Source organism: Candidatus Omnitrophota bacterium (genome assembly GCA_040755155.1).
Taxonomy (GTDB): Bacteria; Hinthialibacterota; Hinthialibacteria; order Hinthialibacterales; family Hinthialibacteraceae; genus JBFMBP01.
The window spans coordinates 57,672-115,342 of the sequence record JBFMBP010000136.1 but is presented as its reverse complement, the minus strand read 5'-3'; the positions used below and the strand labels follow the sequence as shown (position 1 = coordinate 115,342).

The following is a 57,671-nucleotide window of genomic DNA, read 5'->3' as shown; positions in this document are numbered from 1 at the left end:
TCAGCCACGCTTGCCCTCCAGCCCATACGCCGCCTTTCCTGCGGCTGCCGTCGCGGTTCATGATGAGCATCGATGGGTTCCACGAAGGCGCGTCTTCATACATATCCTGATAATTGTCGTGAAGACCGAAGAGATAACCGTAGGAGCGGACGCGGGCCGAAATGCGCTCCACGCCCTGATCGCCGCCGATCTCCGGCGCGGCGGGAAGGATGTCGGGATGCTGATTGTCGTAGCCGCGATGAATCCATCCCGCCAATACGAATAGCGTTTTTTCCAGTTTCAAATCGTCATGAATATGCTGCGCCAGCGCCAGGCAATCGTCCGCCGAGTAGGAATTGTAAACCGTTTCCTTGATTTCGCCTTTATCGTCTTTGCGGAGTTGGCGAACGCAAACGAAAGGTTTAAATATGGGAGCGCCGAAAAGACGGGACGCCTCGCGATTCCCATTCAGTTTCTCGCGCCATATTGCCAAGGTTTTATTAGCCGCCGCTTGCCGACGGTAGGCTTTGGCTAGATCTACGTAGGATTCATTGTCGAGCGCTTGCAGGCGGAAGGAATTCGCCTGTGTGGGACAATGCAAGCTGAGTGAAGATAATCTCCCGCCGGGAATGGCGCTGTCCGTTACGAGAGTGGATTGGCATCGAATGGAAGCATAATTGTTGTTCCAGGAGATCATGGCGGCGTCTCGGCGGCGCAGAATCCCGCTCATCGGCATATTCAGTCCGCCCCAACCGTCGTAGGTGCGATACGTCTGGTTGAATTCTTCCGTAGCGCCGGCCAGGAAAAACTGCCCCATCAACCGGGGGATGACGGCGCCGCCGCCTAGGGATTCCGTCGTCCATAGCAGAGAGTCGAAATCGATTTCCTCCAACGACCATTCAGGCGCGGGCGTCCAGGAAAACGTTAATGCCGAATCGTTTTTTTCCAAGCGAATCGTAAGGTCCAACAAGGGTTGACCATCTATATCTTTTTGGAGCGCGCATTGCTTCGCGTCCTTCTGAAGAATGGATAGAGATGAAAGAACGGCTCTTTGGCGCTTTCCGTTTTTTTGCGCGTAGACGGTTCCAAAAGGAATGCCAGGCAGACTTTGCCAGGTCATATTGTTCGATTTATTATGGATGGAGAACACTCCCGTTTCGCATTGCAATTGAAAGTGAATTTTATCGTTTTCCAATTCGGCGATCGTTCCTTGATCGAACCGGCGTTGGAGAGTCTGCATACGGCGGACGGTTTCATCGTAAGCCAAAGGTTCGATGGCGGCGTTTTCCAATAGAGAAGCGCCGTTTTCGATGCGGATGGCATCCGGCAAATAAACGTCCAAACTGCGGGCGCCGGAAACAGGATTCCATAATCCGATATGGACGAAATATTCCCCTTCCGGAGTATTTTCTGGAATCGAAACGTAGAAGGGACCATCCTTGATAACGTCGCCCGGCATCCAGTAAGTCGTAGGGATGAGAGGCTCATGATCCGCCTGCCATTGGATGGCGGCGCAATCCCGATTGGATTCGAAATGGACGAAAATCCTTTCCGGCGCCGACGAAGGCTCGATTCCCTGATTGGCGAATTGGAATTGGCAACGCAAATGGGAACCGGGCGCGGCGATGGCGGGAGTGACGGAGAAAGCAAGTCCCGCCGGTTTAAAAGATGAATCCGCGCCGAAACCTTGGGGCGCGGCCAGAAGAAATAAGAAGAAAAGGGGAAAACATTTAAAAGCAGTTTTGGTTTGAGCGTTCACAATCATTAAACGTTCCTCTCGATAAACAGGATAGAAAACGGCCGTTAGTTTGAATCTTTTAGCCATGCCCTAGCGCTCTTCATGCAGGCTGCTGTTTAGAGTTATGATGATTTTCCGGTTTAAGTCGATCGGAGATTATGGCATAAACAGTATCGTTTTTCATCCTTTGGATACTCGTTTTGCGCCATCTAATTTTGGGGAGGATTTCGCAATGAAGAGATATGCTCGAATGGATTTCTTTCGCAAATATTGCGCGATGGTTATTTTGGAGGGAGCCGTTATCATGATCGCCGCCGTCCATGCGCATTCTCAAGTCGTCTTGGGTCTGGAAAATTTGCTAATCCGTCAACTTGATTTAGTCGAAGGCAAGCAAGTAGGAATCATTGCCAATCATACGTCACTCGATGCGCAAGGGCGCTCCATTGTCGATTTGATTTCCCAACATGCTAAGGTTATAGCCGTTTTCGGACCGGAACACGGATATCGCGGCAATGTGGACGATGGCGCCGATATTCAAGACAGCATTGAGGGCGGATTGCGAGTATTTAGCCTTTACGGCGCCTATCGCGAGCCGACGCGGGAAATGTTGAAAGATATTGATGTTTTGATTTACGATATTCAGGACGTTGGAGTTAAGTTTTACACCTTTATATCTAGTCTATTTCTCGCTATGGAAGCGGCAAAACGGGATGGCATCCAATTCATAGTTCTCGACCGCCCCAATCCCATCGACGCCTCTCGCGTTGAAGGTTCCATTACGCTGCCACCCAACGCCAGTTTCGTAGGAGCGGCGCCGCTGCCCACGCGCTATGGCATGACGGCGGGCGAGCTGGCGCAGATGTTCAATCGGGAGACTTATCTAGGTTTTAGTTTGAATGCGAATTTGACGGTTGTAAAAATGACGGGATACAAACGAACGATGTGGTACGATGAAACTGGATTGCCTTGGACGAAAACATCCCCCAATATGCCCGATCTCGAAACGGCCACTGTATATCCGGGAATGTGCCTCTTTGAAGGGACGAATCTATCGGAAGGAAGGGGGACGCCGACGCCGTTTATGACGGTGGGTGCGCCATATATCGATAGCGAGAAATGGCTGATGAGTATCCCCAAAGCATTGATGGCCGGAGTGGAGATACGCGCCGTTTCTTTTACGCCCCGCAGTATTGTAGGCATGGACGAAAATCCCAAATACAAAGATGTTCCTTGTGATGGCTTAAGGCTGCATGTCATCGACCGGCGAAGATTTCAACCCATTCCATTATCCGTCGCCATGTTATGTTCCGCCGCGAAAAATTTTGAAACCGACTTCAAAACTAGGAATTATCTCGATAATCTTTGGGGAAATGAGGATTTGCGCGCGATGTTGGAATCCGGCGAAGATTATGCTTCCATCATGAAAACAACAGAGGAAGGATTGGAGAGGTTTCGAAAAATACGGGGAAAATATTTATTATACGATTGAAGCGTTTCTTCTGTGAACGGTTATTTTTTTAAAATCCAAGATCGGGAAGCAAAAAAGTCTAAAAAATCGATGTCTGTTTGCTTAAGATTAGTGTAGAATATATTCGTTTCATTATTGGAATTCGATTCCTCTATGAATTTTCTATACGTTTGGGAATAATGGCGGATACAACCTGCCTGTCGCAACGAAAAGTGCTAAGATAGATTCAGCTCAAATTAAAATTAAGAAAGCCAAATCGGTTAAACATTATAATTTCCGTTTAATCATGGTTGGGTAATAAAGCGATGGCCGAATACTCCCATGCCGCAGAGCAGTTCAAAGAAACCATAATCGAGGAGTATTTAAAAAGAAATCCCGGCGTTAAACGCAGCGAGATTATGACGAAACTCGTCAATGGACGGATTGTCGTCGGAACGATTCAGGAAATTTTAACGAATCTTTCCAGCCGGACTTCCACCAAGACGAAAGTCGCTTGTCCCGATCGTAATATCGTAGATAAACTGATGGGCGAAGACGAGCGTTTGGCGGATACCGTCCATTCGATCGACAGTTCCAAGCAATATATCGATTGGCTTTTTTCTTCCCGATCCAGCGGTTTCAGCGAGGACGATCGCAATCAGAACATCGAATATTTGACCCGGCATGGAACGATTTGCGAATACCGCGCCATAGACCTGCATGAAGCGAAAATGAAATTCGCGCAAGCGATGACGGGAAAGTTAAAACCCACCCGTTCTTTGATTCATACTTTGCTGACCGAATATATGCAGACCGTTTTGGAGCAGTTGAAATCGCAGCGTTTGATCTATAAGCGCGAAGTCGAACTTGGCGATCAATTTTCTCAAATATCGCGGGAATTCGTCCGCAAGCTCCGGGCGACATCGAAGCCTTCCGTGATGAAAGCGGTCTCCAAAGTCGTGGAAGTTCTCAAGAATAATAGAATCGATGTCGCGGGCATCAATAGCGCTAATGACATAAAAGGTCTTACCGCCGCTTTGGATCGTTTGGGCGTTCAACTCGAACAGCGAAGAGAGGAATACACGGTCCTTCAAGAGTTTATTACCGTATTTGAATCCGTAATCGAGCAATTGAAAGCCATGCAGCCGGAAGCGGAAAAAGAAGAAGAAGATAAAAAATCGTCGAATCGCATGGCTTTTACGACGAGGAAGGGGAGATAATAAATTAAATTGCTTTTATTACGAGCGCAAGCTATATAAAGGGTTTAATAACATTCTTTCGCCTAAATCGACCGCAAGGTCAAGTGTTCCCACATCTGGTGGTTAGTAAAGAAGGAAACCGTCACTTCCGATTCGTCGCCGTCTTCGATTACGCCCGGTTTGCTGCACGATCCGACATGATGCGATTTTCCCGGAAGAATGTGCATCCCGATAATGGCGTCGTAAATCGCTCGGCTGCCTTCTAAGGGTCCTAATCGCTTCGGTTGGCCGCCGCCGTCGATGGCGTAGCATTCCGAGGACATCACTTTGAAGAAATTGCCGTCGAGGACGTAGCCGTTGAACGGAACCATCAATACTTTCCCTTGCCAATCGATCTCTTCTTCCTTTTTACCTTCCAGAACCGTACACGACATGCGCGCTTGGGGAAAGTAGCCGTCATCGCCTTGGCGGGCGTTGCCTACGGAACGACTTTTCTCCACGCCGAGAAAAGTCTTTAAATTTTTCAAATCCACATATTCGCAGCCGAGATGCTCCTTGACGCGGGAATTTTCGATATGAACTTTTTCCTGGGAAGGACGGCCGTAACTGTCGAATCGATAAGAACCCAAGACGTCCAATCCTTCGATCGTCTGGCGCGGATTGTCGCGCAGGATCAAATTGCCGTTTTGCACGTTTTTGCCGATGGGAAATAACGATTGCTGACCCACTTGGAGAGGATAAACCGGTTCTTCGAACTGGTGGCCGAAAATTTCGTGAATAGGCACGCCGCTCAGCATGATCACATCATGAGTTAGTTCGTCGGACAATCCCGAAGATTCGAGATCGGGATATACGATTTCATGGGATATCTTATGCAGGCGCGAAAACGCTTCGGTAAAGGTCTCGGCAGCGTTTACGCAGTGGTCGGGCGTGGGATCGGGAATGTATTTGATTAAGAGCGGCAATTTGTCGACGTCCTCGTTCGTCGAAACATAGGCCCCGATGCTTCGCGTGGCCATATAGGGGTGATATCCCTGGCGGTAGTGAATGGACATGAATGGCCGCGATTCGACGATGGCTCCTCCCCGCGAATTGACGACGATTTGCTGTTCGACGCCAAAATCGCGGGTGATGCGTTCGTTTTTGTATTCCCGAGTAAATGCTTGAAAGTCGGCATCCCACCGTTCAAAATTGGATGGCAGGCGGCGTACGTCGACGAAACGTTCGGTTGGCAAGGGAAATCCCTTATTCGTAAAGAGATAAGGCGCTTCCGACCGCCTTTTCCATTCCTCGAATTGCGGAATGTTGTAATCGAACATCTCTTCGCCGTGGACGGACGAATAAATCTGCGCATGAATATCTTCTTCATTATAAGTGGCGCTAAGAGAGCAACGGCTGATATTTTTCCGTCCTCGATCGATATACATGGAATCGAAAACGATTTGCCGATAGCGTAAGACGCTCAATTTTTTACGCTTGGCAAGTATGGCCATCGATTCGGCGATCGATAGCAGTTCTGCTTCCGTTTTTACGAATTGTTCTAAAGGCATTCGTCAATACGCTCCATGACGGATTGGCTGCGATATGAGGGAAGAGTTCACGATGCTTCGCATATTATCTTGCTGTTGGTGGTTTATGACATTGATTTTGTAAGTTGGTTTATTGCATAGTCCCCTCATCCTAGTCCTCTCCAAGGTGGTGAGGGGACAATTTCGAATCTAGTTCCAATATCGAAAATAGTTAATTTCGTTAGGAAACTCGTAGTTTATAAAGCGTTTTAAGCAATCTTTCTTTACTTGCGTCTTGTAAGAAACTTAAACCATCTCTATTGTTATTCAATCCCATTCTGAAGTATAACGGTAATTTTTATCCTAAGAAATGGCCATCGAAGAATAAATATTGACAAAAAATTAAAAAAGTCCTTGACCTGAACCCCATTATCATTTTATCATTCAATATGTTATGGCAATGAATACGAATCGCTCTCGTCCTAAACCAAAACCGCTGGAAGAAGTTCCGCATAAGATCTATTATTCTATAAGCGAAACCAGCGAATTTACTGGGGTTGAACCCCATGTTTTGCGCTATTGGGAAACCAAATTCAGCAAGCTGAATCCTAAGCGCGTGGGGGGAAATCAACGCAAATATACACGCAGCGATTTGGAACTGCTCTATGAGATCGTGCATCTTCTTTATTATGAGGGATACACGCTGGACGGCGCCGAAAGAAAACTGAAGACGGGTTTGCAAGCTATCCGCGCTGAAAGAGACTCCCTGAAAGAAACAGTTAAAGAACCCGCGCCTGAAATACATTTCGCCGAAGAAGACATACCCGCCGCGACAGTAGCAGCGGAACTCCCTAAAGCATTATCTCTGCGAACCATAAAAGAAGAACTTCAAAAAATCCTTCGTTTGTTGGATTGAATCCTATTCCCGATTCATTGGTGGATGAAAAGAAATCGCCGGGACGCCGTTTTTACAGCGTCCCGGTTATTTGATCTTAATCCACAAGTCGAAGGTATGAATCAAGGGCAGAAACAACCTTGCCCTTGCCACCCCCGCGATGCCAGCGTCCCGATTTTTTAATGGATATTTGGTGAATAATTTAGACTTTCAGCGGCGCATCGCCTTTTTTCCACTGGCATGGCGTCAACTCGCCGGTTTGCAGCGCGTCGAGAACGCGCAATACTTCGTCCACGTTGCGGCCAACGGAAAGATCGGTGATATAGATAAAGCGAAGAATGCCGTCGGGATCGATAAGGAATGTCCCGCGAAACGCCGCGCCGAGGTCTTCTTTGAGGATGCCGTAATCCTTGGCAATGCTCTTGTTGTAATCCGCCAGCAAGGGGATTTTCAGATCGGCCAATTGCGGGTGGGATTTACACCAACCCAAATGAGAGAATTTGCTATCCGTACTGCCGCCGATCACTTCGCAGCTTCTCGACTTGAAATCTTTGGAGCGGTTGTTGAATTCAACGATTTCGGTGGGACAAACGAAAGTGAAATCAAGGGGATAGAAGAATAAACATACCCATTTTCCCTTGTAATCGCTCAGGCCGATCTTCTTGAAATCTTTTCCTACCAGCGCTTCCACCTCAAAACCTGGGGCCGGTTGTCCGATTTGGATTGCCATGCTTTTTGTCTCCTTCTTTTCAAAATTGGATGGATTGGATTATATGCGATTAAACAACCGCAAAATTATCTCTTTTTTTTCGCCAACTGACATTCTGGGCATATCCCATGAAAACCTAATCGTTTTGAAGTGATTTCGAATCCGTTTATTGCTTTGATGTCGTTGAAGATACGAGAATCAATTTCATATTCGATATCGGCGATTTTTCCGCATATTTCACAGGTTATATGATGGTGTAAGGAAGGATTGGCGTCATAATGACTTAATTCTCCTCCCGTCGAGGCAATATAAATCAAACCGTCTTCCTCCAAAATTTTCAAATTTCGATAAATCGTCCCCAGGCTTACGCCGGGATACTCTCTTTTCATTTGTTCATAAATCCAATCCGCCGAGGGGTGTTTGTCGCTGCCTCGGATAATTTCCAGGATTCGATTTCGTTTTTTGCTATGAAGTCGATTGTTTTTCACTTTAAAAATGATAACCATTCTTATTCTTATTATAATCAATAAAAACAAAAATGCAAATAATTTTTTTTAAATTAAAGGAATTGGTTGCCAGAACCTTCGAGATAATAATATCGGCTTGAAAGGGAAAAACCAATTATAAAACAGCAAATTTCTATCGAAAAAACAAAATAGAACTAATTCGCGTAAAATAATGATGCAGGAGGTAAAGCGATACGCCGGTTTGATCCGGCATCTCTCGCAATTTGTTCCGATTGGTTGTTTCGATTCAAATAGACTGTTGTTCCTGTTTGTTGACTGACAAAAATATTGTTCCCTTCCGAATCGGGGGGAATCGCGAAGCGGAAACGTGGATCCAACAACATAGGATTTTGCGCAATAGCGCTTATCAACTCCATAAAGACTCCTTCGTTCATATACTGGTTCGTCGAAAGAAACGTTACTCCTCGCCCCAATTCGCGCAGCCAGCTGCCGCGCAAGGCGCCGCGTTGAAAATCGAGCGCCATTTGTTGAGAATCGAAGCGCTCGGAATCTTTGCGCATATTCGGCGGGACCATCGCGATCCGGCTGACGGCCATTCCCACCCGAATAGTTTGCGTGGCGCCTAAAACCTCGCCTGTGCTCCACGTTGTTCCGGTTAACTCAACTCGCGCCATTCGACTGGGAAGCATAACGATGCGATCCCATTGAAACTCCCCATTTCCTGCTATCGTATCTATTAATTTTCTGTTGATAAAAACTTGAAAAGTCTTTCCTTGAGGGAGAAATCCCTCGATTTCCAGGCGATAGGGTCTTCGTGGAACCATATTCATAACCACTCCGGCTTCTTTCCCTGCGAAACGGAAGGAAGGAAATTCCAATCCGTACCGTTTGCCCGCTTCTTCATCGATTGGAGCGCTCCAGTCGCCCGTAAGGAAGGGATTGTCTCCCGATGTTCCAAGGAACAGGTTGAAGGAAGAGGAGGGTCTGGAACGATCATTCGCCGGATTGATCCGGTTGCGCCGCGGTTCGATAGTCCACTGGCTGCCAACGCGCTTCAACTTGGCGGCGAAGATTCTTTCGTTGAAGGAAACGTTTCCGTTCGGCGTTCTCCATGGACGATCGGTCAAAACGACGAGAGCCGATCCCGCTCTAACGAGATTTTGCAACGCCGCAATGGAGTTTTCGGACCAAAGATTACCCCAGGGGCTAAAGATGAGGGGATATTGGTTGGAGTTGATGGTCAGCAGGTCCGATTCGTCGATTACGTCGAAGGCGAACCGGTCTCTCATCTCGCGGACGAGACGGTCGTATGGCGCGGGCGATTCGACCGAAAGCGATAGCCGAGGAAACAACGCCGCGATACGGCGCAGGGGAATCGTCGTCCGCAATCGGTTCATTGTATTGGCGTATCGGTTCCAAGAGTCGGAGACGGCGAGATCGTCTTCGTTAAAGAAGAGCAGGGAACCGCCTTCGCTTGCCAGCGAATAGAGCGAGCCGAGAATGCCCGCCGTTCCGGGATTGAGGTTCAACCGCAATCCGAAGGAAACGTTCTTGCGGCGGCATTCGGTCGACAGCAGCAGCCACATATAAGAAACCGTCGGTAATGGTTCTTTGGTAATCATAACCAGGGAGGCGTTATTCTTGATGGCTATATCTACAAAAGCGGCGATATCCGTCGCTCCCATTTGAAACTCGTCGCCGATTTCTATGACGAGTTTCGTTCGAGGGAAGAGAGCCGCCATTCTTTCCGTAATCTGGCCAGCCATACGGGACAATGCGGATTGATACCAGGAAAGCGTATCCAAACGGCGATTGATGGATATATCCGTCGATAGCACGGGTTTGATTTCGTTCCAATTGGCGAGATTCGGCTCGTTCCAAGCCGCGCTTAGGGTTCTAATGTTTCCATAGCGAAGGCGTAGATGATCTTGATAATTTTTCACGGCGAGAGGATCGCCCGCCCAAAAATCCGGCCACCCCGCCGAGGACGACGTCCCCTCGCTGGAATGAAACAACGGCCCCCAATCGCCGGCGAAGGAGAGAATCGCCAATGGCAGGCGATCCGAGGGGACGATTCGCTGCATATCAGAGAATATTTCATTGTATACAAGAATTAAACGATCGTCCCATAAGGAGATCATGGGGCCTTCCGCCGCTTTGTCCGATCCCATCGCCTTTTGCAGTTTTTCGATGGCGCTTGTGGGCAGATAGCGAGTATCGCCGATTTTGAAGCGGGGAACCCAATTTAAGCCGTAATTGGCCATGGTTTGGGCAGTTTCTGAATAAGGAGTAAAATCGTAAATCCGCCCTTTCCGCATTTCCCCGGCATCGATTGTTTCCACGACGTTGCGCGTTCCCCAGGAAGGGTATAGTTTCGCTTTTTCCGCCAGTTCTTCGTCCTGTTTCCACAAGTTCGCGTCATTGGAAGAGGAAGGATATACGCCGACTAGAAATCCGGGGGGCAGCGTCATTTCCTGTTGTTGAAAGCCGGGGCTGATCGTATTTTGCATTTTGCCTAAAGGAACGCGCGACAATGCTACGTTGCGCAAAAAGACGCCGCCGCAGTAAATTAGAAAGTCCGAGTCTCCCGGCAGCGAATGATCCAGAATGGCGTCCGTCAACATAAAAGTTTGTTCTTGCCATATTTTGCTGTTGCCTAGAAACAAGCGGTCCCGCTTCAATTCGGCGGCGTTCTTGTCTTTGGCAGAGAGGTATTCGATTTCAAGGGACCTTTTTCCTTCGTCGAAAAATTGAATGGAGACGTATAAGGTTCCCGTTGTTTGCGCCAATTCGTCCGTAGCCGTCTGGAAAGAGAGAAACTGATTGGAGGAGTTATCCGCCGGTTTGACGCCGAGGAAGCCGAGTTTTACTTCCGTGGCGAATTCGGTTCCTTCCGGCTTGGCCATGGCCAGTCCATGCGTGATCTTTTGGGTTCCGAAGGAGACGTAGGCGGCGGGGGAACCGTCTTTCATCATCGGCAGGATGACTTTTCTCTCCAGTTGATTTTGCTCACCATAAGAAGCCGCCGTTATAGTTAAAAGGAAAAGAAAACAAAGCGTTTTATTCATAAGTTTTCTCGCATTTCAAATTATAAAGCAATTTCTTTTAAAGAATAATCTTAGGGAACGTCTTCCATTTTTATATCATGAGCGTTCTTTCTCGCTTTTGGGCGCATATTTTATAAGTATAGCCAATCTCGGAAAGAATGTCGCGTTGCCGGGGGAGAGGAACGCGGGTATTGTTTTAGTCATCTAACGGATTATTTCATTTGATTTTAATAGTTGCATGAATATCTGAATCGAGATATCCAGCATGAAAGGATGACCAGGATGGCGCGATGGCGTTTGTCGGATTGAATCACGTAAACGCGGAAAAAAGAAAACACGAAAAAAGGCTAAGATGTTTTAGGATCGAGTATATGCCTAAACAATGAAGATTAGCCCCTTTACCTTATTCCAAAGGGCGTGGGAATGGAAATGCGTAATATTAGTCAATAATCTCAAGTACTCGCTTGCCGGATGAATCCGATTTTCTTTTTTTCGCAACCATAGAGTCGATGGCTAACCAAAAATTTACCAAAAATAATTTTGCTCAGCGTTTTTTTTGTGGTAAATTAAACCAAAATTTATCTGAAATCCTCAGGAGGCTGTTTTATGAAGAAACAATTCGCTTTCCATGTTTGTTCGACATTGTTGTTCGCCGCTTTATTCGCGTTTGCTGGTTCGGCGCTTCTTTTCTTGGCTCCGGCTTCGGCAGCTCCAACGGGAACTCCTTATAAGATTTCCGTACCTCTCGGTTTGCCCAACATTACGATCCCCGATGACAACCCCATGACGGTGGAAAAAATCGAATTGGGCAAGATGCTTTATTTCGACAAACGCCTCAGCAAGGACAATACCGTCGCTTGCGCTTCTTGCCATATTCCCAAACACGGATATGCGGAGCCGCGCGCTACATCCAAAGGAATCAAGGATCAAATCGGCGGACGCAACGCCAACGCCGTCGTCAACGCGGCCTACGCCTCATCTATGTTTTGGGACGGGCGGATGAATACTCTTGAAGAACAAGCGGGCGGTCCTGTCGAGAATCCTATCGAGATGGGGCATGATATGACCGTTGTCGCCAAAGACCTCAACGCCATTCCCGAATACAAAAAACGTTTTGAGGCCGTATTCGGCCAGCCTGCCAGCCGCGAGACGATCACGAAAGCCATCGCCGCATTCGAACGCACGATTCTCTCCGGCAACTCGCCTTACGACAAGTATAAAAAAGGCGATGCCAACGCCATCAGCGCAGAAGCCAAGGCGGGCGAAGCGATTTTTCTGGGAAAAGGCTTATGCGCAACCTGCCATCAGCCGCAGGTATTCTCTACGTGGGGATTCTATAACGCAGGAGTCGGTTCCGATAAGGAAAAGATGGACATCGGACGAATGGAAGTTACGAAAGCCGAGTCCGACAAAGGCGCATTTCGCGTTCCGCATCTGCGCAGCATCGCCGATACCGCTCCTTATTTTCATGACGGCAGCGTAGAGAAATTGGAAGACGCCGTGCGATTCATGGCGGAGGGCGGCAAGGAGAATTCCAACCTGAATCCGTTGTTCCGGGCGCTGAAAGCGCAAAAAATTACCGACGAAGAGATTGGCCAACTCACGGCGTTTCTGAAGTCCCTTTCCGGCGAATATCCGGTGGTGGAAGAGCCGAAACTGCCGTGAGGCGGTTTTGATTGACAATGTTTTTCTTTTATTGAATTAAGGATAAGGGACGCGATATTTCGCACCCCTTTTTGTTCCTTTATAATTTATTCATCAAAATCGTTGGAGAAAATCCCATGCGCGATACTTTATTATTTTTCGTTCAAATCGGCGTAGTTCTTTTCGCCCTTTCCGGAGCATTGGCCTTAGTGGGCGGCATCCGGAAGAAGGCGGTTTTATCGCAGGTTGGCCTTTTACTTATATCGATTATCGGACCGGCCACCCTGATCCTCTGCTGGCGGACGCAGGTTCTCTTCCGCGCCGAAGACGGAGTGTTTTGGGCGCGCCTTATGGCGGGCGACGCTTCCTTGCCCTGGTCGATCGGCAGTATGGCGCTGATTACGGCCAGCGGCCTGGCGGTGGGGGCTTTGGCGTTGGGAGAGCGTTCCGCCACCATCTATGCGGGCGCGTTTTTTCTCGCGTCGAGTTGGACGATCGCCTATCTGCATCCAACGCCGCATTACGTTCCCATGCCGCCCTGGGCGGACAAGCTGGTTTGGTTCGCTTTGCTAGTTGGCGGAGCGGTTGTCAGCATTATTGTCTACAAAACTTGGCGGGAGAAATTGAAAATCTTTCATGGTCCATTATTAATCGCCGCCAGCGTCTTTTCTTTCGCTTCCGTTTCGCTCTTAGCGGCGCATGACCGGGCCGACGATCCCATCGATCTGTCTCAAATGGGCAACACCGAGAGGATCGCAGCGATGGGGTGTCTTTCCTGTCACCGAATGGGTGAGGAAGGGCCGCTAGAGCCGGGAGGCGCGCTTGATTCCGTCGCTAGCCGCCGCGAAGACGCCGTGTTGGCCTTTTTGCTTGCTCCAACCGCCGAGGAAGCCGTGAAATTGGGAATCCGGCAAAAGCCTACGGGGGATATGGCGGGCGTAAAACTCACTCCCGATCAAGCGGGAAAATTGATGGAAGCTTTGAAGGCATTATTCAAAATTCAGCCTCCGTCCATGTTGGGGCCAGGCCATGAAGCTGTCGAAGCCATTCTGGCGGACGAGAAGCATACCTGCTTGGCTTGCCATTCCGTGAAAGGACTGGGCGCCGCCCAAGGCATCGGCGGCCCCTTGGAAAACGCGGCGAAAAGGAGCGAAGAAGTATTGATCCAATGGTTGATGCAGCCGACGGCGGAAAATGCGGCAAAATTGAAAATCCGCGAACAGCCGATGGGGGCTATGGCTTCCTTTGCGTTGACGGAAGAAGAGACGAAAATAGTCGCCGCCTGGCTGATAACGCTGCAGTAGGGAAAGGTGGGCTACGCTTCGCTTTGAGCCCACCCTACATAGCTGCAACCTTGAGATTAACGAAAGAGGCACGCTTTACAAATAACTAAAAAGCCCGTTCCGAAGGAGCGGGCTTTTTGACGAAACAATGAATATTTCTTCTATTTTACGACATGCCGCTGGTTAAGCCTTCCAGGAAGCCTTTGAGGCGTTGCGCCCGCAGGGGATGGCGAAGTTTACGGATGGCTTTGGTTTCGATCTGGCGGACGCGTTCGCGGGTGATGCCGAAGCGGTTGCCGACTTCTTCCAATTTGCGCGGCTGGCCGTCGTCCAGGCCGTAGCGCAGGCGCAGCACTGCTTCTTCGCGTTCCGAAAGCGTCTCCAAGGCCTGTTCGATTTCCGTTTCCAGCGAATTGAGGCTGGCGGTATCGACGGGCGAATCGACCGATTGATCTTCGATGAAATCGCCGAGGAAACTGTCTTCGCTGTCGTTGATCGGCGTCTCCAGAGAGACGGCGCGCTGAACGACCCGCGCCAGCTTCATGTATTTCTTCACGGGGATATCCACACGCTTGGAAATTTCTTCCGGCGTGGGATCGCGTCCCAATTCCTGCTGCAACTCCTCGGAGGCTTTCGTGATGCGGTGCCATGTGCCTTGCAGGCCGACGGGAATCCGGATGTCGTGAGCCTGGCTGGCGCAGGCGCGGGAGATAGCCTGGCGAATCCACCAGGTGGCGTAGGTGCTGAATTTGAATCCCAGCAGATGGTCGAATTTCTCCGCCGCCCGCATCAGGCCGATGTTGCCTTCTTGGATCAAATCCAAAAGATGGACGCCGCGATGGCGGAATCCCTTGGCTACGGAAACGACAAGCCTCAAGTTGGCGCGCACCAAGTCCATTTTGGCCAGTTGGGCTTCCTTTTCGCCGCGTTTGATGATTTTCACGGCGCGGTAAAGGCGATGGGGTTCATCTTCGGCGTCGAAAACGTGCTGGATGATTTCCGTCGAATCTTTCAATCGCTGAATATCTTTCAATACGTCATCTTTTTTATTATGGCTGGAGCGGCAAAGCGAGAGTACTTTTTTATCTTGAATGCGCGAAGCGGAAGCTAATCTATCTCCTTCTTTAGGCGTCAATTTATACGCCTCTTCGATCTTTTTCCGTTCCTCAATGGCGCGAGCCATGCGAGCCGCCCGGCGTTTTAAATCGTCGGCCGCTTCCTGAACGGTTTCGGGCGCGAAACCCGCTCCATAGAGTTCGTCTCCCGCTTTATGGAAGTATTCTTTCGCTTTTTCCGCGTCCTTTTCCTGCGCCATGATCGCTTTTCGCGACCGCTCGATAATTTTTCTCATTATTTTGCGCAGTCTTGCTAAAAATTGTTTTACGTCTTTCTCCGATTTGACTTCCGGCGCCGTATTCATAATTACGTCCAAGCGGCGCCTACCCAATTCAACTCCGTTCACGATGTCAAGAAGCAATAGCAAGGCGGGAAGGCTGCGGACGACGCCAAGGCAGATTTTTTTCCTTCCCTCCTGCATTCGCTGGGATATCTCTTGTTCGCTCTCTTTCGTGAGAAGAGGAATGCTGCCAATTTCGCGCAAATAGAGGCGAAGACTATTATGAGCGGAGCGGCGCGACATCCGGGCGGATTTATCGTCCAATAATCCGCCAGTAATATTCACTAATTCGAGATGGCGAGTCTCCGGCGGAAAAAAGGACGAATCGTCCTCTTCTTCCTCTAAATCAAGGCTGATGTTCAAGGATTTGTCTTCGAGGATGTCATCGTCCTTATACAGGCTTGTTGAGGCAAGCGTGTATGTCATAGTCTATCACATGCTCCTTCAACCGGATTGCATTATCCACTGTATCGCATTCAGAAATACTTCACAACGTAGAAGTAAAAAAAAGCCTTGTTTATTTATCTCATGCGATGGGCAGAACTGGCATCCGAATCTTAAAACCGCTTTTTTAGCGGCTGCCCTTCAATCTTTCGAAATAATTCCTTTTGTTATAGCGTTGAAAGAAATCCTTATCCATATTCCGTTTTATATCCCTACATAAAATCGTAGTTAACCAAAAACGTTTCACAACCCCGAATGACTACGGAAAGATGTCTGATGGATTGTCCTTTGTTCCTCTCGTCTGGAGAATTATCAATCACGCGATACCCTTATCTTCAATAGAATGAAGATGCGAGGGGGTAGAATCCGTACAGGAATCGAAGAAAAAATCGCCGCGACGACGCCCAAAAGATTTTTCGTACGCGAAATAGAAGGATTGGTTTTTCCATTTCTTCGATTTTTATTCGAGAAACTCTTATTGACTGAATTGCCGGATCGAGTCCTATAGGAAACGCTGGATATTATGTTAAAAAACAAACATTCTCTAAATAATTCCTAAAAATAATGAGGTTTCGATCTATTAAAAAAACTCTCGCTCACTCCTAAATTTATGCGATTCATTTGGGAAAGCCGATGCCGGTTTACCGAAACCCATCCTATTTCCCTTCTATATTCATTAATGGAAGCAGCGCCGTAAATCGAGATAAAAATAGGAGTTATAGATTTGTCCGGTCTGTTTCGCTTAATAACCGCGATTTATAAATTATACTTATGGCAATGTCAATGGGTAACCCCTTTTTGAAAAATATTTTTTTATTTATCTTGCGAAATGTCTATTAAAATAGGGGATATAAAGGCTTGAAAATACGTCTCCAAGTCGGCGATAGACATGGAAATGACGGTATTCTATACCATAAATAGAATATTTCGACTTATATTTCATGAAAGAAAATAACGTCGAATGTTTTGACTTTTGCGTGTTATGATGGGTATAATGTTCAAAAGTATGAGCCTCTTGCAAAACTCCATAATACCTCCCCCAGGCGTGGGGGAGGTATTAGGAGGGGATTTTCTTAAGCCTAATAAAATCCCCCCCTCTAACTCCCCCCAAACTAAGGGGGAGAATTAAAGCGTAGACTTTATCCTTTTTGCAAGAGCCTCGCATGGGAAAGAAATACTCTATGGCTTGGTTCCTGCGGATTTTTAGCTGCATTTTTTTCAAGATGTTTTTCTTCTTTACGCTTCTTCTCGCCGCCGCTCCTATCTATGGCGATCGGAACGAGTTGCAGCCGAACGAGAAAACGTCGCGCCCAACCTTTCTCATGGTGTTATGGCCCGAACGCGGGGGATTGATCCGTTCCGTTACGGGAGACATAAGCGTCGAAGACGATTTGCGAAACGCTTGGCATGACGGCCATCTTCCTACTTATACGGGAATGGCCATTCAGTTTTACGCCCCGCAATCCGATTCGCTGAAAAGTTATTTGCAAGCCGTTGAAAAAGCGTCTCCCGAGTGCATCGAAGGAGACGGATGGTTTATCGAGCGCGAAATCAACGGATACCAGAATGGTTTTGCCGCCAATCGAAAATATTATCCGCTTTTAAGCGTTCATCCCGGCGAAGAAGAAAAATTTTCCCCAGAGATATTATTCCGTTCGCCTCTAGCGCATTGGCAAGGCCTCTTGGGCGTCGTTCATCCATCTTATGATATTGGAGGGGGGCTGCAATTGGAGTACTGGAAGCAAAAAACGGGAAAAGATGCGGATTGGGTGGCGTTATATTCGACGGAGGAAACGTTGCGGCAATTATTCATCGGCAGCATCAAAGCCGCCGCTGTCTCGGGTAAATCTTTGGATGATTTTCTGCAAAAAAGCGGACGTGAAGATTTGGCGGGGCGCATCGACCGGACGATTCTCGATCGGGAAGGATCGCCGCCAGCCATATATTTGCGCCGGGATTTGTTCGATAATCCCTTTTTCCGCACTGTAATAGCGGAAACATGGCTGCGCGGCCACTTTCCCAAATGGTTTCATTCTTTAGCTGCCGCTTGGCCGAACCATCTCGCCGAAATGGATCGCGGAGCGGCGAACTAGGATAACGGAATTTTCCTAAAAACAGGGATAAGTGAGCAGTGACAAGTGATTAGTAGAAGAAATTCAGGGAGTTATGAAATTTATTCCGCTTGCCTTTTTGGAGATAAGGATACCATAACGCAATATTATTAAAAACAAGGATTAATATTCACAATCCCATAGCAAACTGCCGTTTTTAGGATTATTGCACTTCCTTAGCAGGCCGACATAGAACTTGTTCGAATTCGCCTATCGAAAATGGAATATCGTATATGGAAAAAAATTCATTCAACGAACAGAATATTTACGATTTCATCAAGCCTTTTTGGGAAACGGCGATCGAACCTTTTATTCTTATTGATGGAATGGGCGTCATTCAGGACGTGAATCCTCCCGCCTCGAGATATCCCGATTTGGCGCCTTTAACATCTCTCGTAGAAAAAATATCCGAAAAAAAAGCGCTGATTCATGCCCTCGATGAGTCGTACACGGAAAGCGAATTGAGGATAGTCGAACCTCTCACTCTATCGATCAATCCCAAGGAAACCATACAGATCGCGTTACGCCTCTTTCCATTGACGCAAAAGCCGAAACTATTTTTGGCTGGAATCGAGAAAAAGCATGGCGAGCTGGATTTATTGCAGGAAACTGTTCGTTTACATGACCAAAGAGTCGAGCAATTAAGCCAAAAACTATACGAAGTCAGCCAAGAATTGCTGCATACGACGCTGCAACTCGCCGAACAGAAAAATAAACTGAACGGCATCATTACCAGTATGAATGAAGGATTGCTGGCTTGCGACGAAAAAGGAAGCATCATTCATTTCAATCAAAGCGCAAAAGACCTTTTGTCATTGCCTGACGATATTCGCCAGGGATCGCTGGCGGAATTATGTCCCGCTTTGGCGGAAGCGGTGGGATTCGATCCCCAATCCCCTCGCCCGCTGATCCAAAAATCGATCGATTTTCCATTTAAAAAACTGGAGTTGCGCATTAGTACTTCAACCATATTCGATGAGGGAAAGCATATCGCCGGTTATGTCATGATTTTTGAAGACCGGACGAAACAAGCAGAAGTAGACAGGTTGAAAGCCGATTTGATTTCCATTGTTTCCCATGAACTGCGCTCCCCGCTTACTTCAATCAAGGGGTATATCGATTTGATGATTTCGGGCGATTTGGGCGAGATTCCCAATGGCATGACGAACTATCTTGACATCATTTCCTCCAACGCCAACCGCCTGGCCGCTTTGATCGACGATATGCTGGACCTGGCCCGGATCGAATCGGGGAAATTGTCCATGAGTTTCGGGAAAGTGGATGTACGGTATTTGTGCGACTATGTCTTTTTAACGATGAAGCCGCAGGCCGAGAAAAAGCATATCCGTTTCACGATGGACCTGAAAACGGTATTGTCGGTTTCAGGCGACGTCGACCGGCTGCAACAGGCTTTGACCAATTTGGTCTCCAACGCGATCAAATACACGGCGGAAGGAGGAGAGGTAAGCATCCAGGCGGAAGCGCGCGATCAACGGTTGTTGATCTCCGTCAGGGATACTGGCGTAGGCATCGCCGCCGAGGACCAGAAGAAACTCTTTCAGCGTTTTTTCCGCGTGAAGAACAAAGCCACGAGAAACATCGGCGGCACCGGCCTGGGATTATGCATAGCCAAGTCTATTATAGAAGCCCAGGAAGGAACCATATACGTCGAATCCGCCGAAGGGCAGGGTTCTTGTTTTACGATCGATATGCCGGTCTATCATCCCTGATCTTCGATAAAAATTCTGTTCTATTGCGATTTTTGGGAAGCAGACGGCGAAGAGGACTATGCCATCCCTTTCCAACCAACTTTCCCAAAAGGGAGAGGCGTCAACCCATCTTCTCACCCATCTTCTCATTTCCTTGATATTTACCCCCAAATCGGATAAAATTCTCTTTCTATTAATCTCTATTGGCCCCAGGTTTAAAATGAACTACCGCGATACCCTCAATTTGCCAGCCACAGAATTCCCTATGCGGGCGAATCTCGCTCAGCGCGAACCGGAGATATTGAAATTATGGGACGAGATGAAACTCTACCATAAGATCCGCGAGGCGAGAAAAGACAAGCCGCTTTTCGTGATTCATGACGGTCCGCCGTTTGCAAACGGCGATATTCATCTTGGCACGGCGCTCAATAAAATCCTGAAGGATATGGTCATCAAATCGAAACTCCTCTTGGGATGGAATATTCATTACCGTCCAGGATGGGATTGTCATGGGCTGCCTATTGAAATGAATATTACTCAGGAGATGACCAAGGGGAAAAAAGAGGAGATAGAACCGATCGAATTGCGGAAGCGCTGCGCGAAATACGCCTTGAAATTCGTCGATAAGCAGCGGCAAAGTTTCAAACGTCTCGGCGTTCTGGGCGAATGGGAAAGGCCTTATCTTACCCTCAAACCTCAGTACGAGGCGGAAGAGTTGCGCCAATTCGCCCAATTCGTGCGCCGGGGCTGCGTTTATCAGGGTTTGAAGCCCGTCTACTGGTGCAGTTATCTGCAAACAGCCTTGGCGGAAGCGGAAGTGGAATATGAAGAACATACCTCGCCCGCGATTTACGTCCGGTTTCCCCTTACGCCGGAATCCTCCGCCCGCTTGCGCAACGGCGCGGGCAAGACAAACGATAAGCCCATCAACGGCGTGATCTGGACGACGACTCCTTGGACTTTGCCCGCCAATCGAGCCGTATGCTTTCATCCCAATTTCATCTACGCCTTGCTTCCTTTGGAAAACGAATACGTTCTCATCGCCAAAGACCTTGTTTCCCGTTTTCTGCAAGAGACAGGCTTAACCGGCGAGGGCGAACCGATCGGATCTTTCACAGGCAAGGAACTGGAGCAATTGCGCATCCAATTGCAGCCTCCATTCTCTTCCCAGGCCGTGCCGCTGATCTGCGGAAGCCATGTGACGCTGGAGCAAGGAACGGGCGCCGTTCATACGGCGCCGGGACACGGGCACGAGGATTACCTGGTTGGATTGGAATACAACTTAGAGGTTTTTTCTCCCGTAGATCACGAAGGCCGTTTTACGGAGAAGTCGCCCGTTTGCCGGGGATTGCGAGTAGAAGAAGCCAACCAACCAATTCTGGAAAAGCTTAAAGAAGCGGGACTTTTGGTTCATCATAAAAAACTGGTGCATTCCTACCCTCATTGCTGGCGCAGCAAAAAACCCATTATTTTCCGCGCTACCCGCCAATGGTTCATTTCCCTAGAAAAGGACAACCTGCGCCAGCGTTTGCTGGAAACCATCGACAAGGTGAATTGGATACCCAGCTGGGGACGCCAACGCATACGCGGCATGGTGGAAAATCGGCAGGAATGGTGCATCTCCCGCCAACGGTCCTGGGGCGTTCCGATACCAGCGGTTTATTTCGGCGAAGATGAAGAAGCGATTCTGGATGCGGAACTCATCGAGGAAGCGGCGGAGATCGTCGCCAAGGAAGGGACGGATTTTTGGTTCCGCGCCATTGCCCATCCAGAAGAATTGCAGCGCCTTTCCCGGCTGAAGGAATTGATCCCCGAAGGAAAAACGTTGGCGGACGTCAGGCTGGAAAAAGACATTCTGGACGTTTGGTTCGATTCCGGCTCCAGCCACCACGCCGTCATGGCCAACGAAGAGAATTATTTTCCCGTGGATATGTATCTGGAGGGAAGCGATCAGCATCGGGGGTGGTTCCAATCGTCTCTGGTGATATCGCTCGGCGCCGGGCATGAAGCTCCCTACAAGACCGTCTTAACTCACGGTTTCACCGTCGACGAGAAGGGACGAAAATTGTCGAAAAGTTTGGGCAATTACGTGAGTATGGACGATCTCGTCAAACAAGCGGGGGCGGACGTCATCCGTCTGTGGATCGCGGCGGAAGATTTTAGGGGCGATATGACGTTTTCCGACGAGATCTTCAAGCGGATTATGGAATCCTACCGACGCATCCGCAACACGGCCCGTTTTCTTCTCAGCAATTTGAACGGCTATTCCCCCAGCCAATGCGTTCCCGAATCCGAACGTCTCAGCCTGGACCGTTGGATTCTCAACCGTTGGCGGGAATGCAAAAAGCGCATCTCCGATTCTTACGAGCGCTACGATTTTCACCGGATATTTTACGATCTGAACAATTTTTGCAGCGTCGATCTCAGCGCCGTTTATCTCGACGTCATCAAAGACCGGCTCTACGTTTCCGGCAAAGAGAATAAAGCGCGCAGAGCGGCGCAATCCACTCTGGCGGAAATCGCCGTAGAACTTACCGCCTGCGCCGCTCCCATTCTGACTTTCACCAGCGAAGAAATTTGGAGCCATTTGCGGAAAATGGGATTGGCGGAAGAGGAAAGCGTTTATCTTTACGAGCTGAACGCAAAAATTCCCGAAGCCGACCCCCAATTCATGATGGAATGGGACAAACGCTTCATGCTTCGCGCCGAAGCGATTAAAACCATAGAGCAAGCCCGCAAAGAAGGCGTTATCGGCCATTCATTGGATTGCCGAGTACTTTTGGATGTTAGCAATAAAGATTGGCGGAGAATCATCGAAAACGCCATCGACGAACCGCTGGGAGACGATTTGGCCAGCGTGTGCATTGTCTCCCAGATCGTCCTTGAGCCGTTATCAGACCGCAATGGCGTCTACGAAAGCGCCGTCATTCCCGGCTTGAAAATCGCCGTCGTCAAAGCGGCGGGCGAAAAGTGCCCTCGTTGCTGGCGGTATGACGAACAGATCGGCGGCGAAGGCCAGGATATTTGTCCCCGTTGCCGGGAAATGCTTGTGGAAGATCGTTTTATTACGGCGTAAGAAAAACAAAGGGCAGTTGGATTTAGGTTGCATTTTATCCATCTCTATTATGGAATCGAATGAGAGACATGAATTCTCGCGAATTGAAACGTTTCGAAAAAATTCTTTTGCAAGAACGCGAACGGGTTCTCAAAGAAATTGGCGTTTTGTCCCAGGATAGCGGAAACGGAGGAAGAAATTCTTCTTCCAGTTATGGCATCCACATGGCGGAAGTGGGCAACGACGAGGAGGAATTGGAGAAGAAACATGTCTTCCTCACGCAGGAAGGCGATATTTTATCATCGATCGACGAAGCATTGAAGAAATTGAAAAACGGCGCATTTGGCGTTTGCGAACGATGCGAAGAGCCGATCGCGAAGGAACGGCTGTTAGCGAGGCCCTACGCTAAATATTGTCTCCCATGCAAACAACGAGAGGAACGGAAGAGATAATTCGCCAGTAAGAACGATTCCATTTCTTCCAGTTCTCATGTTATAGCCTTTCTCCGCTTTTCCTGCTATGATCATGCGAAAAAGGCGCGTTCGGCTTTAACGCGAAATTCGCTTGATAGCGCCATTCTCGAAAGAAAGAAGAGCGCGTTTCCGTTTCACGCTCGGAAAACCAGTATCCATGTCATCGATTTCTACGCTTCCTAGATCGCCTCGCAACGCCTTAAAATGGATAGCATCGATCGCGTTCGCCGTTTTAATATTGGATTGGTTGACGAAAATCTGGGCCGTCTGGCGTTTGAAGCCATTCCATTCCATTGAAATCGTTCCGGGATATCTTCGTTTGGCCTATGGAGAGAATCCCGGCATCGCCTTCGGGCTTTTCCGGGATCATGGCGGCATCCTTCACTTCATCACTCCCATCGCTTTTATTATTCTTTTGATCATCATTTACAAGCAATTCGCCGAGACGGAGATGGACGGCTGGTATATGACGATTTTCGGCCTCTTGATCGGCGGCGCCCTGGGCAATATTTTGAACCGTTTGTATTGCGGTTACGTCGTGGATTTCATCGATTTTTACAACCTTTGGGGGTATCATTGGCCGACGTTCAATGTCGCCGATTCGGCGTTGTCTATCGGCGAAGCGATTCTTGTCGGAAAATTGATCTTCTGGGAAAAGCGGCAGGAAGCGGAAAAACCGGATTCCGTCTCCCAGGAATCGTAAACGGAACACGATATGTTTCCAAATTTCATCAATTTGTTCGGCGTTCAAATCACTACGTATGGCTTGATGATTGCTTGCGCTTTCGCCGTTTTATGGCTCTGTTCGGTTTCGAGGGGGGAGAAACTAGGATATCCCGCGGATTTTATTCCCAACATTATGATGATTGTCGCCGTCAGCGCTTTCGTCTTCGCGCGCCTACTCCATGTCCTCGTCGATTGGGAGAGTTATGCGGAGCATCCCTACAAAATCGTTTTCTCCCGCGATGGATTCGTCTATCTCGGCGGTTTCGTAGGAGCGATTATAGCCACTGTCGTTTATTCGCGCTGCAAGGGAATTCGTCCCCTCGCCTTGGGCGATCTTTTTGCGCCCTATCTCGCTTTGGCGCAGGGCATAGGCCGCATCGGTTGTTTTCTATTCGGATGCTGCTACGGCGGCGTCTGCTCCCATAGTTGGGCGGTTCGATTTCCACAGGATTCGCCCGCGTTTTACGATCATCTCAACCGGGGTTTGATCGACGCAATGGCCTCCGCATCGCTGCCAGTTCATCCCACGCAATTGTACGAATCTTTTTTCAATTTTGCCCATTTCGCCGTCTTGCTATTGATTCGCTTACGGCAGAAATTTCTTGGGCAATTAGCGATGTGCTATTTGATGATTTACAGCGCGGGAAGATTCGCCATCGAATTTTTCCGGGGGGATTTCCGGGGGGCGCTTGGTCCGCTCTCGACATCGCAGATCATGAGCCTTCTTCTCTTTGCGGGCGGTTTGGCGGGTTATCTTATTCTCCGCCGAAGAATGATCTCACCCGAAACGATCGTCCTTCCCCAGACGGAATCCTGAATCCTGGCTTGGATGCAAGGCGGCGTTTGCGGTTACGCCGCGCCGTTGCAGCCGTAGTAATCGTATATTTTTTGGAACTCAAACTTATTCATACTTTGGAGGATAGGAAATGCGCATTGCGGTGATTGGAACCGGCTATGTCGGATTAGTGGCCGGAACGTGCTTCGCCGAATCGGGAAACGACGTGATTTGCGTGGATATCGACGAGAAAAAAGTGGAACGCCTGAACCGCGGAGAGATTCCCATTTACGAACCCGGTTTGGAGGAATTGGTCAAGCGCAACGTCAAGGAGGGCCGTCTCCGATTTACGACGAACGCCGCCCAAGCCATCGACGCCTCTCTGATACAATTCATCGCCGTTGGCACGCCGCAGGGCGAAGACGGCAGCGCCGATTTGAACTACGTGCTCGCCGTCGCCCGCGAGATCGGACGAGCGATGAACGGTTTTAAAATCATTGTCATTAAATCGACAGTCCCGGCGGGATCGTCGGAAAAAGTCCGTAGCGCGATTGCGGAAGAATTGAAAGCGCGTTCGGAAAATTACGAATTCGACGTGGTTTCCAATCCGGAGTTTTTGAAGGAAGGCGCCGCCATCGAGGATTTTATGAAGCCGGACCGCGTGGTGATCGGCGTGGATAACGTGCGCACCGCCGAGATTATGAAAGAACTGTATGCGCCTTTCGTCCGCACTGACAAGCCGATTCTCGTTATGGATAATCTTTCCGCCGAAATGACGAAATACGCCGCCAATGCGCTGTTGGCGACCAAGATTTCCTTCATGAACGAAATCGCCAACCTCTGCGAATTCTTCGGCGCCGACGTAGACAACGTGCGGCGCGGCATCGGCTACGATTCCCGCATCGGCTTTCCTTTCCTGTTTCCCGGCGTGGGCTACGGCGGCAGCTGCTTTCCCAAAGACGTGAAAGCCTTAATTAAAATGGGCGAGTCGGCGGAACGGGAAACGGAAATTCTCAAGGCCGTAGAGACCGTCAATCAAAGCCAGAAACGGGTTATGATCCCCAAAATACTGAAACAGTTCGATAACGATCTGAGGAGCAAGCGCATCGCCGTATGGGGATTGGCTTTCAAACCCAAAACCGACGATATGCGCGAAGCGCCATCACAGGCGGCTATCGAATCCTTGCTGCAATACGGCGCCGAAGTGACGGTATACGATCCCGTGGCCATGGAAAACGCCCGTTTGCTCTTTGGCAACCGCCTTTGCTACGCAGCCAGAAATTACGATTGTTTGGAGGGCGCAGACGCGCTGTTTATCGTTACGGAATGGGACGAATTCCGCCGTCCCGACTGGGAAAAGATGAAGTCGCTCATGCGCCAGCCGATTATCTTCGACGGGAGAAATATCTATACTCCCTCCAAACTCCGAGCTATGGGATTTACTTATTACGGAATAGGACGGCCTTAAGATGGATGCGCCTTCGCCTCCCCCTATTACAAGATACGCGGCGGCTTGGATGTTCTTGTTGTGGGCGACCGTCTTCGTCGTTTATCTGGGGCTGCGTTCGCATACGTTTTTTTCCAGTTTAGTTCATGACGATGGGTTGTTTCTCTACGCGGGCCAGGCGTTGGCGAATGGAGAATTGCCATACGAAGGTTTTTGGGATCATAAGCCTCCGTGCATATTTTTCTTTCATTCCATTCCTTTTTATTTTTTTCCCTTCTCCCTTGCAGCGGCGAAACTGCATGAAATCTTATGGCTTTCCTTCGCCGCCCTGCTGCTTTTCTATTTCTGCCAGAGACGCTTCCATCGCTTGACGGCTTTTGCCGCCTTATTTTTCTTCGTCTTCTGCACAAGTCTGCATTACACCGTGCGTTCCGGCGGCTTGACGGAAGAAACGGCTCTCTTCTTCGTCGTCCTTTGCTACTGGCAAATTCTGCGGCGGCGGGGCAAGTTGGGAGTCAACGCCTTCATCGCCGGATTGGCGCTCGGCGCCGCCATCGAATTCCGGCAGACCTTCGTCTTCACTTCCGTCTTTCTCGTGGGCGCGTTGCTGCATAACGCTCATCAACGCGACAAGAAATTCAAAGACGTGCTCGGCCCCTTTTTCGCCATGTGCGCCGGGCTGGCGATTCCGGAGATTCTTATCTCTTCCTATTTTTGGATTCATGGCGGCTGGCGTGATTATTTTGAAGCCAGTTATTTATTCAATCTTCATTACATCGGCCCCGCCCGCGCCAAGAAGCCTTTGGCAGAGATCCTGCGGATTCAATGGGAGTTCATCCAATGCGCCGGTCCTTATCTTTACTCCCCGTTTTTGACGTTGTGTACATGGCGCTGGATTCCAACAACCGCGCGCTGGATGACGCTTCCGTTGATTCTCGCTTTTCTTGGCGATATGGTCGCCGTTTCTTTGAGCGGAGAATTTTATTGCCATTACTATGTTCAGGCGGCGGTCTCTACCACGCTGCTTCTGGCAATGTTCGTTGAAGGCTTTATCGAAAAAACCAAAGATGTGCGGACGCAAGGATTCATCGCTCTCGCGTCTCTTGGATATGCGGGATTTGGGATTATATTGCTCCTACTTGTCGCCGTCCCCTTATACAGCGCCTCTCTGCGCTATCTCTCCGACTATCGCCAAATTCTCGCCGAGCGAAATTCACCCCTCAACGAATATCAAATGCAGCAAAGCGCCGCCCAGGCGGCGAAGCGGCTCACTGCGCCGGATGAAACGATTCTGCTCTTAGGGCAGTCGCCCAACTCCGTTTATATTTACTCCGGACGTTACGCCGGTTCGCGCTACTACCATTATTCTCCGATATGGAAATTGAAGCTGCGGGACGCGCTGAAGGAACGGCATATTAAATTATTTATGGAGGATATCCAAGCAAGGAAGCCGGTGATCTTGTTCGTCGATTTGAAACTTCCTGAATTGCGGGAATTGCGCGAGATGGATTTATTGGAGGAAAGCCGCCTCGATTTTCTTCCCGGATTCAAGCAATATCTCTTTGATAACTATATCGCTTTAGAAGCGATTTGGGACAATATTCCTTCGGAATGGTTCTGGTACGACGTGCGCAATATTATCTTAGTGCGAAAAGATAAAGTTGAGGAAATCAAGGCGCGAATTCAGCGAACGTCAGACGCCGCCGCGGAAAAATAATTGATAAAGAGTGAGCATAATTTCCAAAACGATCAAAATGACGATATACCATTCCACGCGCAAACTGCGCTGATTTTGCAATAGGTCTAATACCGTTTGCGCTGTGCGGGAAATCAAATCCAATTTATGCCGCAGCGCCGAATGGCGTTCGCGGATTTCGAACTCCTTCGCCAAGTGGGAATAAAGGCGCTCGAGATCGGGGCGCTCCCAAAGGATTTCCGGCTTGTCGCTCACTTCCACCCGCCCGATCATTTTCTGTTCGCTTAACAATACGTTGCCGATATGCTTGAGCAATTCTTTCGCGTGGCGGCCAACGCGGCTCTTTTGCTCCAGATTGGCGGCGAAGGGTTCGATGCGGTCGAAATACTGCGTTACTTTAGATTCTTGATAAGCCAGCACTACGCTTTTAGCCAATATATCGGCGACTAGCTGTAGCCGCTCGATAGCGGCGTCTTGCAGGACGATCTCGTTGCCTTCCATCTCTTCGCGTCCGGAGGGATCGATGCGCACTTCCACCGTTTCCGATTCCGGCTGCTCGTAAGGTTGGACGACCATTGGCTGAAGTTGGGTTAGGAAAGCCGCCTGTTCCATCGGCTCCGTATCGAACAACACCACGGCGCCATAGCGGAAAAGCGCCGCCGCGCCGCCTCCGCGCACGGATACGACGGCGGGAGAAGCGGCTAAACGTTCTGTAGTTTCCAAGGTTCGCAAATCGATGCGTTCGCCGACGAGCAGCGCGCACGCTTTAAATTTCTTTTTTTCCGTGATGGACATAGTCTGCACCGATCCGCCGCTCGATTCTATACGTATAATTGCGCATCTTTATCCTATCACGTTGGATGGCTTCTCTCTATCCGTTCTCTTATATCATAACAATATTCGATGGTGGGCTATGCTTCGCTTTGAGCCCACCCTACGCACCTTTGCGGCGTTTATTTTATGCATTCGCCGTCATTTCCTTGGCGAGAAGATTGATTCGGGTTAAGTCGATCTTGCCCGATCCAAGGGTGGGGATGGATTCGACGAAGAAGATGTTTTCCCGCTTAGGAATCCAGATTTTGGGCAGATCGACTTGCGTCAGCCATTGCCATAAACTCGGCGCGTCGATCTTCTTGTTTGTGTGCAGAACTACAAGCCTTTCGCCTTTTTCATTGTCTGGAATGGCTGTTACTACGCAGCGTTCTTCGCCAAGAAATTGGTTGACGGCTTCTTCAATTTTGAGATGGGGAACCATTTCGCCGCCGATCTTGCTGAAGCGGGACAGGCGATCTGTGATGCGCAGAAAACCTTCCTCGTCCATTGCCGCGATATCGCCTGTGACGTACCAACCATCGCGGGAAACTTCCTGAGTTTTTTCCGGCTGACGGAAATAGCCCAACATGCGGCCGGGACTTTTGGCGAGCAGCAAGCCTTCCTGGTTATAGGGAAGAATCTCGCCGGTTTCAGGATCGACGATTTTCACGGCGACGCCGGGAATCGGATGGCCTACGGTTCCCGGCTTATAGCCGGTTTGGCGGATCGTACCGTCCTCCGCGTCGGGGATATTGACGGCGATGGATGGCCCCATTTCCGTGCAGCCATAGCCTTCCAACAGATCGACGCCGAATTTTTCCTTGAAAGCCTCGGCGGTGGTGAGCCGCAATTTTTCCGCTCCTGCGACCGCGTAGCGCAGGGAGGAAAATTGTTCCGGCGGCACTTTGCGGATATAGGCTTGATAGAACGCCGGGGTGGAGATGATGACGGCGCAGCGGTGTTTTTCTACTAACTTGCCAATGGCGCCCGCGTCCAGCGGATTGGGATGATAAACCGCGCCGAAGCCGGAGAGAATGGGATACCAGAGCGTCCCCGTCAATCCGAAGGCGTGGAAAAAGGGAAGAACGCCCATGAGCTTATCGTTCTTTTTCAAGGCGAAAATTTGACTGAATCCTTCCAGATTGGAGACGATGTTATAGTGGGAAAGCATGATGCCCTTCGGCGTTCCCGTGCTGCCGCTGGAGAAGAGAATCGCGGCGAGGGCGCCGGGATCTTTCGTTTTAGGGGAATAGAAATATTGCAGCGCCCGCGACGGCAATAGATAGGCGGCGAGGGCGCAGACGGCTTTATCCGTTCTCGTCAATTGTTCCATGATATCTTCGAGAAAAATCATCTTGTCCGTTGGCTCTATGTGAGCGCGTTCGAGCAGCTGGCGGGAAGTAATGACGCAGCGCATCCCGGTTTGTTCTATCGAAGAAAGCAAGACGGAGCGCCCAACGGTAAAGTTGAGATTGACGGCGACTTTCCCCGCCAGATGAACGGCGATGTTAGCCAACGCTCCCGCCGCCGATGCGGGAAGCATAAGCCCGATCATCGCCTCGGCGGGATATTGTCTCCGAATCCAGCGGGCGAGCGTCATGGCGCCGATCAGCGTTCGGCCATAGGTCCATTCCTGGCCGCTCGAATCCGCCATGCAGAAGGCTCTCCACCGGCGTTTGGCGGTATGAATGAATCGCAGGTGCAGCAGATCCCGCTTTGTTTTGCGGCATTCGGCGGCGTCGGCGCCCAGTTCCAATACGGCCTGCCGCGTTTCCTGGGCGGAGGCGGATGCGGGCAGCGGTTTTCCGAATGAAACCGTGATGGGGTATGGAATGCATTGGGGCCATTTCCAAATGAAGCGCCCGGCTTTGTAACTGAACATGCTGCCCCACAACTGCGCAAGATGGACGGGAACAATAGGAACGTCCAACCCCTCGACGATCTTTTCCATGCCTCTCTTGAAGGACATTAGATGGCCGGTGCGGCTGATGGCGCCTTCGGCGAAGATGCAGACGATATGGCCATTGCGCAATTCTTCCCGCGCCCGTTTTATGGATTCCACGATATCTTTGCGGTTATCGCCGGAAACGGGGATGAAGTTCATCAGGCGGAAAAACCAGCGGAACGCCTTGATGTCGTAGATGGAGCGATGAACCATGAAGCGGATGAACCGCTGAATGCAGGCGCCTACGATCAAGCCGTCCACATAGGAAAGATGGTTGCATACTAGAAGCGCGGGTCCGCGCAGCGGGACGTTTTCCTGGCCGATAATGCGAATCTTGTAAAGCATATGCGTCGCCGACCAGAGAAGAAAGCGAATCAGGAAATCCGGCAATAGCCAAAGGATATAGATCGTTCCGCCGAGAGTAACGAATCCGAAGAGGAGAATTATTCCTTCGGGACTGAGATGAAAAATCGAACTGCAAATCCACAAAGCGGCGGAAGCGAGTAGAATCCCCGCCGTGTTGATGAAATTGCTGGCGCCGATGATGCGGCCTTTTTCGTCCGCCTCGCATTTTTGTTGGACGTAAGCGTACAAAGGAACGATAAACAATCCGCTGCAAAATCCCACCAGCATCAACAGCGCGGCGACGGCGGCGTAGGATTGCGCCGATACTCCCATAATCAGGCAAAACGCGCCCATGCCGATCGAGCCGATGGGAACCAATCCCAATTCCACCTTATCGCCGGAAAGACGTCCGGCGGCCAGGCTGCCGGCGCCGATGCCAACGGCGAGAAACGTGAAGAGAAGGCTGGTCTGCGCATTGTCACCATTCGTGATTTTTTGGCCGAGCAGCAACATATCCAGTTGGAAAAGCGCGCCCAAAAACCAGAAGTACGTAATTCCGATGACCGCCAGCCACAACGGCTTGCGCTGGCGCATCCGCTTGATCCCGATCCAAACTTCCGACCAAGGATTGATATTAAAAACATGCTGCGCCTTGCCTGCGTTTACGCGTGAGATGCCGAAACTGGCGAGCGTTCCCACGATGGCGATGGCGGTCGCCAGCAACCCGATCGCCCACAAAGTTTGGCCCCATTGATCGTAAAGATACCCCGAAATCGACGTTCCCAAGATAATCGCCAAAAACGTGCTCATTTCCAGCAAGCCATTGGCGCGAGAGAGTTCCTTGTCCGGCAGCATTTCGGGGAGGATGCCGTACTTGGCGGGGCTGAAGAGGGTGGATTGCAGCGCCATGAGAAACAACACCGCCAGCATGAAATCCATGCGTTGAAGATAGAAGGCGCAGACTCCCAGCGCCATAGATACGATCTCCATGCTTTTCGTAGCGATCAAGACGATGCGTTTATCGTAGAGGTCCGCCAGATTTCCAGCGTAGCCGGAGAATAGGAGGAACGGCAGTATGAAAACGGCGCCGATGAGGGAGATGGAGCCGCTCTCTCCGCCCATTTGCGCCGCCAGATTCAAGGTGTAGAGCGAAATGACCATTTTGAATATATTGTCGTTCAAGGCGCCCAGAAATTGCGTCCAGAGAAACGACTGAAAACCGAGCGACTTCAATAAGCCGGAATAGGTTCCCGAACTCATGGCCTTTCTCCTTAATTAATCACTATACTGTATACTAGTAAACAATAAAAATAAAAAAAATCAAGGGTGGAATAAAGATTTTTTAATTTGTACTACGTTTTCTCCCCTTCTCAGACTCCGTGTTATGCGCGAGCTAGAGGAATGAATTTGACTTCGACTCGTTGCCGTAAAGCGGCGGCGATTCGAGGCAGCATGGAAAGAGAATGTCCTTCCTAGTCGGCGTCTTCCAGCCGGCAAATCACGGACGGCGTTGTTCCTACTAATTCGGCAAGTTCTTTTTGGGTTAGGCCGGCTTTTTCCCGCAATTCAAAAATAGAACGAGCAATTTCGGCATTGGCGCGTTCTTCTTCCAATTCCGTCAATCGTTCGTGTTTTCCTTCAAAATAACGGCGGCGAAGGATTTCAACCGCGTCGGTAGTGGACTTTTGTTTATTGGACATGATTACTATTCCTTGTAGCGGGCGCCGTTAAAAATATATCTCCATTATTCCCCTTCAAACGCAAGCCTCAAGCGTCTTTTCTTCTCCGCAGGACAGGCAATGGGGCAGCAGGGAATGGCGTATGGCGCCGCACTGTCCGCAGGTTTCATAGAGTTTTTCGCCGCAGGAGGGGCAGGAATAGGGCTTCTCGTCCTCGGCGTTTTCGCGGCTGGGAACCGGGCCGATGAGTTTCGGTCCTTTAGCGCTCCAAACGGCTTGTTTGAAGGCGCCGCGCTCGATGGGATAGGCGCAGATGGGGCAGAGATGCTTGTTGTAGGCTTCCTTGTACTGTTTAAGCAGCCAATCCCGCTTCGGCGCCGCCGCCAGGCGGATCAGATGAACCAAAAAGGAGAGGACGATGGCGATGACCGCGCCGATGGCGATGTATTTGAAATAGGCGAGAGGCAAATGTTGAAACAAGACCGTTCCGGATTTCCAAAAAGAGGCGACGATGAACGAAATGGCGATCGGCGCATAGGTTCCGGCGCGTTTTTTGAAGAGCAACCAAGCGCATATCAGAAAAATCGGAAGCAGAAAACCGAGTTTTAGGCACGCCTTCTTGATTTCATGCTTGCGCGTAAGAAGGCGATACTCTTCTTGAGCCGGTTTCTGTTTTCCATTGATATCGATTTGCAGGGTTTCGATTTGCCGATCGAGGCTGCGCTGTTGTTCGCTAAGGTCGGCGATCGAACGATTGGCTTCCTGGAATTTCTTTTGATTTTCGAGGAATAAAGATTCGCTTTCCGCCAGTGCATCTTGTTCCGCTTCGGTGGGTTTGACGCCTTGTTGCAGGTTCAGTTTATGCAATTCCACGAGTTGGTTCATCGTTTGCTGGGAGTTCTCCGTACTGGTTCGCAATATTTCCTGGATATCTCGTTGGTTGCCGATTTGAGTAGAGAGAGTTTGCCGGGATTTTTTCAATTCCTCCATTTTGCCGTATAAGCTGCCGTCAATATGCTTTTTCTCGACTTTTTCGTAATCCGGCGGCGACAGTTTTTCAATATCTTCCAAAACAAAGCCGAAGAACCAAATCAACAATAACGTGAATAAGGCGCTGAAAGCGTAAATCAGATAGCGGTGCGTCTTGGGACCTCTTCTTTTTTCCCGGTTCGACATCGTCCTTCTCCATTCTTATATAAACTGTATACATATAAACAAATATAGGACGAAAACCTCCTCCTGTCAATAGGAAAATAGAAAAAAAAATCATCAACCCCCCGTCGAATGGTTACAGGCGGATTGGCGAGCCGTTACAAGAAGCGCTTCTTTATAGGGTGAGAATATTTAATTTCCCGTTTCAAGAATGTAGGTTTTTCCTTTGGCCGTCTCGAATTCGAGCACTCCTGCTTTGGGCGAGGAAGCGGGAACGCGGAAGCCGTCCGATTCCAACGAAACTGGAACGCCGATGCGCAGGCGGCAGGGAGCGCCGAGCAGGGAACGAATCTTGGCGCGAACGATTTTTCCTTGCTTCCATTCCATATCCACTTCGAATCCTCCCCGCGCCCGCAAGCCGTTTATCGAACCCTCGCTCCAAGCTGAAGGTAGAGCAGGCAGCAGGTGGATTTCCCCATCATGGCTTTGCAGCAGCATCTCGGCGACGGCGGCGGTTGCGCCGTAGTTGCCGTCGATCTGGAAGGGAGGATGATCGTCGAAGAGGTTGGTGAGGGTTGATTTGCGCAGCAGGGCGAGAATGTTCTCATATGCTTTGGCGCCTTCTTCCAGCCTTGCCCAAAAGTTAATGATCCAGGCCCGGCTCCAGCCTGTATGGCCGCCGCCGTTGGCCAGGCGATATTCCATCGATTTGCGCGCCGCCGCCGCCAATTCGGGCGTTCCTCGCAAAGTGATTTGGCTGCCGGGATGCAGCGCGAAGAGATGCGACATGTGACGGTGACCCGGTTCGGCTTCTTTGAATTCTTCCTGCCATTCCATCAGTCGTCCGTCGGAACCGATTTTAGGTAGGGCCAGGCGCTTGAGAGACGATTGAACTTTTTCTGTAAAATCATCTTGAAGGCTGAGAACCTTGGCCGCCGCCAGGCAATTGGAAAATAAGTCCCAGATGATTTCCTGATCCATAGAACAGCCCATTGAGAGATTGATCTTTTTGCCGTCGGGAGCGATGAACGTGTTTTCGGGGGATGTGGAAGGGCCGGAGACCAACTGGCCGGTTTTGGGATCTTCCGTGAGAAAATCGAGAAAGAACTCGGCGGCTTCCTTCATAATGGGATAACCGAGTTGGGAGAGAAATTCTTTATCTTCCGTATAAAGATAATGCTCCCATAAGTGATGGCACGACCAGGCCGCGCCCAGCGTCCACATGCCGTAACCTACATGACCGTTGGGGGATGTCCACCACCAGGCGTCGGTGGTGTAATGAGCGACGAAGCCCCCGCAGTTGTAAACGTCGCGGGCGGTATTGCGGCCGTTGGGACGCAGATTGTCGATGAGATCGAAGTAAGGTTGGACGCATTCCGAAAGATTGCAGACTTCGGCGGGCCAGTAATTCATTTGGATATTTATGTTGATATGATAATCGGAGCCCCAAGGCGCGTTGATGCGATCGTTCCAGATGCCTTGCAGGTTGGAGGGCATGCATCCAGGCCGAGACGAGCTGATTAAAAGATAACGGCCGTATTGGAAATAGAGAGCGATCAGTTGTTGATCCTCGCTGTCGTCTTTGACCGCTTTCAAACGCTGGTCGGTCGGAATCGCTTCCGCTTCATGGCCGCCCAGATCGAGATTTACGCGGCGGAATAGGCGTTGATGTTCGGCGATGTGAACGCGGCGCAGCTGTTCATAGGTTTTCTTGGCGGCGGAGGCGAGCGTTCTTTCGCAAATTTCGCCGGGATTTCGATGATTGTAGGTTGTTGCCGCTGTCAGCAGTAATGTTACTGCATCGGCTTTTTCGATATGTAAGCCGTTCTCGTCCGCCGTGACGTTCCCGCCTTCGGGCATCGCCAGCAGACGCGCTTCGAAACCAACGCCTGCCGAAGGTTTGCCGCCATCCGCCTGGCCGGTCATTATCAAAAAATTATTACCCTCCGCCTTCGTCTCGAAGTTCTCAGGGCGCGTCAAGTTGACGTCGAAAGTGAGAAGCCCTGGTTTATCGCAAGCGATGCGAACGACGATGACTTGATCTACGGGACTGGAAAATACTTCGCGGCAATATATCGCTCCGTTAACTTGATAGGATACTCGCGCAATCGCTTCGTCGAGATCGAGCTCGCGGCGATAGACGGAAGCTGCCGGGATGGAGGGAAAGCGAAGCATGAGATCGCCCAGCGTCTGATAACTGTATTTATCGAGATGCTCGCTCATGAATTCTTTTTGCACGAGATTCTGCGCTTCAGAATAATGCCCTTCGAAGATCAGTTTTCGCGCTTGCGGCAGATATTTGTATGCGTTTGCGCGGTCGGCGTTGCTGAAATGACCCGACCAGAGCGTATCCTCGTTGAGTTGAATGCGCTCCCCATCCGTCCCGCCGAAGACCATGCCGCCGAGGCGTCCGTTGCCGATGGGCAGAGCTTCCAACCAATTGGATGCCGGTTGACGATACCAAAGTTTCCAGTCGTTCTCCATTCCGCAAACCGAAGAAACGCCAACGATAATCATCATAAAACAGAGAAAAATCTTACTCAAAACGCTTTTCATTACATAATTCCTTCCTAACTAAATTTCACAAATGGTCTGATTTTTTATATGCGCGGCAATCATTCCATTTTTTCAGCCAATATCACCCCACCGTTACGCAGTTGCGGCCATTGTTCTTGCATCGGTATAACAACTCGTCGGCTCTTTTCAACAATTTATCCTGGTTGTCCGTGGGAAGAGCTAAGGTGGCGCCGATAGAGATCGTTACTTTCAGTTTCTTTTTGCCAACGATTAAACGCATTCTTTCTACGTGGTAACGCAGTCTTTCGGCGAAACTGAAGAGGCCGAATTTGTCGATATTCGCTACGACGCCAACGAATTCCTCGCCGCCCCAACGGCCGATGACGTCGTATGGCCTTTCGTTGCTTAAAAAGACTTTCGCCACCATCTTCAATACTTCGTCCCCCACGTCATGCCCATATTTGTCGTTAAAATCCTTGAAATGGTCGATATCCATCATGAGAACACCGAACGTGGAGCCATTGCGCAAAAACTCGTTGAGACGGGAATTCAAGTTGAAATCGATCAAGGCCCGATTGGGTAAATCCGTTAGAAGATCGATCGAGGCTTTTTCTTTCAGCTCCTTCATCTTTTGCTGCATATCCAACTTCATCGTAATATCCATGAAGTAATGCGCCGCTCCGGTAATGGCGCCCGATTTATCCAGCAAGGGGATAATACGCAGAAAGATAGGGGTTCTGCCGCCCTTTTTGCATTGTAGGTAAACCTCGATTTCGCGAATTTTCCCGTCTTCCAGAGTTTTTCCCACGGGACAAACGTTATGGCAAAGAGAATTTCCTTCCAAATCGGCGTGATCGAGAATTTCTTGGCAACAATGGGCGCCTATCGCTTTCGAAGCTTTCACGCCGGTTATTTTTTCGCATCCCCGGTTCCAATAAACTATTCGCATATTCCGGTCAATAAAGAATATGCCTTCATCCAAACCATCGATTAGATTTTCAAAAAGATAGGATTCCATCTCCATGACGAGTCTCTTTCATGTTGAAAACGATATCCGGGCAAATCCTTGGGGATATGTTCTAAAGCGCATTTTAAAGGATTATCGGCAGCTGAGATAGTTTTTAAAAGGAACGAGCCGAGGAATTAATTCACGGTTGAAGGCAGGGTATAGCGGACTGCGCTTCGGTTCGAATCCACTCAACGCAACAAAGAATTTGGGAAGTTATAACGAATCGATTTAGAGTTGGCTTAATACATCATCCAATTCCTGCTCGCTGATTGGTTTATAAGTAAGAACCTTTCCCAGCCGTTCGGCGATGGCGCGGGAGAAGCGGAATTGGATGCCGCTGAGGTCTCCTCCCTCGAAGCGGGCGGATTTGTCCCCGAAATCGTAGCGGAACGAGACGTAATTTTCTTGGCAAATCGTTTCGCCCGATGCTGAGGAGATAGCGATTTTTAGAATCCCCTCCATATCTGTCGTTGCGTAGCGGTTATGGAGTTTTAAAGGAAAATCGGAACCTTCTTCCCGGATAAAATGAGTGGAAATCGTTCTTCTGAACTTCGTGGATATGATTTCGATATCGTAAACTAATTGATTCGCTTTAATCGGAAGGGCTTGGGTGAATTTCTCTTCTTCCATTTTCAAATGATCCGCCAACATATGCTTAACGGAAGGAACTAAAATATCTTTTACGAAAACGGTTTCTATCATCTCCATAGGGACGGCGTAAGAAGAGGAAACAATTTCGCCTAACGTGCGGTGGGAATGCTCTTTTTGAACGGCAAGCGCTTCATCCAACTGGCGGGAGTCGATGACGCCCGAATCGATCAATGCTTGACCTAAGCGTTTCGATTGGCTCATTTAACGCTCCTTAAGCCAACCCGAATCGTTAAGCGTTCTGAAGCGATTCTCCAATTGGATTGTACTTGAAAGCGCATAAGAATCCCCGGCGGAAAAGAAATCTCATAAATTAAGATAAATTCAATGTACAATAATCAATTTAGAAAAAGATATCTATGTTTTCCAATCTTAAAAAGCCGTATAAGCCGTATTTTCGACAAAAAAAACCCGGACTTTCACCCAAAGGTCAAAATCCGGGAATTTTTTTTATTACATATACTGAACGCAATGGCCAATTCCCTATGAAGTTACCGTCTTTTCAATTCCTTACCCAAGATTTGGAAGGGTGAGGAATGATTCAACGAACTATCCTTAACTCTAACACAGAGGACGAGGGAATGGAATTACGTATCAGGAGTTAATTATCAATGCGTCAAGATGACCGACTTGACGCTTTCCAAAACAATGCCTTCATCCGCCATCGCTTGCAGATATTTTTCCGGGGAAGCGTTAAACTTGGCTTGGCAATCGTCGCAACAGAAATAAACCTTCTTCCCTTTATATTCTACCGCACTATCTTTATTGATGGCTTCGCCGCTCAGAGGACAAGCAGTCTGCGCCATCGTTAATATAATCGGCGCCTCTCCTTTTTTCAGCATCGCCGCGAGCGACTTATCCCAATCTTTGACGAATTTCGCCTTGCAATCCGGGCAACAGAATTTCACCATGACGTTGTTTTTAATAACGTAAGCTTCATCATTTACAGGCTTTCCCGAAAGCGGACATACGGTTTGGGTTTTGAAATTCGCCGCCAGAGCCGGTTCTTCGCCATTGGCGCGGATTTTTTGGATGGCGCCCAATGGATCTTTCTTCACAGCCGCGATGCAATCCGGACAGCAGGTTTTTATGAGATATCCCATATATTCCACAGAGTTTTTCTCGTCGACTTTTCCGGCCATAACCGGACATTTGCTCTGCGGTTTTCTCTCCTTCATCGCTTTCAATTCCACCGCGATTCGTTTATCTTCTTTTTTCGCTGAGGCATTTTCCGAAGCGAAAGCGAACAGAGATAAACCCAAGCAGAAAACGCTTAAAACCATAATACTCATAACCTTTTTCATTACAAAAACCTCCTGATTTAAAGTATTCGGCGTAATCGCCAAAGATTATTATATAAGTAAAATATATAAAGTGCAAAGTATATAAATTCAGAAAGCGAGAAGGAGTTCAGATAAATCGTATATTCTCAATGACATAGAACATATTTCCCATGAAATCAACCTTAACGGAAAACGCGGAGGACGAATATTATCTCTTGTAGATTCGATCGAAACGGAAACGATGATGCTCGAACTTTCAGCCATTCGGGAAAAGATCAAAGGCTGACTGCGTCTTGCCTTTGCCCCCCTTTGGCGCTATCCATTTATCATATCTTCCGCAACCCAATTTTGCAAATAATATGATCTCATGTAACGCGTGATGGGTAATTAAAGGAATCTCTTTCTATCGTCGTTGGAATCACAAAGACGCGAAAGGAAAATGAAAGACGCGAAAAAAGAAAAGAAGAACGGTTGGCTAACAGATTCGCATCGCCGCCAAGATTTTTCCGTGAAATCCAAAAGAATCCACGATATCCGCGATTCGAATATTTCGTGGAATTCGAGTTATTTCGTATTATCGTGATTTGAAAACGCAATAGATATTAAGCCTATACACCGCTCTGGGATGAGTATTTCAAAAGGCAGGCAAGATGCCTGCGCTCCCAGGCTGCGTAAAATGAGTTAAAAATTTTGGAGGAAGGGAATGCGCTGGGATAAAATTCTAATTTTCCCTTTTGCGTCTCTTCGAAATCCCGCCGAGTTTTGATAAGATCGAAAAGTTGGATATTGTTCTTCTATGCGTATGTCTTCTATGATTTGAACTTCGAAATGGCGCGGTAGTTTGTTGAAAATGAGGAGAAACTAGGGATGAGTTCTACAAAGAAACTCTGGGTGACATCTATTGGCCGGAAAATCCTCATGGCCGTCACCGGCGTATTTCTGATATTGTTTCTCATTGGCCACATGTTGGGAAACCTTCAGATTTTCGCCGGTCCCGAACCCATCAACCGTTACGCGGCGTTCCTGCAAGGACTGGGCGAACTGCTCTGGGCGGTTCGTTTGACGCTTCTATTGGCGTTATTGGTTCACGTCTTCTTTTCCATCCAACTCACCTTGGAAAATTGGAACGCAAGGCCGGTTTCCTACCAGAACTTTGGGACGATTCAAGCGTCGCTCGCTTCCCGGACGATGATTTATACGGGGATTTTGGTTTTCGGCTTCATCGTCCTCCATATTTTGCATTACACGATGGGGAAGTTGCAACCGGAATATTTCCATATGATGGACGCGAAGGGGCGGCATGACGTTTACGCCATGTTGATTTACGGATTTCAAAATCCCTTTTATTCCATTTTGTATATCGTTCTCATGATTGCGTTGGGATTTCATCTCAGCCACGCCATCATGAGCGCCTGCGAGACGCTGGGCTTCAATCATCCCGCGTATTCCGCCTGCGTCAATCGAATCAGCCTCGTGGCAGGATGGGGAATCGCCTGCGGATACATCATCGTTCCCGTATCCGTTTTGTTGGGATGGCTGGGTATGCCGGCGGGAGGGAATTGATCATGCAATTGAACGCAAGAGTTCCAGAAGGTCCGCTTCAAGATAAATGGGACAATTACCGCGAGAATATGAAGCTGGTCAGTCCGGCGAATCGGCGGAAATTTAAGATCATCGTCGTCGGTTCCGGCCTTGCGGGCGCCAGCGCCGCGGCTTCGCTAGCCGAGTTGGGCTACGAGACGCAATGCTTCTGTTTTCAGGATTCGCCGCGCCGTGCGCACAGCATCGCCGCGCAGGGCGGCATCAATGCGGCGAAGAATTATCAAAACGACGGCGACAGCATCTGGCGCTTATTTTACGACACCATTAAGGGAGGCGATTTCCGCTCGCGGGAGAGCAACGTCTACCGCCTGGCGCAGGTCAGCAACAACATTATCGACCAATGCGTTGCACAGGGCGTTCCCTTTGCGCGGGAATACGGCGGAACCCTGGCCAACCGTTCTTTTGGCGGCGCCCAGGTTTCGCGCACGTTTTACGCTCGCGGCCAGACCGGCCAACAATTGTTGCTTGGCGCTTATTCCGCCCTCAGCCGCCAGATCGGGCTGGGCGCCGTCGATATGCGGACGCGCCACGAAATGCTCGATCTCGTCGTCGCCGATGGGCGCGCTTGCGGCATTATCACCCGCAACCTGATTAACGGCGCCATCGAACGCCATAACGCTCACGCCGTTATCATAGCCACTGGCGGCTATTCCAACGTTTTTTATCTATCGACCAACGCCAAGGGCTGCAACGTTACCGCCGCCTATCGCGCTTACAAAAGAGGCGCAGCATTCGCTAATCCTTGCTATACCCAGATTCATCCCACCTGCATCCCGGTTCACAGCGAGCGGCAGGCGAAATTAACCCTGATGTCCGAATCGTTGCGCAACGATGGACGCATCTGGGTTCCGAAAAAGAAAGGGGATAAGCGCCCCCCCAACAAGATACCGGAAGACGAACGGGATTATTTTTTGGAACGGAAATATCCCAGCTACGGTAACCTTGCTCCCCGCGACATCTCTTCCCGCAGCGCCAAGGAAGTTTGCGACGAAGGGCGCGGCGTCGGCGAATCCGGTTACGGCGTATACCTGGATTTCCGCGACGCCATCAATCGGCTAGGCGAGGATGTCATCAGCGAGCGCTACGGCAATCTTTTTCAAATGTACGAAAAGATTACGGACGAGAATCCTTATAAAGTCCCTATGCGCATCTTCCCCGCGCCCCATTATACGATGGGCGGTTTGTGGGTAGACTACGATCTGATGAGCACCATTCCCGGACTTTTCGTCGCCGGGGAAGCCAATTTTTCCGATCACGGCGCCAACCGCCTCGGCGCCAGCGCCCTGATGCAGGGATTGGCCGACGGTTATTTCATTCTGCCGAACACCATCGGGAATTATCTCGCTTCGCAAAAACCCGCGCTCGTGGACGTCAAGCATTCCGAATTCGAAAAGTGCGAGAAGGAAGTATGCGAAAAAATCAAGCGCATTCTTTCCGTAAAAGGGAAGCGTACGACCGGCGTTTTCCACCGCACGCTAGGGCGCTTAATGTGGGATTATTGCGGCATGAGCCGCAACGAGGCGGGTTTGAAGAAATGCTTGGAGGAGATTCCTCGCATCCGGGAGGATTTTTGGAAAAACGTTATCGTCACCGGAACAGGCGAACATTTCAATATGATGTTGGAGAGAGCGGGACGCATCGCCGATTTTCTCGAATTCGCCGAATTATTATGCTACGACGCGCTGGATCGCGACGAATCCTGCGGGGCCCATTTCCGCGAGGAGCACCAGACGGCGGAAGGGGAAGCCAAGCGCAACGACGCCGAATACAGCTACGTCAGCGCCTGGGAATACAAGGGCGCCGGCGAAAAACCCGTTCTTCATAAAGAACCCTTGAAATTCGAGTTTGTTCATATGGCGGAGAGGAGTTACAAGTAATGAATTTCACGCTCCACGTCTGGCGTCAAGCCGGTCCTCAAGCCCAAGGAAAAATGGTTACTTATCATGTGAAGGACATCAGTCCCGTAAGTTCCTTCTTTGAAATGCTGGATGTCCTCAACGCGCAACTCGTTGAAAGCGGCGAAGAAGCCATCGCCTACGAATCCGACTGCCTGGAAGGCATTTGCGGCTGTTGTTCCCTGATGATCAACGGCAAAGCCCACGGACCGGATCGTGGAACCACCACTTGCCAATTGCACATGCGCCGCTTCAAGGACGGCGATCATATCACCGTCGAACCCTGGCGCGCCAAGGCTTTTCCCATCATCCGCGATTTGGTCGTGGACCGCAGCGCCTTCGACCGTATTATGCAGGCGGGCGGCTTCGTTTCCGTCAATACCGGCGGCGCGCCGGACGGCAACGCCATTCCGATTTCCAAGGAAGAAGCGGATACGGCGATGGACGCTGCGCAGTGCATCGGCTGCGGCGCCTGCGTCGCTTCTTGCAAAAACGCATCCGCCATGCTTTTTGTGGCGGCGAAGGTTTCCCAATTCGCCCACTTGGTTCAAGGCTACTCCGAACGCCGCCGCCGCGTCCTTAACATGGTCGAAGCGATGGACAGGGAAGGCTTTGGCAATTGCACGAATCAGCACGAATGCGAAGCCGCCTGCCCCAAAGAGATCAGCGTCCGATTCATAGCGGAATTGAATCGCGAATATCTCACCGCCAATTTAACCAGCATATAATTCGCGCGGCGAGAAAAACATTTAAGCGATAGGGCGTACGAACGTGCGCCCTTTGCCGTTTTTATACCTTCTGCATTCGGTTAATAATCGGACGTATGAGAAGGTGGGCTACGCTTCGCTTTGAGCCCACCCTACACAAATATTCCTCAGGCGCAGCGTCGAAAACATTTATCCTTCAAAAACCCAAACTCAATTCCAATCGTTATATTGGATGATAAAGCGAAATAAATTGACGATCGGCGCGAGTTTTATCTACCAATTATGGAAGATATATCTTATCCAGGAGGCGGATCATGCGTCATTTTTTAATGGCGGGGCTTCTATTTACTTTGTCTATGCCCATTGTTGCGCAGGGTTATTCGATCCAGGACGCGGAGAACGATTTGCGCGAGTTGCAATTCGAGCGCTTGCGGCAGAATCTGAATCCGGCCCAGTTCGATGCGCCGGAAGAGAAGGCTTATGCGATCTATCTACTCGGCGCGGCGGCTTTCGACCAGGAGAAGTACGATGAGGCGTTATCTTATTACGAAACGCTGGTTGCGAACCATCCCCAATCGCGCTGGTTCGTTAAAGCCCGATACCGCCAAGCCGATTGTTTGATGTTTTTGAAGAAATACGCCGAAGCCGAGGCCATTTACGCCGCTGGAGCGGGGGGATTGTTGTCGGTTGCCCGCCGCTCGGAAATTGCGGATATCTTTATTCGTCACGCCGACCGGTTTTTCGCGCCGGAAAAGAAGAATCAGCCGCCCTCTTACGATTGCGCGCGCACGCTCTACGAACGCTCCTGTGAGATTCTTCTCAAAGGCCCTGCCTGGGAACGCGCTTCCTATCAAATCGCCATGACGCATTATCAAATGGGACAATGGAAAGAAGCGCGGTTGAAATTGCAGGAATTGATTCTCTATTACCGATCCGTTGTACTATCCGCCGCTTCCACCATCGATGCGCCGACGTCCGATAAGATTCCCAATCCATATCCCCAAGGCGGATATCTCGATCAAGCTTTGCTCAAAAGCGGCGAGGCGTCTTTTCAAATGGGCGATAAAATCGAAGCGCGGCGGGTATGGAAAAAGTTGCGCGATGCGGACGGGAAAAATTCCAAGCATCCCGAAATCATCGCCGAGGCGTCCTATAAAATCGCCAAGACCTATGGCGTTCCCGATCCGGAAAACGATAAAGACCTGTCGCTGGGCGTGAAGTACATTGACGAATATATCTCTTTATTCCCCAACCATGAAAACGTTCCCTTAGCCGCTTTAGAAAAAGCCCAAGCCTATTTCCATCGCCGCCAGTTCGATAAAGCTTTGGAAGCCGCGCAAACCATGCTGCAACAATACGCGAAACGGGCGACGCCGCCGCTGAACGCTGCGGCGGAATTTCTAATCGCCCGCTGTTTGTTGGAGCAAGAGAAATTCGACGAAGCTATAAAAGCCTTCGAGACTTTTCTCGCCAATCATCCCGTTGACGAAAATTGGCGGGAAGCGCAGCAATCCATCGTCTATACGCGCTACCGCAAAGTGGAAAGCCTGCAACGGCGGGCGGAAAAGGAGTTGGCGCGATGGAGGCGCGATATGCGCCAGGAGAATAAATCTCCCGGAAATGAATCGATTCCCGAAAGCGTTCTCGAATCCTTCAAAACGGCGCGGGCGGGATGGGAATCTTTTCAGCAGGCTTATCCCCTCGATGGGCGCGTTCCCAATATTCTCGTCCAGCTGGGCAAGAACGAGCGGTCTCTGCGCCGCTATGATGAGGCGATCGCTTTATGGAAAGACCTGGCTTCACGCTACCCGCAAAGCGAACAGGCTTCCAACGCGCTTTTCTTGATAGCGGATACTACGGAAAAGGAATTGGACGATCAGGAAAAAGCCATCGACCAGTATAAGGAAATTACGTTTGGGCCGTATCAGGAACAGGCGCAAGAACGCATTCGCCAATTGCAGGTGATATCATTATCGCTGGCTACGGAGCGCGCATTCCGCACCGATGAAAAACCCTTTGCGCGAGTGACGCTGCGCAATATCGAGAAAATCGTCTGCAAACTGTACCCGCTGGATTTACCCGCCTATTTCCAATCGCAGCATACCATCCGAGACGTGGAAAATCTGGACGTAAATTTAATCGCTCCCAATAAAGTATGGACGGCGACGCCGGAGAATTATCGTCCTTATAAAGAAATTTCGCTCTCGATTCCCATCTCCGTTCAAGGTCCCGGCGCCTGGGCGATCCAGGTGGAATCGGAAACGCTGCAAGGCACGGCGTTGTTGCTCGTTTCCGATCTGGCGGCGGCTATCAAAGGGGGGAAGGATGAAATTTTCGTTTACGCCGAAGACCAGCGCGCCGAGCAGATCGTCGAGGGGGCGGAGGTTCTTGTCAGCGATGGAAAGACGATCATCGCGCAGGGAAAGACTAATAAAGACGGCGTTTTTCACGCGCACCATCTGAAGGCGCTGGAGGCGAATCAGCTCTTCGTTTTCGCGTCCTATGACGGAAACTGGACGGGAGAGAGTCTCGATATTCAAAATACGTCTCCGGCGCTGCCCATGCAGCCTCGCGCTCAAATTTATTGCGACCGTTCCGTTTATCAACCGGGCGAAGAGGTCAATTACCGCGCTCTTGTACGCGAGATCGAAGAGGGACGACTCGCCATTCCAAGCGAATACGAATATGAAATCGCCGCAGTGGATTCGCGCGGGACGATTATTCATAAACAAACAAGCCGCCTTTCCGAATTCGGAACTATACATGGCGAATTTTTACTTGACGAATCCACGCCATTGGGAACCTACAACTTGGCGATCTCGCGCAAAGACGGCCCCTCTTATTCCGTATCCTTTGACGTGCGGAAATTCACGCTGCCTACAGCCCGCATCGAGATCGAGACGAAGCAGGATTGCTATTACTACGGCGATATCGTCGAGGGAACCATCCGCGTAAGCGATTTCTCCGGCAATCCTCTTCCCAGCGAAAAACTTATTTATAGCAATAGTATTTTACCTCAGGAAGAAATGTTCGAAGGTTTTACGGATGAGAAGGGTGAAATCAAATTTCGATTTGAAACATGGGATGCCAAAGATAAAGGCAATTTCTATATCAATGTTCAATATCCGAATCGGCAAATTCATAATTTCAAAGAAATTGTCCTTGTGGATACGGAATTTTATATTTTTATTAGTACGGTCAGATCAACTTACCTTGTCGACGAACCTTTCCAGGTGAATGTGGCGACAGTTAAAAGCAACAATATGTTAGAACTAATCAAAACGTCTATCAAAGTCAGTCTGCAACGTAAGAACGATGAAGAAGCCTACGAAACCGTTGAAGAGAAAATTGTTACGACTTCAGATAAACAAAACGTTCCCGCGACGGTTTCTTTCACGGCGAAGACGGGAGGGGACTATCAGATTTTCGCTGAAGGAACAGATAGTAAGGGAACGAATTATTCTTTGCCGATATTCGTTCATATCTCCGGTGAGGATGACGACAATAAACTTCTCATCCTAAGCGATCGAAACAGCTGCCAACAAGGGGAGACCGTCGAATTCACCGTTGTTTCGCGATTGCCGGATAATCTATGCTTAATTACGGGCGAGCGCGTAGGCGTTGTCGAATATCGCGTCGTCCAATTGAAAAAAGGCAAAAACGCCATTTCTTGGAAAATGGACGAACGCTATAGCCCATCCGCCGTTATTTCCTTAATGATGATGTCGGATAACCGTTTTTATTCCCGAAACATTCATTTCGATGTTCATCGCGGATTGGATGTCGTTATTACGCCCAACGCCGAATCCTACTCTCCGCGCGGCGAAGCGGAGTTTTCGATCGATATTCGCGATCATACAGGCGCTCCCGTAACGGCGGAATTCTCGCTTTCGCTTGTCGATGCGGCGTTTCTGGCGCTGTATCCAAATTATATGGGAATCTCGGACGAATATTTTCAACAAACTGGGCGGGGAAGAATGCTTCCCGCCGCTTCTTCGGCGGAATTCAAGTATGAAGGTGCGATTCGTCCCATCAGCGAAGACATTTTGGCGGAAGTGGCGAAACAGGCGGAAGAGGAATTATTGCAAGATAAGGACAGGGGCGAAGGTTTGCGCGCCGGGCGGGAACTGCGCAGGCGATCGGAAACCGCCGCCGCGTTGAGCGAACGGAGTTTAGGATTGCCTGCCGCTCCATCCGCTCCAGAACTGAGGGGAGCCTTATCGGATTTGAAAGCGGGCTTAGATGTTGTCAGTCAAGAACGTTATGAGGCGAAAGGGGCCGATAAAGATGTTATGCTATCTGCCGTAGCGCCGATTGACGCTGGCAGCAATATGGGGGATCAATACGGCGGTTATTATTTCGCCAAATACGCTTATTCCGGCGAATCGCCTATCCAAATCCGCAAAGATTTCCCCACCTCCGCCTATTTCAACGCTTCCATTATTACCGATGAAAAAGGGCAAGCGAAGGTTCGCGTTCCTTTGCCCGACTCGCTGACGACATGGGAAGCGCAGGCGGTGGCGGTGACGAAAGATACGCTCATCAATAAGGCCGAGAAGAAGATCGTCGTCGATAAATCCTATCGCGTCGAATTGGAGACGCCGGATTATTTAGTGGAAGGCGATCAATCGTCTGGCCTGGTTGTCGTGCGCAACAATACCGCCCAAAAACAACAAGGCCAAACTACCTTCACTCAAACGATCAGCGATCGTCCGCATAAGACCGCCTGGGACGAATCGCTGGAGCCGTCGGGCATCCATAAGCAGACGGTTCCCTTGCTTGCGGAGGCGGCGGGAGACGCAACATTGACGTTGGAAAGCCGAACACCGCAAGAGGGCGACGCCGTGAGCAAGACGCTCTCCATTCTGCCGTGGGGCGTTCCTATCCGCGCCGGCAAATCGGGCGTCGCGAGCGACAACGCCATCATCGATAATCTTTCTCTTCCTTCCAAAGTGGATTATTCGCGCATTGGCATGTGGATCGGCGTCAGCGGGACGGGAGATATTTCTTTGCTGCGCCCCGCCTGGACGCAGGAGGACGGCGCATTCTCTACTCGCGCTCAAATCGAAAAAGGATTGGCGGCGCTGGCCGCTTGGGAATGCGCAGATAAGGTGAAGAAGAATGCACAGGTTCCAGCGGAATTATTGAAAAACATCGTTGACGCTTCGACTCGGCGAGCCATTGCATCCCAAAACGAACAAGGATTATGGGCATGGGGCGGAGGACGCGAAGCCGCGTCGGATATCGTAACTACGGCGCGCGCCATCGAACTGCTGCAAAGAGCCAAACAGCATGGCTTTAACGTCCCGGATAAAATTTTCGAATCGACGTTAGCCCAACTCGCCGAACGCTATCAACAAACCGCCGACGACGGCGAGAAAGCGCGCATCCTCTATGCTTGGTCGCTGATTCAACCGCCGGACTTCACCTTCGCGAACCGCATTCATCGCAACCTGGCGCGTCTGGATGCTTTCGACGCTTCCATGCTTGGATTAACCTGGTTCAATATGGGGCGCGGCGAAAAAGCCGTCGAGGCGCTTAATCTGTTATTGGAATCTACGGGTATCGCCAATCCTAGCAGCGAGAGGGAAGAGAAGAGAGAGAGTCCTACCGCCAAACCCGCTTATTTCGCCAGCCGCCAGGAAATCGCCGCCAACGTTGCGCGGCTTTATTTCCAATTGCCTCCCACCATCCGCACGGAAAAACAGACGCAGCGCTTTTTGGCGGAACTGACGGCGGATTCCATCCATCTACTGCGGGAAGCAGCGCCGCCGTTGGGAGTGCGGATGCAAGCCCTTTCCGCCTATTTGCAAGCGGCGGCGGAAGAGACGCAGGCGTTTGCATTGACGATTAACGTAAACGGCCAAAAAGCGCTGCAATATCGTTCTTCCCAATCCGTTTTTCCATATCAAAAAATCGAAATCGATCCTAGCTGGATCAAACCGGCGAGCAATCGCGTTGAATTTCTCTTCGATGGCAAAGGAAGTTGCCGCTATTCCGCCGTGATGGAAGGTTGGACGAAGCAAGACGTGAAACCGCAGGAATGGATCGAACCGCAAGACAGGCTATTCGCCAATGTTTACAGAAAATACGAGCATGGCCCCATGACTTATAAGAACCAGGATCTCCCTCGCGGCTACAGCGTCGTGGAGGGATCATATCAAGGAGTAAAAAATCAGATCGAAGAGGTTGCCGCCGGGGATCGAGTCAATATCCGGCTGCAAATCGACGGACGCCGGGAGACGAATTATCTTATCATTGAAGATCATATTCCCGCCGGATTTTTCTTGGAGAAGAATTCCGTTCGCGGTCCGGTGGATCGTTTCGAACAACAAGGCAATACGCTTGTTTTTTACCTGCGTGGACCTTATTGGAACTATACGATCGACTATCAACTGCGCGCCCGTTTCGCGGGAACCTATCGCGCCGCTCCTGCTTTTATGACGACCGTGGAGAAGCCGGAACAACTTTACGCTGCGGATTCCCAATCCATCGCCATCCTGCCAGAAGGCGAGAAGCCCAAACGGGAATACAATCCTACGCCGGACGAAATGTATTATCTTGGCGTCAAGCATTTCGACGACAAAGATTACGAACCGGCTAAGCGCTTTTTGACTATGCTTTTCAACGGCTATTCTTTACGTCCCGAACCTTACTTGGATGCGGCTAGAAAATTGTTCCAGATTCATTTGCAAGGCGGCGACGCCAAGGAATTGGTGCGTTATTTCGAGATCATCAAGGAGCGGGATAAAGAATTTGAAATTCAGTTCGACCAAATTGGAAAATTAGCCCAAGCCTATCGCAACATTGGCGAATGCGAACGGGCGGTGTATGTCTATCGCTCGCTGCTCGATGGATTGTTTTTGCAGGAAGGCGCCGTCAGCGGAACGCTGCAAGAGGTCAACCGCTATCGCGAGTCATTGGATTACCGCAAGCAATTGATTATGGAATATCCCGACATCCCCAATGTGCAGACTGCCGTCTATTCCACGGGAACGATCATCTATCAGAATGTGGATCAATGGGCCAAGGAGACGAATTTCATTCAATCCGGCCATACGAAAAAGGACCTGCTAGCCGAAGCCGTGGGCATGATTGAGTCGTTTATGGCTCTGTATCCGCGCAATCCGATGGCGGACGAGGCGGGATACACGTTGCTGAATCTATGGCTCGATCAAAAGAATTTCGCGACCGCCGCCCGGCTGGCGCAAGCCTTCGCCAAGCGATTTGCGGCGAGCGCGTATCTTGACAGTTTCGATTACCTGGCCGCCTATGCCGAATTCCAATTGGAACAATATCCCCAAGCGCTGGAATTGGCGCAGAAAGTTTCGACGCAAGATTATCCTGCGCCCGGCGGCGGTTCGCGCAAAAGCGAGGAAGCCAACGCAGCCATCCTGATGGCGGGGAAAATCCTACATGCGGCGGGCGATTTCGACCGCGCTCTCGAACAATACGAGCGGGTGAAAGAAGCGTTCGGCGACGCCGTCCTATCTCTTGACCACCTGACCGATAAAGGCCTCAAAATGGAGGATGTAACAACCTTCCACGGCGCCGATCCCGCTTCCATCGCGTTACGACATAAAAATTTGGATGCCGCCGATCTGCGCGTTTATAAGGTGGATTTGATGAAGTTCTATCTTTCCGAACGCGATTTGGAACGCATGACGCACATCAACCTCGCGGGCATTCAGCCCATCGTGGAAAAGATGCTCGATTGGAAAAGCGCGAAAAAATTCGAATGGAACGAATCGAAAATCGACTTGCAACTAAAAGAACCCGGCGCCTATCTCGTCGTACTCAGCGGCAACGGATTGTTAACTTCCGGCATGGTCTTACGCAGCGATTTGGAGGTGGAAGTGCAGGAAGACGCGGCGCAAGGAATCGTGCGCGTCAATGCGCAAACAGGCCAGCCGCCGAAATTGGTCAAAGACGTAAAAATCCAAGTGCGGGGCGGCCGCAACGATAAATTCATCGCCGGGGAAACGGACTTGCGCGGGGTTTTCACAGCGGAAGACGTGCAAGGCGCCGTAACGGTGCTTGCGCAACTGGGCGATCAATATGGCTTCTATCGCGGAACTCAGGAACTAGGCCCACCGCCGGAAGCGGCGGGAAAGCCGGTGGAGAAAATGGTTCAACAAGCAGAAGAACTCGCTCGTCCCATGAAAGATATGGACGCCTTGGGCAGCAACTTCTACCGCTTGCAGCAAGTGCAGCAACGGCAAATCCAGCTTTGGAACGACGCCACCAATCCTATGAACAACAGTCTAAGAACGCAGAAGGCGAATTCGTTGTATTGAAGGGGATGGTTCAATCAATCGATATAACTGAACATCACTCATTCTTCTCATGTCAGTATGGGCGATGGATGTTTAAATTCGGAATCATCCTATAATGCCGGATATTTTTACTGAATAAGGTCAATCCATTTTCGGAAGCGGTCGCAGCAATTAGGGCGTCTGGAATTTCCAAACTATAACTTAAAGAAAACATAATCATCCACTCATATGCCTTGTTAGCGATAGAATGATTCAACGGAAGAATATGAAAACGTTCAAGAAATTGTTGAATCGTTCTTAATTCTGCTGAATTTCGGCTTCCTCGAATAAGTTCCATGGCTGTGATTACGCAGATGGGGATCGTTTCGTCTTCAAATAAGTCAAATAGAAATTGTTCTGCGGCTTTATCGCCGCGAAGAGAGTCGATCAGAATATCCGTATCGATCAATCCTTTTTTGTTAACCGTTGGTTCCAACGCTCTCTTTCCTTTCTAATCCATTCTTCACTATTCGCCATATCCTCGCGGTCCTTCCACATTCCCCAGCAAGGCAGCTGCTTGAATTCTTCTAAGGAAAGCGTTGGTTTGTCTGGTCGATCCGCATTCGCCAATTCGATGCGTATAATCACTTCCGCGCCTTCCGGCAGCGGCAGCGGTTCCGTTAGGATGATATTGGAGCCATGTATAACACCCCGCGCGACTTCAACCATTTTAATTCCCTACCATCTTTTTATTCGTATTTTAGCATTAAATAAATTCGAAAAATCAGATAATGGAATTTTTTCTGCGAGGATAAAGGCGATGGAATAATACGTCTTCTATCATCACTCCTTGCCAAATCTCGCCAAATAATGGGAAAGGAAATTAAAAGTCGGTTTCGCGAGCAGAATATTATTTCTGAGTGACAAGTCAAAGTATCAGATTCGGCTCATGGCGGCGAAATCGAAATTCCGAAATGCTTCCTCCAAAGCGATTTCTCCCTTGGCGGCGCGCAGCAATTCGTCCGCCGCTTCTGGTCCCGCCCAACATAATATCGTTTCCATCCATGCCTCTTTGACGTTTACCGGCGGCGTTTTGATGTTCCCGTGGAAGGAAAGATGTTTGCGGATGATGCGGGAAGCTTTCTTGACCGCCTTGGCGTCCCACAGATTCTCGCCCGACCACGGCGTTTCCGGCTTGGGCGCAAAAGGCGAAACCGTTACCGTCATGCGTCCGCCCCCAGCGCCGCAAAAGGCTTGTTCGATCTGGCGGACGAAGCGGATGATGTCATCCGCTTCCCGCATCGGATCGCCATCGGGAACGCCGAGGAGGAAATACAATTTCAAATGGGGAAAGCCGCGCCGTCCCGCCATCTCCGCCAATCGCAGGTATTTCTCGTCGCTCACGCCTTTCCCCATGCGCCGCCGCGATTCAATATTTCCCGTTTCCGGCGCGATGGTGATGGTTTGCTGGCCGCCTTCGCGCAGGGAATCGAGCAAGCGCTCACTGATCTTTTCCGCCCGCAGCGAGGAGGTCGAAACCTGTTTTCCCCGTTTTACCAGCCATTCCACGATATCTTCAACGCGGGGATGATCGGCCACGGCGGCGCCCAACAATCCCGCTTTGGAGAACGAATCCAAATGCCGCTCCAACGCCGCCGTCAGCGCATCGAAATCACGGTAGCGTGCAGACCCGCCTTGAGGGGGAACGATGCAGAACTTGCAGCGGTAATGGCATCCCCGCGACAATTCCAATAGAAACGCGCCCCCGAATTCGTCTCTTTGCGAGTGGATGACGGTATGGCAGGGAAAGGCGTCGAGCGCATCCAGGCGGTGAATCGTCCATTGGCGGCGTTCGAAAACGCCATGAATGGCAGGCGCATAGACGTGAGGAATCGCCGCCAACGACTCCAGCGCCATTCGCCGCGAGTTTGCCGTCTCCTCCAAAACCGGCGCTATCTTTTGGACGATCGTTTCCGCTTCCCCCAACACGATGGCGTCTGCTATGCGCGACAGCAGCGCGGGATTGGAAGACGCCGCCTGACCACCGAGGATCACAAGCGGCGCGTTTTCTCCCCGCTGCGCCGCCAGCGGTTCGACGCCGCCGCGCAGCATCATGCTTATGAGATTAAAAAGGTCCAATTCGTACGTATAGGAAGCCGCCAGATAGGGAAAACGAAAAAGCGGCGTCCGGTTTTCGACGCTGCGGGTCTCTCTTCCTTTTTTATCCCAAAAAATTCTTTCCACGGAAAAACCCGATTCCCGGAACTGTCTATAGACCTGCTGAAATCCCAGGTTCGCCATTCCGATGGAATATTCGTTGGGATACATTAGCCCGATTGGGCCATGCGGGGTTTGGGGATAGGTGAGCAAATGCTTCTCCTCCGCGATCCAATCCCAAAAACTCATCGCTTCTCCTTTGATGATGAAATGATCTATCGGCATCCCATTATAATTCGAACATCGCGATTGGAAGCCGGAAGAGACGAGACGCGGACTGGGAAAGATGAACGGAGATATGGATTAATGAATGCGCCATTCCTCGACGGCGGAAGAAGGTTCGAGCAAATTCTCTTTCACTGCCGCCTGGATTTCGGCGTTGACGCTGCGGTTGGATAGGAATATCTCGATGCCGCCTTCGCGTTCGACTTGATCCAAAACAGCTTGCAGCCACGCCGGATCGACCCAATAGCCCGCTTCCAGCGATAAAAGGTAATCCGACATGATTTTCTCTTGATCCACGCCCAGCAGCAGATAGAGCAAAGCGGTAGTAATTCCCGTACGGTCTTTTCCCAATGTGCAATGATATAAAATCGGCAGATTTTGGGGATTGGCGATATCCTTAAAAACGCCCGCGATGGAAGGAGCATAGGTGTTGACGATATCGAGATAGATTTCCTCCAGCGTGGCGAAGCTGCCGATGACGATGGGAAGCGGTTTATATTCGACCTTTTCCAGAATGCAGGGCGCATCGGGATTAGCCCAAATTTCCCCTTCCGAACGCAGATCCAAAACGGTGCGCAGCCCTAGCGAATGCAAACGTACGCAATCATCCTCCGTCGCTTCCGCCAAACGGCTGCAACGGAACAGAATCCCCGGACGAATCCGCAGGCCGTCTTTCGTCGTCAATCCTCCCACGTCGCGCATATTTTGGGGGCCGGCTAATTCGATCCAGCGAGAATCGCCGTCGGAATAAGTAGAGGAGGAAGAAATCCATAATCCCAATAATAAGAATAAGATTCCTCTATAAAAATGACGATATATTTTGAATCGGCGAATTTTCATTTGTTTATCGCTGCCTTTTCTCTCAATACGATAACTATTTTATACGGAAAACGATTCATGTCAAAATAATACGGTTACATAAATTGTATAGATCGAAATCAATCGATCCGCCGCCGCCAAATTTAACATGCCATGTTCTCCTTGCATGGAAAACAGAGGGCGCTAGGATTTTTACTCCAATGCTTCGCCGCTAAGGAGACGCTGCATGTATCCCGTTCCCGGCCATTTGGCCTTTTCCGTTTTAGGCGCTCGTTTGTTCAAGGCGGAGTGGCTTCCCGTCGTCTTGGGCGCCTTTTTGCCGGATTTGATTGACAAGCCTTTGAACGACGTCCTTCATTGGACGCCATACGGACGCTGCTTCATGCATAGTTGGCTGGGATTAGGCTTATGCGTAATGGCGGCCTGTTATTTTTGGGGGAAGAAAACCGCTTGGTCTTATGGATTCGGCCACTTGGCTCATCTTATCGCCGATATGGATTTCAATCCCTGGTTCTGGCCTTTTGTCCGCTACGATTGGCCTCCAGGCATCGACATTCTCGACATCCCCACTCATTTTTGGAGCATTTTTAAGCCGTTTCCCATCTTCCTGGAAACCTTGCTGCTCGGATCGGCGGCGTTCTTATTTACGCGATGGGGCCAAAAACGGCGCATGCAGGCGGGTGCCTTAACCTTGTTCGTTCTTATTGCGGTTTATCGCATTTTTTGGGCGTTTCAATACAACCATAGCCGTATTTGACGAATAAAGCGGGCTTTTCATTCCGGCTTGCGGCAAACGAAATGGATGCGTTCGCATTTCTCTTCCACCGGCTTTTGGGTCATATTATGGAAGGCGCCTAACGTATCGAATCCCTCGTTGTGCAACATTTCCAGAAGATCCGATGTAGGATAGACGCGCTGGGTGTGCATTTCGATCTGCTTTTTATATTGTCCATCCTCTTCGTAAAATACCGTCACTTTGGAATTGCATATTTTCTTGATGACATCGTATTCGTTTTCCCAGATATAGGAGGCTTTGTCGAAATTCTCCGCGAACGTATACCCGGCGAAATTATGCAATAGATTGTATTCCGTGGTTACGTCGAAAATAAAAACGCCGCCGGGCCGCAGATGCTTATAAACGTCGGTGAAACAACTTATAAGCCCGTTTTCATCTAGAATATAGTTGAGACTGTCGTAGAGACAGGCGATTAAATCGAAATTTCGCGGCAGCTTCAGACGGGAAAAGGACTCCATGGAAGTTCGATACAAGGGAACGGCGAATCCCGCTTTCTTGAATTTTTCACTCGCGAGGCGCAACATGGTTTCGGAGAGATCAAGGCCCGACGCTTCATAGCCATTTTTGAGCAAACACAACAACATGCTGCCGGAGCCGCAGGCTAAATCGAGAATCTTATTGACTTTGACGCCGTAACGATTCGCCAGGTCGATGAGATGCCGCGACCAGCCTTCGTAATCCACGTCCCGCATCACTTGGTCGTAAATTTCCGCAAAAGCCGAATAGACGGGGTATTTGGCCATCGGTTACCGTTCCTGTTTGGATTGAGCCATGAGTTGAGAATAGAGTTGCAGCATCTCATCCGCGTTTTTCGCTATGGATTTTACCTCGGGGATGCGCGCCCGCAAGAAATCCAGCCTCTCCGGACGATCAATGAAGGATTGGACCACGGCGTTGAGGCTATCCGGATCGCGGCTTCGGAAGGTCAATCCTCCGCCTTCCCGCACAAGTTCCGCCATGCCTCCCGCATCCGCCGTAATGACGGGCAGACGGGCGAGAAACGCCTCATGGATGGTGAGCGGCGAATTTTCCCGCCAGATGGAAGGCATTATCAGGCAATCCAATTGCGCCAGAATTTCGAATACGGATTCCGGGGCGTATTTTCCGCGAAATTCCACCGCCGGTCCGGCGAACGCCCGCAGGCAGGATTCGTAGTCTTCATAGCCGTCGTATCCGGGGAAATATCCATAAACAAACAGCTTCGCTTTCGCTGCATCGACGCCGCGAAAAGCTTTCAATGCGACGTCCAACCCCTTGGAAGGTATCCAGGTGCCGATATAGCCGAATCGCATCGGACCTTCGCGCGGAGTTCGCGAAACGGCTTCCGGAAAAACGAATCCATAATCGGAGTAGATCGTTTTGTTCTCCGGCAAGCCGTAGCGGATAAAAAAATCCCGCAAATATCGCGACGGCGAAATAAACATATCCACATCGTCCCATACGCGACGAATCCAATTTTTGCGATGGCTTATCCCTTCTTTCGCTCTCTCGGAGAAAGCCGCCGCCGCCTCGGCGGCGAAAGAAACGGCTTGCGCTCCCAATTCCCGCAGCTGGCGCAGGCGCGGGGGAAGAGGATCGCCGGCGGCGGTTTCGGCATAATGGATGACGGGGGCGCGCCATCCAGCGGTTCCAAATTGATTGTCTCCCGTTTCCGCCTCTACGCGGAGAATGAGGCGGTCATTCTCTCCGTTCATTGGAGCAAGGGAGATAGCGATAGGATGCCAACCTTGATGACTAACCTCTTTTTTGGGATTCAGAAGACGGGAAAAGAGTATTTCCTCATTGCGGATAATCTCGAAGCGAACGCCGCCGCCGGGCTGGGAGTAAGTATTCGGGTGCATGGCTATAGCGGTCGTAAGCAGAGCCGGACGCAGCATGTTCAAGGGATATACGATTTCGGCGGGAGGGTGGGTAAGCAATGTCTCGCCAGGCGCATCGCCTAATTCGAAGCAGGCCAATCCGACGAATGCCGGATTTTCCGTTACGATTTTCGCATGCTTCAGCTGGCGCAGATCG

At 50.1% G+C, this 57,671-nt stretch carries 38 protein-coding genes (2 of these 38 cut by a window edge); 18 read left to right on the top strand and 20 right to left on the bottom strand.

All coding sequences use genetic code 11. The annotated features are described in order from the left end of the window. Positions 1 to 1,744 carry the 5' portion of a DUF5696 domain-containing protein gene (locus tag AB1656_20650; protein MEW6237804.1) on the bottom strand. 866 nt of this gene lie to the left of the window's left edge, so only the first 1,744 of its 2,610 coding nucleotides appear in the window; its start codon is at positions 1,742 to 1,744; the stop codon falls past the left edge of the window. A 205-nt stretch (positions 1,745 to 1,949) separates the two neighbouring features. Between AB1656_20650 and AB1656_20645 the strand changes: the two genes are divergently transcribed. Further along, the gene (locus tag AB1656_20645; protein MEW6237803.1) at positions 1,950 to 3,206 is read left to right on the top strand and encodes a DUF1343 domain-containing protein; all 1,257 of its coding nucleotides are present in this window, start codon (positions 1,950 to 1,952) and stop codon (positions 3,204 to 3,206) included. 284 nt (positions 3,207 to 3,490) lie between these two features. Then, entirely contained in the window at positions 3,491 to 4,384 is an 894-nt protein-coding gene (locus AB1656_20640; protein ID MEW6237802.1) for a hypothetical protein, read from the top strand. A 62-nt stretch (positions 4,385 to 4,446) separates the two neighbouring features. Here AB1656_20640 and AB1656_20635 read toward each other — a convergent pair whose 3' ends face one another. After that, the gene (locus AB1656_20635; GenBank protein ID MEW6237801.1) at positions 4,447 to 5,913 is read right to left on the bottom strand and encodes a hypothetical protein; all 1,467 of its coding nucleotides are present in this window, start codon (positions 5,911 to 5,913) and stop codon (positions 4,447 to 4,449) included. A gap of 418 nt (positions 5,914 to 6,331) precedes the next feature. Here AB1656_20635 and AB1656_20630 point away from each other — a divergent pair, with 418 nt between their 5' ends. After that, positions 6,332 to 6,787 (top strand): MerR family transcriptional regulator, encoded by a 456-nt coding sequence (locus tag AB1656_20630; GenBank protein MEW6237800.1) that lies wholly within the window; start codon positions 6,332 to 6,334, stop codon positions 6,785 to 6,787. A gap of 181 nt (positions 6,788 to 6,968) precedes the next feature. Here AB1656_20630 and AB1656_20625 read toward each other — a convergent pair whose 3' ends face one another. The 3 genes from AB1656_20625 to AB1656_20615 form a co-directional block, all read right to left on the bottom strand. Next, on the bottom strand, positions 6,969 to 7,496 hold the full coding sequence (locus AB1656_20625; GenBank protein MEW6237799.1) for a peroxiredoxin: 528 nt from the start codon (positions 7,494 to 7,496) through the stop codon (positions 6,969 to 6,971). A 65-nt stretch (positions 7,497 to 7,561) separates the two neighbouring features. Then, positions 7,562 to 7,981, bottom strand: coding sequence for a transcriptional repressor (locus AB1656_20620; protein MEW6237798.1), 420 nt, complete (start codon positions 7,979 to 7,981; stop codon positions 7,562 to 7,564). 155 nt (positions 7,982 to 8,136) lie between these two features. After that, positions 8,137 to 11,010 carry a hypothetical protein gene (locus AB1656_20615; GenBank protein MEW6237797.1) on the bottom strand — a complete coding sequence of 958 codons (2,874 nt, stop codon included), beginning with the start codon at positions 11,008 to 11,010 and terminating at the stop codon, positions 8,137 to 8,139. Between the two features lie 585 nt (positions 11,011 to 11,595). On the opposite strand from AB1656_20615, the gene AB1656_20610 reads away from it, so the two are divergent. Together AB1656_20610 and AB1656_20605 are read left to right on the top strand one after the other, a co-directional pair. After that, positions 11,596 to 12,654 (top strand): cytochrome c peroxidase, encoded by a 1,059-nt coding sequence (locus tag AB1656_20610; protein MEW6237796.1) that lies wholly within the window; start codon positions 11,596 to 11,598, stop codon positions 12,652 to 12,654. Between the two features lie 116 nt (positions 12,655 to 12,770). Continuing rightward, positions 12,771 to 13,937: a c-type cytochrome gene (locus tag AB1656_20605; protein MEW6237795.1), complete on the top strand. Its 1,167-nt coding sequence runs from the start codon at positions 12,771 to 12,773 to the stop codon at positions 13,935 to 13,937. Between the two features lie 145 nt (positions 13,938 to 14,082). Here the strand turns inward: AB1656_20605 and AB1656_20600 are convergent, their stop codons facing one another. Beyond that, on the bottom strand, positions 14,083 to 15,738 hold the full coding sequence (locus AB1656_20600; protein MEW6237794.1) for a sigma-70 family RNA polymerase sigma factor: 1,656 nt from the start codon (positions 15,736 to 15,738) through the stop codon (positions 14,083 to 14,085). 1,199 nt (positions 15,739 to 16,937) lie between these two features. Here AB1656_20600 and AB1656_20595 point away from each other — a divergent pair. The 8 genes from AB1656_20595 to AB1656_20560 all read left to right on the top strand — a co-directional run bounded on the left by AB1656_20595 (position 16,938) and on the right by AB1656_20560 (position 27,769). After that, positions 16,938 to 17,849, top strand: a complete 912-nt coding sequence (locus AB1656_20595) for a hypothetical protein (protein ID MEW6237793.1) — start codon at positions 16,938 to 16,940, stop codon at positions 17,847 to 17,849. Positions 17,850 to 18,100: 251 nt separating this feature from the next. Continuing rightward, positions 18,101 to 19,597 carry an ATP-binding protein gene (locus AB1656_20590; protein MEW6237792.1) on the top strand — a complete coding sequence of 499 codons (1,497 nt, stop codon included), beginning with the start codon at positions 18,101 to 18,103 and terminating at the stop codon, positions 19,595 to 19,597. A gap of 223 nt (positions 19,598 to 19,820) precedes the next feature. Continuing rightward, positions 19,821 to 22,652 (top strand): isoleucine--tRNA ligase, encoded by a 2,832-nt coding sequence (gene ileS, locus AB1656_20585; GenBank protein MEW6237791.1) that lies wholly within the window; start codon positions 19,821 to 19,823, stop codon positions 22,650 to 22,652. A 68-nt stretch (positions 22,653 to 22,720) separates the two neighbouring features. Then, entirely contained in the window at positions 22,721 to 23,083 is a 363-nt protein-coding gene (locus AB1656_20580) for a TraR/DksA C4-type zinc finger protein (GenBank protein MEW6237790.1), read from the top strand. A 178-nt stretch (positions 23,084 to 23,261) separates the two neighbouring features. Then, positions 23,262 to 23,807, top strand: coding sequence for a signal peptidase II (lspA, locus tag AB1656_20575; GenBank protein MEW6237789.1), 546 nt, complete (start codon positions 23,262 to 23,264; stop codon positions 23,805 to 23,807). 12 nt (positions 23,808 to 23,819) lie between these two features. Then, positions 23,820 to 24,647, top strand: a complete 828-nt coding sequence (gene lgt, locus AB1656_20570; protein MEW6237788.1) for a prolipoprotein diacylglyceryl transferase — start codon at positions 23,820 to 23,822, stop codon at positions 24,645 to 24,647. 109 nt (positions 24,648 to 24,756) lie between these two features. Beyond that, positions 24,757 to 26,073 carry a UDP-glucose/GDP-mannose dehydrogenase family protein gene (locus AB1656_20565; protein MEW6237787.1) on the top strand — a complete coding sequence of 439 codons (1,317 nt, stop codon included), beginning with the start codon at positions 24,757 to 24,759 and terminating at the stop codon, positions 26,071 to 26,073. A gap of 49 nt (positions 26,074 to 26,122) precedes the next feature. Further along, a complete protein-coding gene (locus tag AB1656_20560; GenBank protein MEW6237786.1) occupies positions 26,123 to 27,769 on the top strand; it encodes a hypothetical protein in 1,647 nt (548 codons plus the stop codon). Here the strand turns inward: AB1656_20560 and AB1656_20555 are convergent. The 8 genes from AB1656_20555 to AB1656_20520 all read right to left on the bottom strand — a co-directional run bounded on the left by AB1656_20555 (position 27,746) and on the right by AB1656_20520 (position 39,160). Then, the gene (locus AB1656_20555) at positions 27,746 to 28,543 is read right to left on the bottom strand and encodes an RMD1 family protein (protein MEW6237785.1); all 798 of its coding nucleotides are present in this window, start codon (positions 28,541 to 28,543) and stop codon (positions 27,746 to 27,748) included. The genes AB1656_20560 and AB1656_20555 overlap by 24 nt on opposite strands. 163 nt (positions 28,544 to 28,706) lie before the next feature. Further along, on the bottom strand, positions 28,707 to 32,111 hold the full coding sequence (locus tag AB1656_20550; GenBank protein ID MEW6237784.1) for an acyl-[ACP]--phospholipid O-acyltransferase: 3,405 nt from the start codon (positions 32,109 to 32,111) through the stop codon (positions 28,707 to 28,709). A 212-nt stretch (positions 32,112 to 32,323) separates the two neighbouring features. Continuing rightward, positions 32,324 to 32,551, bottom strand: coding sequence for a helix-turn-helix transcriptional regulator (locus AB1656_20545; protein MEW6237783.1), 228 nt, complete (start codon positions 32,549 to 32,551; stop codon positions 32,324 to 32,326). Positions 32,552 to 32,605: 54 nt separating this feature from the next. Continuing rightward, positions 32,606 to 33,706 (bottom strand): hypothetical protein, encoded by a 1,101-nt coding sequence (locus AB1656_20540; GenBank protein MEW6237782.1) that lies wholly within the window; start codon positions 33,704 to 33,706, stop codon positions 32,606 to 32,608. Between the two features lie 168 nt (positions 33,707 to 33,874). Next, positions 33,875 to 36,238 (bottom strand): glycoside hydrolase family 95 protein, encoded by a 2,364-nt coding sequence (locus AB1656_20535; GenBank protein MEW6237781.1) that lies wholly within the window; start codon positions 36,236 to 36,238, stop codon positions 33,875 to 33,877. A gap of 82 nt (positions 36,239 to 36,320) precedes the next feature. Beyond that, on the bottom strand, positions 36,321 to 37,223 hold the full coding sequence (locus tag AB1656_20530) for a sensor domain-containing diguanylate cyclase (protein MEW6237780.1): 903 nt from the start codon (positions 37,221 to 37,223) through the stop codon (positions 36,321 to 36,323). Positions 37,224 to 37,436: 213 nt separating this feature from the next. Beyond that, on the bottom strand, positions 37,437 to 38,060 hold the full coding sequence (locus tag AB1656_20525) for a hypothetical protein (GenBank protein ID MEW6237779.1): 624 nt from the start codon (positions 38,058 to 38,060) through the stop codon (positions 37,437 to 37,439). A 404-nt stretch (positions 38,061 to 38,464) separates the two neighbouring features. Beyond that, on the bottom strand, positions 38,465 to 39,160 hold the full coding sequence (locus tag AB1656_20520; protein MEW6237778.1) for a YHS domain-containing protein: 696 nt from the start codon (positions 39,158 to 39,160) through the stop codon (positions 38,465 to 38,467). Positions 39,161 to 40,006: 846 nt separating this feature from the next. Between AB1656_20520 and AB1656_20515 the strand changes: the two genes are divergently transcribed. The 4 genes from AB1656_20515 (at position 40,007) to AB1656_20500 (ending at position 51,640) form a co-directional block, all read left to right on the top strand. Beyond that, positions 40,007 to 40,702 carry a succinate dehydrogenase cytochrome b subunit gene (locus tag AB1656_20515; GenBank protein MEW6237777.1) on the top strand — a complete coding sequence of 232 codons (696 nt, stop codon included), beginning with the start codon at positions 40,007 to 40,009 and terminating at the stop codon, positions 40,700 to 40,702. Between the two features lie 2 nt (positions 40,703 to 40,704). Beyond that, positions 40,705 to 42,618, top strand: a complete 1,914-nt coding sequence (locus AB1656_20510) for a fumarate reductase/succinate dehydrogenase flavoprotein subunit (GenBank protein ID MEW6237776.1) — start codon at positions 40,705 to 40,707, stop codon at positions 42,616 to 42,618. Further along, complete coding sequence (locus tag AB1656_20505) at positions 42,618 to 43,364, top strand: succinate dehydrogenase/fumarate reductase iron-sulfur subunit (GenBank protein ID MEW6237775.1); 747 nt, start codon at positions 42,618 to 42,620, stop codon at positions 43,362 to 43,364. The genes AB1656_20510 and AB1656_20505 overlap by 1 nt, the downstream gene beginning before the upstream one ends. A gap of 293 nt (positions 43,365 to 43,657) precedes the next feature. Then, positions 43,658 to 51,640: a tetratricopeptide repeat protein gene (locus tag AB1656_20500; GenBank protein ID MEW6237774.1), complete on the top strand. Its 7,983-nt coding sequence runs from the start codon at positions 43,658 to 43,660 to the stop codon at positions 51,638 to 51,640. Between the two features lie 52 nt (positions 51,641 to 51,692). Here AB1656_20500 and AB1656_20495 read toward each other — a convergent pair whose 3' ends face one another. The 4 genes from AB1656_20495 to AB1656_20480 form a co-directional block, all read right to left on the bottom strand. Continuing rightward, positions 51,693 to 52,094, bottom strand: coding sequence for a type II toxin-antitoxin system VapC family toxin (locus AB1656_20495; GenBank protein ID MEW6237773.1), 402 nt, complete (start codon positions 52,092 to 52,094; stop codon positions 51,693 to 51,695). Beyond that, entirely contained in the window at positions 52,064 to 52,327 is a 264-nt protein-coding gene (locus tag AB1656_20490) for a hypothetical protein (GenBank protein ID MEW6237772.1), read from the bottom strand. Before AB1656_20490 ends, AB1656_20495 begins: the two co-directional genes overlap by 31 nt. Positions 52,328 to 52,534: 207 nt before the next feature. Beyond that, the gene (locus AB1656_20485; protein MEW6237771.1) at positions 52,535 to 54,004 is read right to left on the bottom strand and encodes a radical SAM protein; all 1,470 of its coding nucleotides are present in this window, start codon (positions 54,002 to 54,004) and stop codon (positions 52,535 to 52,537) included. A gap of 114 nt (positions 54,005 to 54,118) precedes the next feature. Further along, positions 54,119 to 54,820, bottom strand: a complete 702-nt coding sequence (locus AB1656_20480) for a tyrosine-protein phosphatase (GenBank protein ID MEW6237770.1) — start codon at positions 54,818 to 54,820, stop codon at positions 54,119 to 54,121. 265 nt (positions 54,821 to 55,085) lie between these two features. Between AB1656_20480 and AB1656_20475 the strand changes: the two genes are divergently transcribed. After that, entirely contained in the window at positions 55,086 to 55,616 is a 531-nt protein-coding gene (locus tag AB1656_20475; GenBank protein ID MEW6237769.1) for a hypothetical protein, read from the top strand. Positions 55,617 to 55,633: 17 nt separating this feature from the next. On the opposite strand, the gene AB1656_20470 is transcribed toward AB1656_20475, so the two are convergent. Together AB1656_20470 and AB1656_20465 are read right to left on the bottom strand one after the other, a co-directional pair. Next, the gene (locus AB1656_20470) at positions 55,634 to 56,398 is read right to left on the bottom strand and encodes a class I SAM-dependent methyltransferase (protein MEW6237768.1); all 765 of its coding nucleotides are present in this window, start codon (positions 56,396 to 56,398) and stop codon (positions 55,634 to 55,636) included. Positions 56,399 to 56,401: 3 nt separating this feature from the next. Then, positions 56,402 to 57,671, bottom strand: the 3' portion of a protein-coding gene (locus AB1656_20465) for a glycosyltransferase (protein ID MEW6237767.1). It continues 560 nt past the right edge of the window; the window shows 1,270 of its 1,830 coding nt (coding positions 561–1,830); its start codon lies off the right edge, out of view; the stop codon is at positions 56,402 to 56,404.

What these genes read in the sequence shown, in the direction of transcription:
- AB1656_20535 (MEW6237781.1), bottom strand. Translation starts at nt 36,238, where the DNA reads ATGAAAAGCGTTTTGAGTAAGATTTTTCTCTGTTTTATGATGATTATC.
- AB1656_20540 (MEW6237782.1), bottom strand. Translation starts at nt 33,706, where the DNA reads ATGTCGAACCGGGAAAAAAGAAGAGGTCCCAAGACGCACCGCTATCTG.
- AB1656_20625 (MEW6237799.1), bottom strand. Translation starts at nt 7,496, where the DNA reads ATGGCAATCCAAATCGGACAACCGGCCCCAGGTTTTGAGGTGGAAGCG.
- AB1656_20590 (MEW6237792.1), top strand. Translation starts at nt 18,101, where the DNA reads ATGGAAAAAAATTCATTCAACGAACAGAATATTTACGATTTCATCAAG.
- AB1656_20565 (MEW6237787.1), top strand. Translation starts at nt 24,757, where the DNA reads ATGCGCATTGCGGTGATTGGAACCGGCTATGTCGGATTAGTGGCCGGA.
- AB1656_20500 (MEW6237774.1), top strand. Translation starts at nt 43,658, where the DNA reads ATGCGTCATTTTTTAATGGCGGGGCTTCTATTTACTTTGTCTATGCCC.
- AB1656_20490 (MEW6237772.1), bottom strand. Translation starts at nt 52,327, where the DNA reads ATGGTTGAAGTCGCGCGGGGTGTTATACATGGCTCCAATATCATCCTA.
- AB1656_20555 (MEW6237785.1), bottom strand. Translation starts at nt 28,543, where the DNA reads ATGTCCATCACGGAAAAAAAGAAATTTAAAGCGTGCGCGCTGCTCGTC.
- lspA (MEW6237789.1), top strand. Translation starts at nt 23,262, where the DNA reads ATGTCATCGATTTCTACGCTTCCTAGATCGCCTCGCAACGCCTTAAAA.
- AB1656_20645 (MEW6237803.1), top strand. Translation starts at nt 1,950, where the DNA reads ATGAAGAGATATGCTCGAATGGATTTCTTTCGCAAATATTGCGCGATG.
- AB1656_20635 (MEW6237801.1), bottom strand. Translation starts at nt 5,913, where the DNA reads ATGCCTTTAGAACAATTCGTAAAAACGGAAGCAGAACTGCTATCGATC.
- AB1656_20580 (MEW6237790.1), top strand. Translation starts at nt 22,721, where the DNA reads ATGAATTCTCGCGAATTGAAACGTTTCGAAAAAATTCTTTTGCAAGAA.
- AB1656_20550 (MEW6237784.1), bottom strand. Translation starts at nt 32,111, where the DNA reads ATGAGTTCGGGAACCTATTCCGGCTTATTGAAGTCGCTCGGTTTTCAG.
- AB1656_20485 (MEW6237771.1), bottom strand. Translation starts at nt 54,004, where the DNA reads ATGAGTTTTTGGGATTGGATCGCGGAGGAGAAGCATTTGCTCACCTAT.
- AB1656_20610 (MEW6237796.1), top strand. Translation starts at nt 11,596, where the DNA reads ATGAAGAAACAATTCGCTTTCCATGTTTGTTCGACATTGTTGTTCGCC.
- AB1656_20475 (MEW6237769.1), top strand. Translation starts at nt 55,086, where the DNA reads ATGTATCCCGTTCCCGGCCATTTGGCCTTTTCCGTTTTAGGCGCTCGT.
- AB1656_20640 (MEW6237802.1), top strand. Translation starts at nt 3,491, where the DNA reads ATGGCCGAATACTCCCATGCCGCAGAGCAGTTCAAAGAAACCATAATC.
- AB1656_20615 (MEW6237797.1), bottom strand. Translation starts at nt 11,010, where the DNA reads ATGAATAAAACGCTTTGTTTTCTTTTCCTTTTAACTATAACGGCGGCT.
- AB1656_20515 (MEW6237777.1), top strand. Translation starts at nt 40,007, where the DNA reads ATGAGTTCTACAAAGAAACTCTGGGTGACATCTATTGGCCGGAAAATC.
- AB1656_20600 (MEW6237794.1), bottom strand. Translation starts at nt 15,738, where the DNA reads ATGACATACACGCTTGCCTCAACAAGCCTGTATAAGGACGATGACATC.
- AB1656_20470 (MEW6237768.1), bottom strand. Translation starts at nt 56,398, where the DNA reads ATGGCCAAATACCCCGTCTATTCGGCTTTTGCGGAAATTTACGACCAA.
- AB1656_20545 (MEW6237783.1), bottom strand. Translation starts at nt 32,551, where the DNA reads ATGTCCAATAAACAAAAGTCCACTACCGACGCGGTTGAAATCCTTCGC.
- lgt (MEW6237788.1), top strand. Translation starts at nt 23,820, where the DNA reads ATGTTTCCAAATTTCATCAATTTGTTCGGCGTTCAAATCACTACGTAT.
- AB1656_20560 (MEW6237786.1), top strand. Translation starts at nt 26,123, where the DNA reads ATGTTCTTGTTGTGGGCGACCGTCTTCGTCGTTTATCTGGGGCTGCGT.
- AB1656_20630 (MEW6237800.1), top strand. Translation starts at nt 6,332, where the DNA reads ATGAATACGAATCGCTCTCGTCCTAAACCAAAACCGCTGGAAGAAGTT.
- AB1656_20525 (MEW6237779.1), bottom strand. Translation starts at nt 38,060, where the DNA reads ATGAGCCAATCGAAACGCTTAGGTCAAGCATTGATCGATTCGGGCGTC.
- AB1656_20510 (MEW6237776.1), top strand. Translation starts at nt 40,705, where the DNA reads ATGCAATTGAACGCAAGAGTTCCAGAAGGTCCGCTTCAAGATAAATGG.
- AB1656_20595 (MEW6237793.1), top strand. Translation starts at nt 16,938, where the DNA reads ATGGCTTGGTTCCTGCGGATTTTTAGCTGCATTTTTTTCAAGATGTTT.
- AB1656_20620 (MEW6237798.1), bottom strand. Translation starts at nt 7,981, where the DNA reads ATGGTTATCATTTTTAAAGTGAAAAACAATCGACTTCATAGCAAAAAA.
- AB1656_20505 (MEW6237775.1), top strand. Translation starts at nt 42,618, where the DNA reads ATGAATTTCACGCTCCACGTCTGGCGTCAAGCCGGTCCTCAAGCCCAA.
- AB1656_20530 (MEW6237780.1), bottom strand. Translation starts at nt 37,223, where the DNA reads ATGGAGATGGAATCCTATCTTTTTGAAAATCTAATCGATGGTTTGGAT.
- AB1656_20520 (MEW6237778.1), bottom strand. Translation starts at nt 39,160, where the DNA reads ATGAAAAAGGTTATGAGTATTATGGTTTTAAGCGTTTTCTGCTTGGGT.
- AB1656_20605 (MEW6237795.1), top strand. Translation starts at nt 12,771, where the DNA reads ATGCGCGATACTTTATTATTTTTCGTTCAAATCGGCGTAGTTCTTTTC.